This window comes from Methyloparacoccus murrellii (assembly GCF_054657115.1).
The window spans coordinates 1-56,845 of the sequence record NZ_BAAHXD010000009.1 but is presented as its reverse complement, the minus strand read 5'-3'; the positions used below and the strand labels follow the sequence as shown (position 1 = coordinate 56,845).

Below are 56,845 nucleotides of genomic sequence, written 5' to 3'. Positions count from 1 at the left end.
GCCCTGCCCCATCCCTGAGGCAGTCCGGCGGGGTGGCGCTATTCCACCCCCCCCCAGCAAACCCTGTAACATCCTCTCGACAGCGCCCTGCCACGGGACTTGTTCACCCGTGGCCGTTCCAGGCCCGAACCGGAATAGCTCCCCGATGATCATCCGCGCATTCGCGATCGCCCTATTGCTGCTGCTGGGCGCCGGCGGCTTCCATTACCTGCTCGACGCCGAACAGCAGGAAGCGCGCCGACAGGCCAGCCGGCACCTGGCCAGCGTGGCCAGCCTCAAGGTCGACCAGCTGACCGGCTGGCGCGGCGAACGCCTGAGCGATGCGATCGTGCTCATGCACAACCCCGGCTTCGCCGACGACCGCGCCATCGCCAGGCTGATGCAAGGGGATGCGCAGGCGCGCGCGGCCATCCGCGAGTTTTTCCGCAGCCTGGTCGATCAGTACGGCTACGAGGACGTGATGCTGGTGAACGCGCGGGGCGACATCCTGCCCGGACTCGGCAACCGGCTCCAGGCGCTGCCGACAGGCACCCGGCCGCTGCTGGAACAGGCCTGGCGCAGCCGGCAGGCGGTCCTGTCCGATCCGCTCGAGGACCAGGCAGGCGGCGCCCCCCCCGCGCATGAGCCTGATCGCGCCGCTGCTGGCCGACGGGCAGCCGCAGGGTGCGGTCATCCTGGTCATCGACGCCCGGCGGGCGCTGTTTCCCCTGCTGGAGGCGTGGCCGGTGTACAGCCGGTCCGCGGAGATCCTGCTGGTGCGGCAGCTGGGCGATGAGCTCCTCTATCTCAGCCCGCTGCGGCACCGCCCCGGCGGCGCCTCCGCGCCGCTGCATATCCCCCCGTCGCGCACCGACGTGCCGGCGGTGCGGGCAGCCCTGGGCCAGCGGGGCATTCTTGAAGGCCCCGATTACCGTGACACCCCGGTCATTGCGGCAGCCCTGCCCGTGCCCGGCTCGTCCTGGCTGTTGATCGCCAAGATGGACAGCGGGGAACTGCACCGCGAAACCTGGCAGCGGCTGCTGCAGAAAACCGGCTGGCTGCTGGCGGCACTGGCCTCGCTCGGCGCCCTCGCCGCCCTGGCCTGGCAGCGCCAGCAGGCCCGCGCGCGGGACCGCATGGAGCGCCTGCAGGCCTCCGAGCGCCGCAGCCTGGCACGGTTCCTGAACCTGTTCGAACAGTCCCAGGACGGCATCCTGCTGCTCACCGATGACCTTCGTTTCCGCGATGCCAACCCGGCCGCGCTCCGGCTGCTGGGGTATCGGCGGGAGGAACTGCTGGGCCTGCGCCTGCCGGACATCCTCGCGCGCGCCGAATACCCGCGGCTGGGCGACGCCGTCGCGTCGGTGATGGCCGGCATCCCGGCGCACGATGAATGGCGGCACGTGCGCAAGGATGGCTCGAGCTTCGTGGGCGACATGACCGCCATGCAGCTGGACGACACACACTACTTCGCCACGCTGCGGGACATCACCCAGATCCGCGAGACCCGGCTGCGGCTGGCCGAAAGCGAGGAACGCCTGCGCCTGGCGCTGGATGCCGCCCAGATGGGCACCTTCGACTGGAACCTGCGCACCCGCGAGCTGAACTGGTCACCGCACCACGAGTGGCTATGGGGCTTCGCACCCGGCGAGTTTCCCGGCACCTACGAAGCCTTCGCCAGCCGCGTGCATCCCGAGGATATGGCCAGCATCGAGACGCTGGTACAGGACTGCATCACCGGACACGCGCGTTTCGAGCACGAATTTCGCGTCATCTGGCCGGACCAGAGCCAGCACTGGATACTGGCGCTGGGCGAATTCTGCTTCGGCGACGAGGGTCAGCCGGTCCAGATGCGCGGCACCGTGCAGGAAATCACCCTGCGCAAGACCCTGGAAAAATCCCTGGCGCTCAACCAGCACCTGGTCGAGCACGCCACCGACGGCATCTTCCTGATGCGCGACAACGGCGGCATCCTGGCGGCCAACCGGGCGGCCTGCCAGAGCCTGGAGTACAGCCGCGAACAACTCCAGCGGCTGTCGGTGTGGGACATCGATCCCGACCTGGACCAGGCCGCCTGGCAGCAGCGCTGGCAACAGATGGAGCAGGGCCCGCTGCCCGCCTTCGAATCGCGCCATTGCAGCCGCACCGGCGCTACCTTTCCGGTCGAGATCAGCGCCACCCGCTTCGCCTTCGGCGGCGAGTCCTATGTCTGCGCCTTCGTCCGCAACATCAGCGAGCGCCGGCAGACCGAGCGCGCGCTGCGCGAGCTCAACGACCGGCTGGAACAGCGCGTCGCCGAACGCACGGCCGAGCTGCTGGACAAGACCGCGGAGCTGTCCGAGGCGTCGCGCTACGCCCGCAGCCTGATCGAGGCCAGCATCGATCCGCTGCTGACCATCGGCGCCGACGGACGGATCATGGACGTGAACCATGCCACCGAAAAGGTCACGGGACAGTCACGCGCCGAGCTGATCGGCAGCGACTTCCCGGCCCTGTTCACCGATCCGGAACGGGCGCGGCTGGGCTACCGGCGCATCTTTGCCGAAGGCGAGGTGCACGACTATCCGCTGGACATCCGCCATGTCTCCGGCACGGTGACCCACGTGCTCTACAACGCCTGCGTTTACCGCAACGCCCAGGGCGAGGTGGCCGGCGTCTTCGCGGCAGCGCGGGATCTGACCGAACTCAAGCGCGCCGAGGCGGCGGTCCGCGAGCTGAACCGGACGCTGGAGCGCAAGGTCGAGGAGCGCACCGCCCAGCTGGCCGCCGCCAGCGCCGCCAAGAGCCAGTTCCTGGCGCACATGAGCCACGAGATCCGCACGCCCATGAACGCCATCCTCGGCATGGCCCAGGTACTGAGCCGCAACGCCCTGTCGCCCGAACTGCGCGAGATGGTCGGCCACATCACCGAAGCCGGCGACACCCTGCTGCGGATCATCAACGACATCCTCGATCTCTCGAAAATCGAGGCCGGCCAGCTGAGCATGGAATTCCAGGCGTTCCGGCTGGACGCGCTGCTGGAGCAGGTCGACCGCATGCTGCGCGGTGCCGCCACCGCCAAGAACATCGCGCTGGTCGTCCACCCGCCGGCGGAAGCGGTCGGCGGGCTGGTCGGCGACAGCCTGCGGCTGGAGCAGGTGCTCATCAACCTGGGCAGCAATGCCATCAAGTTCACCGCCCGGGGCGGGGTCGACATCGCGGTGGAGACGCTGGCGACGAACGCCCGCCGCGTCCGGCTCCGCTTCGTGGTGCGCGATACCGGCATCGGCATTGCGCCGATGGCGCTCGAACGCCTGTTCCAGCCCTTCAGCCAGGCCGACAGCGGCATTACCCGCCGCTTCGGCGGCACCGGCCTCGGGCTGGCCATCAGCCAGCGGCTGGTCGGGCTGATGGGCGGAAAGATCCGCGTCGAGAGCCAACCGGAACGAGGCAGCCGGTTCTGGTTCGAACTGGACCTCGAACGGACGGTCGGCGGCGTCACGCCGCAGCGCAGCGCGCCCGCCGGGGAAGCGCGACCGGCGGGGCCGCGACTGGCCGGCCTGCGGGTGCTGGCGGTGGACGACAACCGCATCAACCTCAGGGTGTTGCAGCAGGCCCTGCAACTGGAAGGCGCCGAAGTGGCGCTGGCAACCGATGGACGCGAGGCGCTGCGGATACTCGAGGCCGACCCCGCCCGCTTCGAGATGGTACTGATGGATGTGCAGATGCCGGTCATGGACGGGCTGACCGCGACCCGCCGGATTCGCGAGAATCCCGCCCTCGCCCACCTGCCGGTGATCGCCCTGTCGGCGGGGGTGCTGGCGGAGGAACGCAGCGCGGCGCAGGCCGCGGGCATGACCGAGTTTCTCCCCAAGCCGATGAACCTCGAGCAGATGGCCGGCCTGCTGGCGGAGCTCAGGCGGGCGGAAGCCTGAGCCGGCATGCCGGGTCTGCCCGGTACCCCGGCGGCGGACGACCGCCGGGATGGGAAGCGTCAGCGATTCAATCGTCGCGCTCGATCTTCAGGATCCTGCCATCGGCGCTGTACTCGGCCTCCATCTTCTGGCCGTCCAGCCGGAATTCGACCTCATAGGTCGTGCTGCCGTTTTCCGTTTCCTGCTCGTAGCGGGCCTCCGCCGCGTTCGGATAGGCCGCCCTGAACGCCGACAGGACGGCAGCCGGCACCTGGGATTCGTTGAGCGACTGCCCGGCCTGCGCCGCCGGCAGCGCCAGCAGCAGGGCCGTGAAACCTGCAAGGCAGGTGGTCAGGTATGTCTTCATGCGCGTTCCTCCGTCTGAATGGAAAAACCAGCCCGCCGGCTGGCGGATTCAGATTAGGCCAGGGCATTTCCACCGGCAATGGAAAAAACGGGGGACGCCGGCAGAGCGGGGCAAGACGGCGCCCCGGCTGGCGCGGCGCGGCTCAGAAATGCCGCGCGCCGCGCTCCTGGCCCGCCGTCGCCAGCAGCTTGGACAGGCTCCAGACCTTGGCGCCATCCCAACTGGTGGAGACCACGCGCCCCTCCGCACCGCAAGACAGCGCCTCGATCGGTCCCTCGTGGGCGGCCACATGCGCCAGCGGAACCGGCGAAAGCGCCGGATTCCACAGATACATGCGTCCCGCCTTGGTGCCGACCAGCAGCCGGCCGGTCTCGGTCTCGCGGCAGAAGGCGCTGATGTCTCCTTCCAGGTCGCGCAGCGCGGCCACCTGGCGCAGAGTCACCGGGTCCCAGATTTCCAGCACCCGGCCGTCGGTATAGGCCAGGACCCGGCCATCGCGGCTGAAGCCCAGCAGCGCGCGATCGGTGTTCACCATGCGCTCCCGGAGCAGCTCGAGGGTGCTGGCATCCCAGTACACCAGGCTTCTGCCGGCTGCCGTCATGAAAAGCGGGCGACCATCCTCGGCCATGCCGAAGGCGATGGACTGGACCCCGGCATGGGTGCTGCGCAGGAATCGTCCGCTGACCGGATTCCAGAGGCCGACCGGCCCGTCGCCGCGCCAGCCCAACCAGGCGCCGTCGGGTGAGAACAGGACAGCCTTGATGTCGACGCCGTCCACCTCGCGATCGGCGACCAGGGTCTCGGTGGTCAGGTCCCACATCAGCAGGTGGCCGTATTCCCGCCCCGCCGTGCCTGCGGCCATCCGGCGGCCATCCGGCGCGAAGTCGAGCGCGTCGACCTGAAGCCGCCCGCCACGCCGGGCGAAGGTTTTCTCGCCATGGGCGATGCGGGTACCGGCATCGGCATGCCAGAAATCAGGGCCGCGGCCGCCGCTGGCAAGGACGGTCCTGCCGTCGGGAGAGAAAACCGGCAGGGTGATGCTGGCCATCTCGGGAAGATGCTGCTGGTTGAGCCGCGCCAGCAGGCCGCTGACACGCTGCAACTCGTCCAGCGCCTTCTTGGCGGCCTTCTCCTGCGGACATTTCTGGCACTGGCGCAGAAAGGCAAGATAGGCATCCACCGTGTTCAGCTTCTGCGCCCGCAGCCAGGGATCGCTGTTGTCCTGGCGATGGCTGTTCCAGTGCCAGCCGAGGTAGAGCAGCAGCATCCCGAAGGCCAGGGCAAAAAACCAGGTCAAGATTTTTTCCAGCCAGTCCAGAAAAGCGCTCATAAGCCAAACAGGATCGATGGGGAGTCGTGCGGCCCGCCAGGGAACCGCCGGGTCAATCCTCCCACTGATAGAGAATGTCGCCGCCGCTGAATTCGCCGGTCTCGGTCTGCACTTTCCAGCGTTGCGTCAAATCATAGCGCAAGCGAAAGACATAGGCGTTCTGGAACAGGCCCATGCCGTACTGGACATAGATCTTCGGCGTCAGGTACTTGCCCAGGAACAGGGCGGTGCTCTGGGTTCCGCCCCAGGGTCCGGAACCGCCATAGCCCTGGGCCAGGCTGCCCGCGCCGAGCGAGCCCTGCATGCTGATGTCGACGAAACCGCCCAGCCCCAGCCGGCTCGACAGCTCCCGGGTCAGCAGGCTGCCGGCGGTGCCGCCGAGGGCGTTGGCCGCCGCCATCATGGCCGAGCCGCTCTGCTGCCCCAGGGGATCGAAGGGCTTGCCCATCATCAGATAGGCGAGGATGTCGCTCTGCGACATCGGCCGGTCGGCGAACAGGGTGATGCTGGGCTTGTTGAGGGTGCCCAGCAGCTTCGCGCCGACCCGCACATCGTCCGACTTGCGCACCGCCTCGATATCCAGGTTGGGGTTGTCCATGGGCGAACGCGCGAACACCAGCCGCCCGCCGTCGATGTCCAGATCGACGCCATAGAGCGAATACAGGCCCTGATGCAGGCGGATCTCGCCGCTGCCGACGGGATCCGCGCCGGGCGACTGCTCGATCGTCACCGCCCCGTCGACGCGGCTGCGATAGCCCGGCCCGGTCACCTGGATGCGGTCGCCCAGCCGCACCTCGACCCGCGTCGCCAGCGGGTTGTCGCGCGCCTGCGGCGGAGCCTCGGCGTCGACGATGACGACATCGCGCGAGGGCCGGACCGCCCCCGACTCGTCCGGGATCCGGATGTCCGCCTCGGGGATGTCCAGCCTGCCGCCGAGACGCAGGCCCGCGGCGTCGCGCTCGACCACGAGATCCGGCGACAGATAGACCTTGGCCTCGGGAATGTCGGCCGCGAGGAAACGCTTGCCGATCAGGTTCAGGTGCAGCGGCCAGCCCTCGCCCGGCTTCAGGGACAGCAAGCCGTCCAGCCGCAGTTCGCCGTTGCCGGAGACTGCCCGGCCGGTCAGCGCCAGGCGGTCGTCGTCGCGGCTGCTGGCGTCGATGCTCAGGCTGCGGACCTGGATGCCCAGGCGCGGAACGCCGAAACCGGCCTCGAGCAGGGCCCCATGCACCTGCAGGCGGGGCGCGCCCACGCTACCGGCGAACCGGACACCGGCCTCGACACGTCCCTGGAGCCGGTCGAGATCGGGCAGCAGCGGCGCCAGCGCCCCCAGGTGCCCGAGCGACAGGCGCGCCTCGCCGGCCCCGGCCAATTGCCGCCAGTGGCCCCACAGCAGCGGCCCGTCCAGGCGCAGTTCGGCATCGAACCCGGCCAAGGCCGGATCCTCGGCGATCAGTCGCAACTCGCCGCCACGTGGCGTCAGATCGCCGCGCAGACTCAAGGGCTGCGGCTGCCAGCGCCAGGCCGGGCGCGGGTCGCGCGGCTCCAGCCGGGCGCCGTCCGCCGTCAGCGCCAGGCGCCCCTCGTCGACCCGTTCGCCCCGCCCGGCGAACCGGGCCTCGCCATCCAGCCGGCCCAAGAGCCGCAGCCGGGCGGGCAGCCAGGACTCAAAACGCTCCAGGGGCAGGGCCGCGAGGCGGGTGGCAGCCTGCCACTGCCCGCCGGCAGCCTTACCTTGCAGGCAGATTTCCGCCGGCGACAAGGCCCAGCAGGCCGGGCCCAGTTCGGCGGCGGTCCCGCTCAGCCGCAAGACGGCAGGGGCTTGCAGATACCACTCGCCGAAATCCCGCAGGCTGCCGTCGAACTGCTGCAGCCGGCCGCTCCAGGCGGCCGCGTCCCAGCCGCCCTCGGCCCGGAAAACCAGCTGGCCCGGCCGGCCGCCGGCCTGCAGGCGGGTGTCGATGCGACCGCTCAGGACATGCCGCGCCCGGCTGCCCTGGGCGTCGATGGCTATTCTCGCGCCGGCGCCGGCCAGTTGCAGATCGGGCACCGCGAGACTCAGGCGCAGCGGTGCATCCGGCGTCTCGCCCGCATGCAGCGCCAGCCGCAGCTCGCGGGCCCGCCGCTCGCCCTGTCGCAGCCGCTGGGCCAGCAATTCCAGCTCCAGCGGCTCGCCGTGCAGCTGCCATTCGCCTTGGCGATGGACCAGCCCGCCGCGGAAATCCAGCCCGAGCGCCTCGACCGCCGCCTCGCCAACCGCCAGGCCGCGCACCGTGACGCGACCGGCCAGCGGCGGCGCGCCCGGCAGCAAGCCGCCACGCGCCTGTCCCTCGATCTCGCGCAGGGCGGCCTCCCGGTAACGCAGCCCGGTTCCGCTCAGATTCAGGTCGATCGTGGCCGCGCCCGGCTCCAGACGGCCGTTGCGCCAGACCACGGCGCCCTGGCAGGCGAGCCTGAGCCGGCCGGCCCGGTTGTCGCCCACCTGCAGGTCCTGCACCATCAGCTCGGCCCGCAGCGGCGGCGCGTCCGGCGTCAGCCCGCCGCTGAGGCGCACGCTCAGTTCCCGGACGCCATCCGCGCGCAGGCGGAGATCCCGCGCCAGCAGCTCGGCCGTGCCCACGGGCCTGTCCCTGGGCCCCTGAAGCCGGCCGCGGCTGCTCAGCTGTCCCTTCATGCCGGGGAACCAGAGTCCCGGGGCATCCGCCCGCAGGCTCCAGCCGACATCCAGTTGCGGCCCCCAGGTTCCGGCCAGCGCCAGCGCGAGTCCGGCCCCCTGGGCGCGGACATCGCGGAACTCGACACGCTCCGGATACAGACCGAGGCGGCCGCCGGCCGTGACCGCCTGATCGGCCAGCCGCGCCGCCAGCTCGATGCGCAGATCGGCGGGCTCGCCCTGGACCGACAGGCGCCCCTCCGGACTGCGCCATTCCGGCGGTCCGCGCAGCGGCCAGGCCAGGTTTTCCCAGCGCGCCGCGAGATCCAGCCGTGGCCGATCGGGAAGCCCCTCGGCCATGCCGTTCACGGTGAAGCGGGCGCTTGTCGCAGGCAGACCGACGGCCAGCCGCTCGAGCCGCCAGGCGCCCGGCGCCCCGTGGAGCAGCCGGGCATCCGCCTGCACTTCGCCGAGCTCGGCGATGCGGCCCTCCAGGTGACCGTCGATCGTGGCAGCCCGGTCGGTGCCTTCGCCGCGGAGATCAAGCGCCAGCGGCCCGTCCGGCCAGGCGGGATCGATCGAGCGGGGCCGCAGGGCCGGCACCGTCAGCTGCGCCGTCCAGGCCAGCCGGTCGAGCGGATCCTGCACCACCAGCGACAGCTCGGCGGCGGTCGGCGCCTGCAGTCGCTGATGGACCAGGACACGCCCCGGATGGCCGCCCAGCTGGCCTTCGCCGCGGAACGCCGGCCGTCCCGCGGGGTGCCAGTACCAGCGGGTCCGCAGGGCGATGCCCGCCAGTCCCCCCAGCGTCAGGTGGCCATCAAGCGCCAGGCCCAGGTCGGGCAGGGTCACGTCCAGTTGGCGGATGTCGAGCCCGTCGCGGGTCAGCTCCAGCGCGGCATCGAGGGCCGACAGCGGAATCGGCGCACTGGCGGAAGCCGGCTGCACGGTGCCATCGCGCAGGCTGAGCGCATCGATCGCCAGCGCGAACGGCAGGCGCAGACTCGGCCATGCGATCGGCGAGGAATCGCTGCTCGCGTAGCGCGGCCCGTGCAGGTCGATGCGGTGGAAATGCAGTCGGCCGCGCCAGAAATCGTCGACCGCGAGCCGATATTCCAGGCGGTCGAGATGCAGCCGCTCGGTCGCACCGCGATAATCCAGTCCCTGCACCGCGAAGCGCCCGAGCACGACGCCCTCGACCCGAGCCAGGCTGAACCCGGGCACCCAGGCCCGCGCCTGACGGGCCAGCCAGCGGCCACCGGGCTCGGTCGCCAGGCTCCACCAGCATCCGGCCAGCAGCGTCAGCGCCAGCAGGCAGGCCAGCGCCAGAACATTGGCAAGCGCCCGCATCACAGGTCCGGACCCAGAATCAGGTAGACCTGCACCGGGTCCAGCGCCTTCGACAGCGGCACGCCCACATCCAGCCGCACCGGCCCCACCGGCGACCGCCAGCGGGCGCCGATGCCCACCCCGGTACTGACCGGGCCCTCGAAGTCGTTGCCGACATAGCCAACATCGGAGAAGGCCGCCACGCCCCAGTCGCCGAACAGCACGCGATCGTACTCCAGGCTGCCGACCGCCAGATGCTGGCCACCGGTCCGCTTGCCGTAGACATTGACCGGGCTGATCTCGAACAGGCGGTAGCCGCGCACGGTCGGCGCGCCGCCGGCGTAGAAACGCTCGGTGATCGGCATGCGGTCGAAATCGTTGGTGAGCATCTCGCCGAACTGCCCGCGCAGGATCAGGCGGTTGTCGTCATTGAGGCTGTAGACGCCCTTGCCGTAGAGCCGGAAGCGGGCGAAGGACAGCTGCGAGCCCAGCCCCTGGACGCTGCCGGCAAGGTTGGCGTCCAGTCGCACGCCCTGGCGGGGAAAGATGGCGTCGTCGGAGCTGAGCCAGGTGTAGTTGACGCTGGGAATCAGCAGATCGGTGGTCTGGTTGCCCAGGCCGATGTTGAAGGTTTCCCGCAGATAGTCGAGCGAGAGAATCTCGCGCAGGTCCCAGCGGGTCGTGCCATGGCGGATGCCGCCGCGGATCACCTTGGCGCGGCCGGCGACGGTATCCTCCAGGCCCAGCTTGGAGGTAAGGGCCAGCTGGTCCTTCTCCGGATCGCTCAACGGGATGGCGTAGATGGCATCCAGCTGGTTCCAGATCAGCGACAGCTTGGCACTGGCCTGGAAGGTATGGCCGAGGCTGTTGAGGTAGCGGTTGCGGTAGCCGACGCTGAGGCGGGGTCCGGTATCGGTGCCGTAGCCGCCGCCGAGGTCGATGCGGTTGCGGGGCACCATGTCCAGCGCCACGTCGACGGGCATGCGGCCATCCCTGGCCTGTTCGAGCCGGGGCGCGATGTCGGCACGGGCGAAGTAGCCGCTGTTCAGCAGGCTTTTCTGCAGCGCCAGCACCGCCGAGGCGCGATAGGGCTCATCAGGACTGAAGCGCGCGAAGCGGCGCAGCAGTTCGGGATCCAGCGGGGTCTGGCTGAAGCTCAGCTCGCCGAAGCGGTAGCGCCGGCCCGAGGCCAGGTGCAGGACGATGTCCGCCCGCTGGTCCTTGACATCGACGCGCACCTCGCGGGTGGTGAAACGGGCATCGAAGAACCCCATTTCGGCGGCCTGATCCTGCAGGGCATCGCGGCCCTTTTCGTACTGCCGGTGCTCCAGCACGTCGCCGGGGCGGACCGGAAAGCGTTCCACCAGCGCCCGCATCCCGGGTTCCTGGGCCGCCTCGCCCTCCAGCCGCACATCGACATGCGCCACCCGGACCGGCGGCCCCGGGTCGATGCGGTATTCCGCCAGCCAGTTGGCCTTCTGCCGCTTGAGCGTAGCGGCGATACGCGGCTGGTAGTAGCCATAGGGCTGCAGGGCGGTGCGGATCTCGTCCGCGGCGCGGGCCGCCGCCAGGTCGATGACCGCCTGGCGGGCATCCGCGGTCTGGCGGGCCATGGTCAGGAGGGCGCGGACGTTTTTCTCCAGCGGCTCGTCGAGTCCCGTGATCCGGAGTTCGACCGGCGACGGTTCCGCCGGCGCCGGCCGCGGCAGGCCGGCCAGGCCGACGCACAGGCAGATGGCTGTCCAGGCGCGGCGGCTCCGCTGGTGGACACCCGGCCGGCCCTGGCTGGTGTGGCGCGTGGCGTGACCGTGCGACCCCACCGGGCTGCGGCATCCGCCGGGCTCAGGCCGCCAGCCGCTCGGCGATGGCCTGGCGCCAGTCCTCGAACAGGGGCGCAGCCACTGCCGCGACGATGGAACGCGACAGGGCGCCCGGCGCATAGACCGGCTCGCCTGCCAGCGTGGCGGCGATCCCGCCCGCCTCGGCGAGAATCAGCGCGCCGGCGGCATAGTCCCAGAGCTTCTGCTCGCCGTGGAGATAGACGTGGAAACGCCCCGCCGCCAGCCAGCACCACTCCAGCGAGCCGGAGCCGGTATAGCGCAGCGAGCTGAACGGCGGCCGCGCGACCAGCGCCATGGCCAGCGGCTTGCCGAGGCGCTTGAAGTCGACCATCGCCAGGCAGCGGCGCAGCGGCAGGGCGGCAGACGGACAGTCAAGGCGGCGGCCGTTGAGCCAGGCGCCCTGCCCGCGCACGGCGCTGTAGCATTCGTCGGTGTTGGGATCGTAGACCACGCCGAACTGCGCCTCATGGCCGCGCATGAGGGCCAGCGACAGGGAAAAGAACGGCAGCCCCGCGGCGAAGTTGCTGGTTCCGTCGACCGGGTCCAGGCACCAATAAAGATCCGGATGCCTGTCCAGGAAGGCCCGCTGCGCGGCAGGCGCCATCTCCTCGCCCAGCAGCGGGATGGCGGGATGGCGCTCCGCCAGCAGCCGGCCGAGCCGGGCCTGGGCCGCCAGGTCGGCCTCGGTCACGATGCTGCCGTCGGGCTTGTAGCGGCGCTCCGCGTGGCGGAAGCGCGGCATCAGTTCCTCGCGCACCACCGCTTTCACCAGCGGGACGATGTCCTCCAGCGCGGGGACCATGGACCGTCTCCCCCGGGACTCAGCGACCCGGCAATCCGAACAGCTCGGCCAGCCGGGCGCCCGGGTCCTCGGCGCGCATGAAGCTCTCGCCGACCAGGAAGGCGTCGACCCGGTGGCGCCGCATCAGGGCGACATCGGCCGGCGCGAGGATGCCGCTTTCGGTCACCACCAGGCGGTCGGCGGGTATGCCGGGCAGGAGGTCCAGGGTCGTCGCGAGGCTGACTTCGAAGGTGCGGAGATTGCGATTGTTGATGCCGATCAGGGGCAGGTCCAGCGTCAGCGCGCGCGCCAGTTCCCCGGCGTCGTGCACCTCCACCAGGACATCCATGCCCAGCTCGCCGGCCAGGTCCGACAATTGCCGGAGGCCGGCGTCGTCGAGAGCGGCGGCGATCAGCAGGATGCAGTCGGCGCCGATCGCCCGGGCCTCGGCGACCTGATAGGGGTCGACGATGAAGTCCTTGCGGATGACGGGCAGCTCACAGGCGGCACGGGCCTCCTTCAGGTAGCGCTCGCAGCCCTGGAAGAAATCCCGGTCGGTCAGCACCGACAGACAGGCGGCGCCATGGGCCGCGTAGCTCTCGGCGATCGCCGCCGGCCGGAAATCGGGCCGCATGACGCCCTTGCTGGGCGAGGCCTTCTTGATTTCGGCAATCACGCCCGGCTGGCCTGCCGCGATCCTCTCGCGCAGGGCGCGCACGAAGCCGCGGGGCGGATCGGCCATGGCGGCACGCCGCAGCTGGTCCTCGTAGGAGGTCTGCGCCATGCGCTCGGCGACCTCCTCGGTCTTGCGGTGGAGAATCTTCTTCAGGATGTCGGGCGTGGAAATCTGCATGCGTCTTTGCGTGAGAAGGTGTGCGGGCGGATGGATTCAGCGGGATGGCTCGAATTGGCGGGCAAAGTCGATCAGCTGGTCGAGCTTGCGGCGGGCGGTGCCGGCATCGATGACTCCGGCGGCCCTGGCGACGCCCTCCTCCAGGCTGGCGGCGATACCGGACACGTAGATGGCCGCGCCGGCGTTGAGCAGCACGATATCGCGGGCGGGACCGATGCCGCCGGCCAGGACACCATGGATCATCGCCAGGCTCTCCTCGGCCGAGTCCACCGCCAGCCAGCTGAGCGGCTCGCGGGTCAGGCCGAACTGTTCGGGCGTCAACTGGCGCACGTCGATGCGGCCGTCGCGGAGCTCGGCCACCCGGGTCGGCGCGCCGATGCTGATCTCGTCCAGGCCGTCCTCGGCATGCACCACCAGCACATGGCGGCTGCCGAGCTGCTGCAGGGCCTCGGCCAGCGGCTCCAGCCACTGCTCGCTGTAGACGCCGACGACCTGGCAAGGTGCCGAGGCGGGGTTGGTCAGCGGCCCCAGGAGATTGAAGATGGTCCGGATGCCCAGCTCGCGGCGCGGCCCGATGGCGTGCTGCATGGCGACGTGATGGTTCTGGGCGAAGAGAAAGCCGAGCCCGACCTGCTCGATGCAGTCCTTCACCTGCGCGGGCGTCAGGGACAGGTTGAGTCCCGCCGCCGCCAGCACGTCGGCGCTGCCGGACTTGCTGGAGACCGAACGGTTGCCATGCTTGGCGACCCGGGCGCCGGCCGCCGCCGCGACGAAGGCGGACGCGGTGCTGATGTTGAAGGTATGGGCACCGTCACCGCCGGTGCCGCAGGTGTCGACCAGATGCTCGCCCTGCACCGGCACCCGGGTGGCCATCTCGCGCAGGACCTGCGCCGCGGCGACCACTTCGTCGACCGTCTCGCCCTTGGCCCGCAGCGCGACCAGGAAACCGCCGATCTGGGCCGGGGTCGCCTGCCCGGTCATGATGCCGCGCATGAGCTCGCGCATGGCCGCGGGCGCGAGATCCTGGCCGTCGAGCAGATGGTTGATGGCGGAGGAAATCTTCATCGTGAGAGCAGCGGGCTGAGCGGGAAAGGTGCCAGGGGTCACTCGGAAAGGGCGGGATCGCTGTCGAGGAGCTGGTACAGCTTTTCCTCCTCCTGCACGGAATCCAGGCCAATCATGACTTCCGACAGGTAGTGGAACATGCCGATCAGCATCGACAGCACCGACAGCACGAAGAGCAGCACGGCCACGATCAGCGCGTTCGCCACATACAGGCTGAGCCCCAGCACCAGGCAGGTGACCATGACGCCCATGACGCCGACCAGCGTGAAGATGAAGGCGTTGCGCATCTTGGCGGCGCGTATCTCGATCGACTCGATCTGCGACTGCAACACCCGCGCCTCCAGCCGGTTGCCGGTCTTGATGGCGACATGCTTGTCCTTGTGGAAGGCTCGCAGGCGGGTGACGATGCCCATCAGGCGGGTATTGATCGATAGCACCAGCAGGCCGGCGCCGGAAATGAAGATCGCCGGTGCCACGAAGGCTTGAAACAGTTCCAGGTCGGTCATGGGATTGGACGGGTCGCAGCGGGAGTTAACCCGACACGGCAGCAGCCGGCTGGCGGGCCCATTTGCGTGCCAGCAGACCGCGCAGAGCGTCGAGCAGCGGTGCCTCAATCATAAGGTGGACCAGTATCCCTGCCAACACCGACAGGCCTGCCAGCCAGGCGGTCAGCAGATTGGCCGCCCAGACAGCCGGCAGTTCCGACCACAGCGGCTGCAAGGGCCGGGACAGGCTCCAGGCCAGCTTGCCGAACGACAGATGCACCAGATAGATCGCATAGGAGGCATTGCCGACCAGCAGCCAGAGGCGCCGGCGAGCCAGCAGGCGGTTGAGCTCCGGGGCCATGCAGGCTGCCAGCATCAGCGCGCTGGAAAATCCGAAACCCAGCAGTGTCAGGGGGTGCGCCGGCCAGGCATCGGACGGCAGGCCGAGCCCCGCGTAGATCCGTCCGGTGGCCACGAAACCGGTCGCGCCGAGGGCGAGGCAGGCCAGGCCGATCCGGTTCCGCCTGGCGGGATCCCAGACGCTGGCCTTGAGGTGCACCACGCCGGCGGCCATGCCCATGAAGAACAGCAGGTTCAACGGATCCGCCCAGAGACCGGGGATGATCGCGGTTCCCGGCAGCAACAGCGCCAGCCAGCCGGCAAAAACCAGCAAGCCCCAGCTGCGGCGCAGCAGAAACGCCGCGAACAGCGCATAGAAAAGCATCTCGTAGGCCAGCGTCCAGCTGACGGCAATCAGCGGTGTCGGCCGCCCGCTGAACAGCCAGGCGTTCGACAGGAACTCCGGCACGGCCAGGCCACCGGTAAACACCCGCCAGCCGCCCCACGACAAGAGGACCAGCCAGTACAGGGGATAGATGCGGATGAAACGGCGCGACAGGTAATAGCCGATGCGGCCGGGCCGGCCGATATCGCGTGCATGGGCGATCAGGATGATGAAGCCGCTGAGGACAAAGAACAGGAAGACGCCGGAGAAACCGGTAAGAAAGACGTCGCCGAACGGCGCCTCACCGAGCTTTCGCTTGATGAACTCGCTGGAGTGGAACAGCACCACCAGCAGGACCGCGATGCCGCGGTAGGCCTGGACGCTGGGCAACATGGGCAGTGGCCGTCAGTGGCGGCGTCGGACGGCAGGCAGGGCGGACGCCGCGCCGTCCCCGGCCCTCACCGGCGCAGGAAGTTGGCGAGCAGTTCGTGACCCTGCTCGGTCAGGATGGACTCGGGGTGAAACTGCACGCCCTCGACATCCAGGGTCCGGTGGCGGACGCCCATGATCTCCTCGATGCCACCATCCCTGTCCTCGGTCCAGGCGGTGATCTCCAGACACGCCGGCAGGCTTTGCTGCTCGATGACCAGCGAGTGGTAGCGGGTGGCCTGGAACGGGTTGTTGAGGCCGTGAAACACACCCGTGTCGCGGTGGTACACCATCGAGGTCTTGCCGTGCATGATCCGCTTGGCGTGGATGATGTTGCCGCCGAAGGCATAGCCGATGCTCTGGTGCCCCAGGCATACCCCGAGGATCGGGTAGCGGCCGGCATAGCGACGGATGGTTTCCACCGAGATGCCCGCCTCCTTGGGCGTGCAGGGACCCGGCGAGATCACGATCTTCTGGGGATCGAGCCGGGCGATGTCCTCGACGGCGATCTGGTCGTTGCGCACCACCTCCACCTCGGCCCCCAGCTCGGCAAAATACTGCACGAGGTTGTAGGTGAAGGAATCGTAGTTGTCGATCATCAGGATCATGGCGGCTGGAGACCTGGATTTGTCTGGCTTTGCCCACGACCGCAGCCGCTACGACTCCGGTCCTGGTACGGTTTTCTGGCATGCTCGGCCGCTGGCCTCGCGCGGGCGGGAATGGTAGCACGGGTCGGCAGCGGCGCTGGCCCCTCCCCGGAGCGGGCGCCCCGCCCTCACGCCGGGGGCGTGTCGAGGTTGGCCACGCCATGCGGAACATGGCCGGTGGCGACGTGCTGGCTGGCGGAATGGCAATGGCCCTGCTGGTCGTCGAAGAAGATGTCGGCGCCGAAGGCGCTGAGGAAGGGACCCTTGGCCTTGCCACCGAGGAACAGCGCCTCGTCGATGCGGATGTTCCAGGCCCTGAGGGTTCTGACCACCCGCTCGTGCGCCGGCGCCGCCCGGGCCGTGACCAGCGCCGTGCGGATCGGCGACTCGTCGGCGTCGAACAGGGTCTGCACATGGTGCAGGGTCGCCAGGAAGGCCTTGAACGGACCGCCGGACAGCGGCTTGCGCGCCTCGGCGGCCTCGTACTCGGCAAAGGCTTCGAGGCCCTGCTCCCGGTAGATGCGCTCCGACTCGTCGGAGAACAGCACGGCATCGCCGTCGAAGGCGATGCGCAGCTGGCCGGAATCCGTGGCCGGCTTGGCCGAAGCCAGGATGGTGGCGGCGGCATGCCCCGCCGCCAGGGCCTTTTTCACATCCTCGGCGTTGCTCGAGAGGAACAGGTCAGCCCCGAAGGCGGCGATGTAGCCGAACGGCGATGCCCCGTTGGTGAAGGCGGCGCGGACGATGTCGAGTCCATGATGGCGAATGGAATTGAACACCCGCAATCCGGTATCGGCGCTGTTGCGCGACAGCAGGATCACCTCGACGGTCGGCTGGCGCAGGGTATCGTTGATCGCCAGCAGTTTCCTGACCAGGGTAAAGGCGACCCCGGGCGCGAGGGTTTCCTCCTCGTGCTCGATCTGATAGCGACAGAAGGCTTCCTTGCCGCCTTCCTCGAAAATGCGGTGGGATTCGTCCAGGTCGAACAGGGCCCGGGAGGAAATGGCCACGACCAGTTTTCTGGCATCCGTCATGTCTGTGTCTCCCGACTGCTCATCCTGCTGTCCCGACGGCCTCGGGACGGGCGGAAACCAATGGAAAACTCGCTGGTCTGACGGCCCGCGTCCGCACGGTTCGGTGTAACCTAACGAATCCGGCCCGGCCACCGCCCGCGGCGGTCGGGCCACCCATCTGCCCACTGATCATCCAGATAACGAATAAAGGCAAACAAATGAAAGACTTCATCACCAAAATGATCCGCAGCAAATATTCCGTGCTGTACCTGATCCTCTTCATCGGTGGCCTCTACATGCTGCAGGAGAAGGCCATCATGCCGCTGGTCATGAGCGTGGTGAAGTCAGAGGTTTTCTTCGAGAAGCCGATCGAGGAAAACGAACCGCTTGGCAAGCTGGATGCCAAGACCGAGCGTACAGGATACGCCTTGGCCCATTGTCGCAAGGAGGTCAAGGACAAGGGCGATCTGCCCGACAACGTCGAATTCCTGGATGACCAGTACGAGGCCTGGGCCCTTGGCAACCGCCAGTACCTGATCCGCTCCAGCGTGCGGCTAGTCGAGCCCGGGAAGGGCCCGGTGGTCAAGCTCTACGCCTGCACGGTCCGCATGACCGGCGAGGATCAGGCCAGCCCCGACAGCTGGACGACCCTTGGCCTGGATTTCAATCCCGAGGCGGAGTAAGACCTGCCACCCGATGGGCCGGCCCCTCGCGGGCGGAAACCGGCCCGTCGGGACATGCCGGCGTCACACGACCCCGCTCAGGCTCACCGGCTGATCAGACGCCAGTCACCGTGATCGGCCAGCCCCCCGGACCGCCTGACCACAGCCCTCAGCGCCCGCCCTGCCCGAACAGCCGATAGCCTGCCGCGCGCAGCAGGAACAGCGGATTACCGAGCAAATAGCGCTTCATCATGCGCCGAGGCTCCAGCCAGAGGCGGTAAAGCCACTCCAGCCGGCAACGGCGAAGCCAGCGCGGCGCGCGGGGAATGCTCTCGCTCAGGAAGTCGAGCAATGCCCCGACACCGCAGGCGATGCCAACCTGCAACTGCACTTGGTGATCGGCGATCCAGTGCTCCTGCAGGGGATTGCCGAGCGCAACCAGCAGCAGGTGCGGGCGGGCGTCGTTGATGGCCTCGAGCAGTTCCGCCTGATCATGGTCCGAGGAATAGCCATCGCGGACCCCCACCACCCGCACGGCGGGATAGCGGGCCTCGATGTTGCGGGCGGCCAGGGCCGCCACACCGGGCCTGGCACCAAACAGGAACACCCGCAATGCGTCCCGCGCCGCGGTGCGGTGCGCGAAAACGCGGGGAAACAGGTCCGTGCCGTTGAAATTCTCGAGAAACGGGCGGCCAGCCAGGTGCCCGTAGATTTCCAGCCCGACGCCGTCGTTGAGCACCAGGGAAAACCCGTTGAGGACCTCGCGGAACCCGCGGTCGGCATAGGCCAGATTGACGGTATGGGCATTCACCAGGGCCAGCGTGACGGCGGGACCGCCCGGCCGGGTATGGGCGTCGAACCATGCCAGGAATGCCTCGAAGCCGAGGCGGGCAACCCCGATGCCCAGGCAGTCGACGGCCGCGAGCTGCTGTTCGTCCGGCATGGCTCACCCTCCGCAAACGCTATGGATGGATACCCGATGCGGCAGCGGATGCCTGGCACTGCGCCCCATCGCAGCCATCCGGCGGACCGGCACGCCCGTCAGCGCCGCTTCAGCCCGGCGGCCATGCGAGGCGCCGGCCGCCAAGCACATGCAGGTGCAGATGATAGACCTCCTGACCGGCATCGCCGCGGCAGTTGATCACGGTGCGGTAACCGCCGGCGGCGAGCCCCTCGCGCCGGGCGACCTCCTGGACGGCACCGAGCAGTTGCCCCGCCAGGCCCGGTTCGTCGGCCGGGAAATCGTCCAGGGTCGGAATGTGCCGCTTGGGAATCACCAGCACATGCACCTTGGCCTGTGGGCGGATGTCGCGGAAGGCCAGCACATGCTCGTCCTCGTAAACGACATCCGGCTGTATCTGGCCAGCCACCATCTTGCAGAAGAGACAATCCGTCATCGCGACCTCGCTGTCGACAAGGAAAACAGGCCCGCTGGCCAATCCACCGCAGGCGGTTCAGAAAACCTTGCGGCCATTGAAGGCATGGGACAGGGTGGCGCTGTCAACGTATTCGAGCTCGCCACCAAGCGGCATGCCGTAGGCCAGACGGGTGGCGGTGATGCCATGCCGCTGCGCCATTTCATGAATGTAATGCGCGGTGGCTTCACCTTCGACGGTGGTATTGGTGGCCAGAATGATTTCGGCAATTTCGCCCGATTGCAATCGCCGCTCGAGCAGATCCAGCCGCAGCTCCGCCGGGCCGATCCCGTCCAGCGGCGACAGCCGGCCGTTGAGCACGAAAAACAGGCCCCGGAATGCGGTGGCCTGCTCGATCGCCTGCGCCTCCGCCGGCGTCTCGACGACGCAGAGCAGCGATCGCTCGCGGCGCGGGCTGGCACAGAGCGGGCAGAGTTCGCCCTCGGTGAGGGTCCGGCACTGGGCGCAGTGGCCGATGGCGTCGAGAGCATGCAGCAACGACTCGGCCAGCTGCCGCGCGCCCGCCCGATCCCGTTGCAGCAGGTGGAAGGTCATCCGCTGGGCGGATTTGGGACCGACCCCCGGCAGGCAACGCAAGGACCGCATCAGTCGCGCCAGGGCGCCGGCGGGTGGCATGCGGCACGCCTCCGGTTACGACTCAGAACGGCAGCTTGAATCCCGGCGGGAACTCGATGCCGCCAGTCAGGCCGGCCATCTTTTCCTGCTTGAGATGGCTGACCTTGTTGACCGCATCGTTGAAGGCAGCGGCCACCAGATCCTCCAGCATGTCGCGGTCGTCATGGAGCAGGCTGTCATCGATCTGTACCTGGCTGACCTGGCGCTTGCCGTTCATGGTGATCCTGACCAGCCCGCCGCCCGACTCGCCGGTGATCTGTGCAGCCGCAATCTCGTCCTGGACCTGCTTCAGGTTTTCCTGCATTTTCTGGGCTTGCTGCATCAGGCCTGCCAGGGGACTCTTCATGATCGATCTACTCCGTTACGTGGGTCGTTCAGGGAATGGGTTTGGTGCTGCCGGGCACGATACGCGCGTCGAACAGTTCCCGAAAGGCACGCACGCTCTCGTCCTGCTCGATCTCCGCCTCCGCCGCCTGCTGGCGCTCGTCCCGCTCGCGCTGCAACTGGATCGCAGGCGTTTCGGCAGCCGCCGCCTCGAGGCGAATCTGCAACCGCAGCGGCCGGTTGAAATGGGCCTGCAGGGCCTTTTCCAGCGCGGCTTCCGAACGCGGGCTGCGGAGATGCTGCAACCTGGGGTCGAGGCTGAGCTCGCACTGCTGCCCGTCGAGGCGCAGCAGCACGGCATTGTTGGCCAGTTCCCGCGTCATCGCCGTCAGGCCCATGGCCCGGATCAGCGCCGGCCAGTCCGGCGCCGCCCCGGGACCGGGCGGTGCCGGCGGAGCCGCTGGTGGCGACCGGGACGCTGCCGGGTTGCCGTCGTCCGGAACGGCCATGGATGCCGGTGTCGGTGGCGGCGCAGACGCCGGTTTGGCCAGTTGGGGCATAGCGGGCGCAGCAGCGACCTCGGCAGGCCTGGCGGACGCGGCGGACGACGGCTTGCGGGGCGACTCCGGGGAAGCGGAGCGAACGGCGGCAGCCAGCGGCCGGAAGGCCAGCATGCGCAACAGCACCATCTCGAAGCCCAGACGCGGTTCCGGCGCCAACGGCAGATCGCGCTGGCCGATCAGGGCGATCTGGTACAGCAGCTGCAGATCCTCGGCCGGCACGCTGGCGGCGATGCCGAGGAGACGCTCGGCCTCCTCGTCCCGCCGCACGGCATCCGGCGCCCACTGGCCGAGCGCGGCGTGATGGAGAATGATCAGCAGTTGCTGGAGCACATCGGCGTAATCGGGCGCGTGCTGATCCATGGCATCGATCAGACCGAGCAGCGCCTCGGCATCGCGGGCCAGGATGGCATCCAGCATCTCGAATACCGGTCGCCGCGCCACAGTGCCGAGCATGGCGGCCACGGTGGCCTCGGCCAGGCTGCCGCCACCATGCACGATGGCCTGATCCATCAGGCTCAGGGCGTCGCGCAGCGAGCCATCGGCGGCCCGCGCCAGGGACTTGACCGCATTGGCGTCAAACGTCACCGACTCCCGGTGCAGGATGTCCTCCAGCTGGCCGCGGATCTGCTCGGGCGTCAACCGCTTGAGGTTGAACTGCAGGCAGCGCGACAGCACGGTGACCGGGATCTTCTGCGGATCGGTGGTGGCCAGCAGGAACTTGATGTGCGGCGGCGGCTCCTCCAGCGTCTTCAACAGGGCGTTGAAGCTGTGCGTGGAGAGCATGTGCACCTCGTCGATGAGGTAGATCTTGTAGCGCCCCTGGGTCGGCGCATAGAGCACGTTGTCGAGCAGTTCGCGGGTATCCTCGACCTTGGTCCGCGAGGCCGCGTCCACCTCGACGAGATCGACGAAGCGTCCCTCGTCGACATCGCGACAGACCGCGCATTGACCGCAGGGCTCGGCGCTGGCGCCGCGGGACTCGCAGTTCATGGCCTTGGCCAGGATCCGCGCCACGGTGGTCTTGCCCACGCCGCGGGTACCGGTAAAGAGATAGGCGTGATGCAGGCGGTCGAAGCTCAGCGCATGGGTCAAGGCGCGAACGACGTGATCCTGACCGACGATTTCACCGAACTGACGGGGACGCCACTTGCGGGCCAGTGCCTGATAGGCCATCGCGGTTCAGGGAGAAGATGGGCCGGGAAAGGCCGCGTGAGGGGTGGCAAGTCGCGCCAGCCACACCCCGGCACACGAATCCGCTGCTACCGTTGCTCCCTTCCGGGCCTGGCGGGGTTTGCAGCGTATCATTGCGAGGGGACCGACACGACTCGCCATTGAACTCTGGCCGGCACCCGCGAAAGCGGGATGCCAAAGGACGCATTATGCGGGAAGCCGCCCTCCGGTTCAACCCTGCATGCTGTCGGCGACACGGCTCAAGCCGCGGGTGCCAGCCGCTCCACCAGGGCTTCCACGAAGGCGATGCGCGACTCGGGCGTGTCCATGACATGGACGAAGCGCAGCCTGTCCTGCCCATCCAGCTTGTAGGTCTGCGGCTGGGACTGGATCAGGGTGATCACCTGCAAGGGATCGACGGCGGGAGCCGGACCGAACAGGAAGCGCCCGCCGCCGGGCCCTGCCTCGATCTTGCGGATGCCGAGCCGCTCGGCGTGCAGCTTGAGTCCGGTGATGGCGAACAGCGTCTTGGCGGCGGGTGGCAACAGCCCGAAACGGTCGATCATTTCGACCTGCAAGGCGCGCAGTTCCTCCTCGTCGCGGGCATTGGCGATGCGCTTGTAGAGCACCAGCCGGGCATGGACATCGGGCAGGTAGGTTTCTGGAATCAGCGCCGGCGCCTGCAGGTCGATCTCCGGACCCGCATCGTGCGGCAGCAAGTCCAGCGCTGGCTGCAGGCCCGCTTGCAGGGCCTTGACGGCCCGCTCGAGCAGTTCGGTATAGAGGCTCAGGCCGATCTCCTGAATCTGGCCGCTCTGCTCGTCGCCCAGCAGTTCGCCGGCACCGCGGATTTCCAGGTCGTGCGACGACAGCATGAAACCGGCACCCAGTTCGCCCGAAGCCTCGATCGCCTCCAGACGCTTGACGGCGTCGGCTGTCATCAGGCTTTTCGGCGGCACGATGAGGTAGGCATAGGCGCGATGATGCGAGCGCCCTACCCGGCCGCGAATCTGGTGCAGCTGCGACAGGCCCAGCCGGTCGGCCCGATTGATGATGATGGTGTTGGCGCTGGGCACGTCGATGCCGCTTTCGATGATGGTGGTGCACAGCAGCAGGTTGAATCGCTGGTGGTAGAAATCCAGCATGATCTGCTCCAGCTCCCGCTCGGGCATCTGGCCGTGGGCGATGCGGATGCGGGCCTGCGGCACTAGCGTGCCGAGATCGCGGGCCATCTTCTCCATGGTCTCGATCTGGTTGTGCAGGAAATACACCAGCCCGCCGCGCTTGATTTCGCGCAGCACCGCCTCCTCGACCAGCCCGCTGTCCCACTCGCTGACAAAGGTCTTGATGGCGTGCCGGTTGGGCGGTGGCGTCGCGATGATGGAGATATCGCGCAGGCCCGACATGGCCATGTTGAGCGTGCGCGGAATCGGCGTCGCGGTCAGGGTCAGGAAGTCCAGCTCGCTGCGGAGCTTCTTGAAGTACTCCTTCTGCGCCACGCCGAAGCGTTGTTCCTCGTCGATGATGGCCAGGCCGAGCGCCTTGAAGACCACATCCTTCTGCAGGATCTTGTGGGTGCCGATGAGGATGTCGATGCGGCCCTCGGCGACCTCCCGCAGCACGGCTTCCTGCTGCTTCTTGCCGACGAAGCGCGACAGCGTCTCGACCCGTATCGGCCAGTCCGCATAGCGGTCGCGGAAATTCTGGAAATGCTGCTGGGCCAGGAGCGTGGTCGGCACCAGCACCGCCACCTGCCTGCCGTTCTGGACGGCGATGAAGGCGGCGCGCATGGCCACCTCGGTCTTGCCGAAGCCCACGTCGCCGCACACCACCCGGTCCATGGGCTGCGGCGAGGCCAAATCCCGGATGACATCGAGAATGGCGGTTTCCTGATCCGGCGTTTCCTCGAAGGGGAAGCCGGCGGCGAAGTTCGCGTATTCCTCGGTCACCGTCGAATAGCTGTGCCCCTGGCGCGCGGCGCGCTTGGCATAGATATCCAGCAGCTCCGCCGCGACGTCGCGCACGCGCTCCAGGGCCTTGCGGCGGGCCTTTTGCCACTGCTCGCCCCCCAGCCGGTGCAGGGGCGCGGTTTCGGGGCTGGCGCCGCTGTAGCGGCCGATCAGGTGCAGGGAGGAAACCGGCACGTACAGGGTGTCCTGATGGGCGTATTCCAGCGTCAGGAATTCCCCCTCGATGCCGCCGACCGTCAACCGGGTCAGCCCCATGAAGCGGCCGACCCCGTGATCCTGATGCACCACCGGCGCACCGATTTCCAGCTCCTCCAGGTTGCGCAGCAGCTGGTCGATCTTGTGGCCACCGCTCACCCGCCGCCGACGCCGCTGCTGGACCCGTTCACCCGACAGCTGGGTTTCGGTGATGATGGCGATATCCGGCTCGGCCAGCCAGAGTCCGTGATCCATGGGCGCCACGACCAGTCCCAGCGCGTCCGACCCATCGATGAACTGGCGCCAGCCATCGAGCACCCTGGGCTTAATGCGGTAGCGCCCCAGCGTTTCCAGCAAGGCCTCGCGGTGACCGGCGGTTTCGGCCGTCAGCAGCGTGCGCCGGCCCGGCGCCTGCAGGAAGGCGATCAACGCCTCCGCAGGCGTCTTGAGCCGCGCATTCAGGGCGAGATCGGGCAAGGCCCGGCAGCCGTCATCGGTGCTTTCGTCAGCCGCGCCGTCACTGGTCTGCGGAGACAGCACGACCACGGGGCAGCGGGCCAGATGCTCGCCGAGCGCCGAGGGCGGCAGAAACAGCCGCGCCGGAGGCAGGGGCGGACGATCGGGATACTGGCGTCGCTGCTGGTAGCGGGCCTCGGTATCGGCGAAGAACCGTTCCGCCGCGGATTCAATCGCGCCATGCAGCACCACATGGGTGTCGGAGGGCAGGTAATCGAACAGCGTTTCGGTTTGCTCGACGAACAAAGGCAGGTAATAGTCGGTACCCCCCCCGGCGATACCCTTGCTGATCTCCTGATACAGGGCATGCGTGGTGGACGCTTCCGGGAAGGCCTCACGAAACGCCTGCCGAAAACGCTTGATGGCGGCCTCATCGAACGGATACTCGCGGGCCGGAAACAGGTTGATGGCATCCACCCGCTCGCTGGAGCGCTGCGATTCCGGATCGAAGATGCGGATGGATTCCACCTCGTCGTCGAACAGCTCGATACGGTAAGGCACCTGGCTGCCCATGGGAAACAAATCCAGAATCGAGCCGCGTATCGCAAATTCGCCGTGCTCCAGCACCTGCTGGACGCAGTGATAACTGACGCTTTCCAGCCGCCGGCGGGTTTCCTCCAGACTCAGGCGGCTGCCGGGCTTGAGCACGAAGGTATTGCCCAGAACGTGCTGCCGGGGCGCCAGCCGCTGCATGAGGGTGGCGACCGGCGTCAGCAATACCCCGCGCCGGATGCGGACGAGCTCGGCGAGGGTTTTCAGGCGCTCGGAGACGATTTCCGGCAAGGGCGAGAAGGTATCGTAGGGCAGGGTTTCCCAGTCGGGAAAGTGCAATACCGGCGCGGAACCCCCCAGGAAAAAACCTATCTCATGCTCAAGCCGGACAGCCGTCTGGGTATCCTCGGTGACCACCACATAGAGGCAATCCTCCCGCTGGATGGCCTGGGCCAGGGCCAGGGCGTCGCCGCATCCGGAAAGTCCTGTCCAGGCAATGCGGTGACCGGGACGCCCGGGGGTTAGGGGGGTGAAGACTCGGGACATGGAACTTAACCTGTGCGTTGTCGGTATGGGGCCGTAATGCCTGTGTGGACGACTTACCAAGGGGCGGACCCACGCTTGGCGCCGAAGCAAGATATACAAGCCTGCCGCGACGGGTTTATCCACCCGGATTTTTTGTTTATACTAGCTGCCGATAAATCGGATATTTATCAGCGAAATACAGTCACAGCCACATTTACAGAGGTAACACATGAACATCGACCTGGAAACGCTATCGGAAACCGAACTGGCCAGCATGATTGCCAATGCCCAGCGGGCCCTCAAGGAAAAGCAGCATGGCAAGCGCCGGGAAGTGATTGCGAAAATCAAGGAACTGGCAGCCTCCATCGGCTGCACCGTCGATATCCACGAGGGAGACAAACCTGCCGCCCCGAAGCGCGGCGGCAAGGTGGCGGCAAAATATCGCAACCCGCACAACCCCGAGCAAACCTGGACCGGCAGGGGCATGAAACCGCGCTGGCTGCAGGCCCTGCTCAGCCAGGGTCGCGACATCAGCGAATTCCATATCTGATCTGATCGTCGGAACGACACCGGGGGGCTGACCCAGGGTTACCCCCCTTTCGCTGCACCCACCGCATCCCCCGGATGCCGCGCGCACGGCGGGATTCCATCTGCCGGGCAAATCCACCCCGAAACCCGCGCCGGGCCGAAAACGCGAGGAACCGGCATTACCGGTTCTGCCACGACCGCATGGCACACGACCGATCGCCGGGCCGCACCGACCTGTCCGATCGCAGGCTCAATCGATAAACCTCCGCGTCAAGGCCGCATAGGCATCGATGCGGCGATCCCTGAGGAAAGGCCAGATACGGCGCACGTCCTCCGAGCGCTGCCGATCAATCTCGACCAGCAAGACCTGCTCGTCAGCGACCCCGGCCTGCGCCAGATATTCCCCCTGCGGCCCCACTGCGAAACTGCTGCCCCAGAAGCGGATGCCCCGGGTCTGGCCACCGGGATCGGGCTCCAGGCCAATGCGGTTGCAGGCGATCACCGGCAGCCCGTTGGCAACCGCATGGCCACGCTGGACCGTGATCCAGGCATTCCGCTGGCGCTCCTGCTCCTCGCCGTCATCGTCGGGATTCCAGCCGATGGCCGTCGGATACAGCAACAGGTCGGCACCTGCCAGCGCCATGAGACGGGCGGCCTCCGGGTACCACTGATCCCAGCAGACCAGGATACCCAGCTTGCCGACCGAGGTGGCAATCGGAGCAAACCCCAGATCCCCGGGGGTAAAGTAGAACTTTTCGTAATAACCGGGATCGTCCGGAATGTGCATCTTGCGATACTTGCCCGCCAGACACCCATCGCTTTCCAGCACCACCGCCGTATTATGATAAAGCCCCGCCGCCCGCCGCTCGAACAGGGAGGCCACGATTACCACTCCGAGTTCGGCGGCGACTTTTCCGAGTTTATCGGTGGTCGGGCCCGGAATCGGTTCCGCCAGGTCGAAGCGCTGCGTATCCTCGGTCTGGCAGAAATAGGGGCCGAGATGCAACTCGGGCAGCAGGATCAGGCTGGCCCCGCGAGCGGCCGCCTCGCGGATGCCGCGCAGGGAAGCGTCGAGGTTCACCCGGGGATCAGGGTCCCCGCAGGCCTGCTGGATGAAGGCAAGGGTCAGTTTCGATGACATGGGCGTTCGCTCGGGACAATGGCGGCCGGAAACTGCATGGTCATGCAGTGCAGGCTCCCGTATTGGCGGATCAGCGGCAGGCAGTCGATGGCGATCCGTTCGCGATCCGGGAAGCAGTCGGCCAGACGCTCCAGCGCCACCTCGTCGGCGGGATCGCCGTAGACCGGTATCAGGACCGCGCCGTTGACGATCAGGAAGTTGGCGTAGGTGGCGGGCAGACGGTCGCCCGTCTCGCTGCGGATCGGCCGCGGCATGGGCAGCGGCACCAGCCGGTATGGCCGGCCCTGACGATTCCTGAAGGTCGCCAACTGCTCGGCCATGGCGGCGAATTCGCCGAACAGGGGGTCGTCCGGCTGATCGCAGGTCGTGTAGGCGATGGTGTCGGGCGAGCAGAAGCGCGCCAGCGTGTCGATGTGGGCATCGGTATCGTCGCCCTCGGCATGGCCGTGTTCCAACCACAGCACGTGATCGGCGCCCAGGTATTCCCGGAGCCGGGCCGCGATCTGTTCCTGCGTGCAGGCCGGATTGCGGTTGGGATTGAGCAGGCAGCGGGCGGTGGTCATCACCGTGCCGGCACCGTCGCTTTCGACGCTGCCCCCCTCCAGGACGAAATCCACCGCCCGCAGCGGCGTCGTGCCGAGCACACCGGCGTCGTGCAGACGACGGGCCAGCGCGGCATCGTCGGCATGCTCGTACTTGCCGCCCCAGCCATTGAAGCGGAAATCCAGCAGTTGGGGGCCGGCCGAACCCATCACGCCGAGCGGGGCGGTATCCCGCACCCAGACATCGTTGTAGGGCAGTTCAACGCAACGGACCCGATCGAGATCCACCCCACGCGCCCGCAAGGCAGCCTCGATATTCAGCCGATGCGACGCGGATCGGCAGGCCACGATCAGCGTTTCCCGGGCCGCGACGGCCTCGGCGATGCAGCAATAGGTCGCTTCGACCTCGGTCAGCCAGGGGCTGAAATCCCCATCGGCATAGGGCCATGCCAACAGCACGGCGGATTGTGGCGCCCATTCGGGCACGAGCCGGGTACGCGCGTCTTCTGGAATCACGATCAGGGTCACAACGGGTTGCAAAAGCGGCGAATTCTACCCGAAAAGACGATTCCGGCCGGTCGGGCGATGGCAACCCCTCAATCCCGGACCCAGTCCTCCACCAGCCGGCTGGGGATATGCGGCGACTCGCTGGACGGCGGATGCGGACGTTTGGCGACGATGGCGGCGCAGATACGCAGGGTCTCGAAAGCCAGAATCCAGGACACGGCGATGAACAGCGCCGTCAGGCCGGCATCCAGATAATCGTTGAAGATGAGCTGCGGCGCCTTGGCGGCCTGCTCGGCGGGCAGCGCGCCGGTCGCCAGTTTGTCGGACAGGTCGCGCGCATGGGCCAGGAAGCCGATGCGCAGTTCCGGACTGAACAGCTTCTGCCAGGCGGCGGAACTGGTGACGATCAGCAGCCAGACCAGCGGTACCCCGGTCACCCAGGCGTAACGCAGCTTGCCGCTCTTGACGATGATGGTGGTCGCCACGCACAGGGCGATGCCGGCCAGCATCTGGTTGGCAATGCCGAACAGCGGCCACAGGCTGTTGATGCCGCCCAAGGGGTCGATCACGCCGGTGTACAGCAGCCAGCCCCAGCCCGTCACCACCAGCCCGCTGGTGAGGATCACGCCGGGATACCACGAGGTGCGGCCCAGTGCCGGCAGGTAATTGCCGAGCAGATCCTGCAACATGAAGCGCGCCACGCGGGTACCGGCGTCCAGCGTGGTCAGGATGAACAGCGCCTCGAACATGATGGCGAAGTGGTACCAAAGCGACAGTAGCGCATCGCCGAAGGCGCTGGCGAACAGGCTGGCCATGCCCACCGCCAGCGAGGGCGCGCCGCCGGTGCGGGCGAACAGCGTGGTCTCGCCCATCTCCCGGGCCAGCGCGTTCATCTGCTCGACCGTGACCGGGAAGCCCCAGCCGGAGATTTTCGCCACGGCGGCGGCCGCGTCCGCGCCCACCACCCCGGCCGGGCTGTTGATGGCGAAATAGACGCCCGGGTCCAGCACGGTCGCCGCCACCATGGCCATGATGGCGACAAAGGATTCCATCATCATTGCGCCGTAGCCGATGAAACGCGCGTCGGCCTCGTTGGCCAGCAGCTTGGGCGTGGTCCCGGAGGAAATCAGCGCGTGGAAGCCGGAAATCGCCCCGCAGGCGATGGTGATGAAGACGAAGGGAAACAGCTTGCCGCCGAAGATCGGCCCGGTGCCGTCGATGAACGGCGTGACCGCCGGCATCCTGATCTCGGGATGCAGCACGAGAATGGCCACCGCCAGTGCGGCGATGGTGCCCAGTTTCATGAAGGTCGACAGATAGTCGCGCGGCGCCAGCAGCAGCCACACCGGCAGCACCGCCGCCGCGAGGCCATAGCCGATGATCATGAACGCCAGCGGTTCGGCGCCGTAGTCGAACAGGCCGCGCCAGCCCGGATGATGGTCGATGACACCGCCACCCCACACCGCCAGCAGCAGCAGGCTCACGCCCAGCACGGTCGACTCGATCACCCGCCCCGGCCGCAGCTTGCTCATGTAGACGCCGACGATCATGGCGATGGGAATGGTCGCGCCCACCGTCGAGGTGGCCCAGGGGCTGTGCTTCATGGCGTTGACCACCACCAGGCCCAGCACGGCGATGAGGATGACCATGATGCACATCACCCCCAGCATGGCGGTGTTGCCGCCGATGGGCCCCAGTTCGTCGCGCGCCATCTGCCCCAGCGAGCGCCCGTCGCGGCGGATCGAGCAGAACAGGATGACGAAATCCTGCACGCAGCCGCCGATCACCGCGCCGATCAGAATCCACAGCGTGCCCGGCAGGTAGCCGAACTGCGCCGCCAGCGTCGGCCCGATCAGCGGTCCCGGCCCGGCGATGGCGGCGAAGTGATGACCGAAGACGACCCACTTGTTGGTCGGCACGAAGTCACGCCCATCGTCGAGGCGCTCAGCCGGCGTCGCCCGGGTTCCATCCAGCACCAGCACCCTGGCCGCGACGAAGGCGCTGTAGAAGCGGTAACCCAGCGCGTACACGCACACCGCGGCCGTCACGAACCAGAGGCTGTTGACCGGCTCGCCCCGGTTGAGGGCGATGCCGCCCAGCGAGGCGGCACCCAGCAGGGCCACACCCAGCCAGGCAAGGAGTCTGCGCATATCCATCATGGGTTACTCGGGAGGTCTTTACACGGAATCCGGACAACCGGAACGAAGCGGATCACGGCCACGCGCCACGAACGCGAGACGCCAGTGGCGCGGGCCAGTCGCGGGAAAAACGATCCGTCAGCCGCGGTTCTCGTCCCGCCCGCCCCGCGCCAGGGTATGCAACCGTACCAGGGTCTCCGGATCGGAGATCAGGCTGCGCTTCTCCGCATTGGTCAGATTTTCCGGCCCCTCTTCGATCAGCTGGTAAACCAGCGCCCGCAGCTGATGCCGTTGCCGCTTCCGCACCGGCCGGTTGGGCAGCAGCGCCAGATGCAGGGCGCAGATGCCGGGGTCGGCCACATGCCGGCCTTCGCCGTCGGCCAGGGTCGCGGTCGCGGCTTCCACACGGGCAAGGTTTTCATCGAGCAGTTCAAGGACGCGGGGGGGGCGGTATTCCTCCGGCGTCAGGAACAGGCCCAGACGGCGCGCCGCCTGCCCCACCCAGGCGCTGCTGGAGAGCATGGAAATCGGTATCGACAGCACCAGTCCGGCCAGCACCGGCACCAGCCACAGGAAAAAGCCGGGCACGTAGCGATAGCTGACCCAGCCGGCCACCAGGCCGATCAAGGTATGCTCGCCGTGCGCCTGGATCGCTTCCCACAGGCTGAGCCGGTGATCGTCGCGGTTCTGGGGCGGCCAGCCCACGCTGCGCCGCATCAGGATCGCAAACACGAACTTGCTCTGGTAGATCATCAGCACCGGCGCGGTCAGCATGGAAAAGACGCTTTCCAGGAAAACGCTGAGGCTGGCCCGGATCAGCCCGCCGTACCCCTTGAGCCGGCGCCAGTGCAACAGCCCCAGGATCAGGCTCCAGATCTTGGGCAGGAACAGCATGGCCAGCGTGACCAGGAGGACGGTGGTCATTTCCACCGCGTAGGACTCCGGCCATACCGGGAACAGGTTGTCGCCGAAGAAGTACACCGGCATGGTCTGGCTCATGACGTAGGCTTCAAAGCCCGTCAGCACCAGGAACAGCAGCCAGAGCGGCGAGGACACATAGGACATGATGCCCATCAGGAAATACAGACGGCTCAGGCCGGAAAATCCCTTGGCAAACACCATGCGCAGGTGCTGCAGATTGCCCTGGCACCAGCGACGGTCGCGCTTGGCATAGTCGATCAGGGTCGGCGGCAGTTCCTCGTAGCTGCCCTTGAGCTCGGGGGCGATCCAGACCTCCCATCCGGCCTCGCGCAACAGTGCGGCCTCGACGGTGTCATGGCTGAAGATTTCCCCGCCGAAGGGCTCGCGTCCGGGCAGCTTGGGCAGACCGCAGTGCCTGACGAAAGGCTCGATGCGGATGATGGCGTTGTGCCCCCAGTAGCCGCTGCTCGACAGCTGCCAGTAATTGATGCCCCAGATGAAGATGTCGCCGTAAAAATTGCTGGCAAACTGGAGGATGCGGGAAAACAGCGAGCGATGGTTGGCCGGCAACGGTGGCGACTGGATCAAGGCCACGCCGGGGTGGGCCTCCATCAGGCCGACCATGCTCACCAGCGTTTCGCCGGCCATGATGCTGTCGGCGTCCAGCACCACCAGGTAGCGGTAATGCCCGCCCCAGCGGTGGCAGAAATCCTCGAGATTGCCACTCTTGCGGGCGATGTTCTTCTCGCGGTTGCGATAGAAGATGCGGCCATGGGCATCGAAATCGACGCACATCCGGTACCAGTTGGCCTCCTCCTGCATCCAGCAATCGGCATCCCGGGTGTCGCTGAGGATGAACAGGTCGAAGGCATCGCCCTGCCCGGTCTCCTGCAGGGATTGCCAGATGGCGCGCAGACCGGCCGTAACCCGCGTCGGGTCCTCGTTGTAGATCGGCATGACCAGGGCGGTGCGGGTCGAGCCATCGGTCCTGGCCGAGGCTTCGGGGGGCAGACGCCCGATGGAATACCTGTCACCGCCCCGGAGGAGCACCCAGAACCCCAGCGTGGCCGTCCAGAAGGACGTGCTGACCCAGAGGATCAGCAGCGTGTAGAGCAGCAGCAGAAGGAGTTCGGTGGGCGTGAGGCCATTCTGCTGGAAGGCGCTGGTGATCATGACCAGCGCGAGGAACGTCGTCAGCACCACCAGCACGAGAAACAGGATGCGCCGGTAGGCGACCACACCCGCGGGCAGAATGTTGGCAGCAGGGGACATAGGTTTTCGGCCGCGGCTCATGCGTCGGTGGATTGGAACAGCCAGAAGCGCAGGGGCACCGGCTGCATGGCCACCCGCGCCTCCGGCGGGATGGCCCGGGGCAGGCGGGCCTCCAGGATGGCCTTGAGTTCGCGGGTCGAGTCGTCGTGCCGGAACAGGCAGTCGGCGCACAGGCCCGGTGTCAGCAACAAGGCTGCCCGCGCGGCGGCCAGGGGGTGCGGATCGTTGGAGGGCGGCATGCCGATGGCGGCCGCCAGGGCATGATCGAAGCGTCGCTGGGCCTCCTCGATGGCGCGCCGCGACAGCTCGGCTGTCGTCCCCCGCCCCAGCAGGCGACGGGCGCGCGCCAGGCAGTCGGCGGTCAGGGCGGCAATCAGCGCCTCGTCGGTCAGCCTCAACGAACGCCAGTAATCGGCGACGGTGTCACGCGCCGCCGCAGCCGCTTCCTCCATATCCGTACCCGCATCGACCGCGGGCGCCGCCCCGGCAACGGTGGCGCTCACGGGGCGTTCCACTGGTAAACCCAGGACTCGGTCAGGATATCCCGGCCACTGCGCAGGATCGCGCGCATCTCGGTAGGGTTCTTGCCCTTTTCCGGCTCCAGCTCGAAGCTGAGGCGCCAGGTGCCATTGCCCTCGTTCTTGTGCACCACGACATTCGAGACCGTGCCCGCCGCGCTGACCTCGGCATCCACCTTGGCCTTCGGGCTCATCAGCCTGAGGGTGGGGCTGGTGAAGTCGACCACGAACTGGCGCCGGCCGCTCTTGCCATCGACCGCACCGACCCGGGTGGCGACAACCTTGCCGCCACCGGGCGCCGTGAATTCGTCGGTGGTGAAATGGAGCCGGTAGTCGAACCGCATGTCCACGCCTTCGCCGGCGGGTCGGTCCGGTACCCAGAAGGCGACGATGTTGTCGTATTTCTCGGCGTCACTAGGAATCTCGATCAGATAGACCCCGCCGGCGCTCCAGTCGCCCAAGGGTTCCACCCAGAGGCTGGGCCGGCGGTGATACTCGGCCTCGAGATCCTGGTAATGATCGAAGTTGCGATCCCGGGTCATCAGGCCGAAGCCGGAGGGCTTGCTGTCCTTGAAAACGCTGATGCGCAGCTGGCGCGGGTTGTTCAGCGGCCGCCACATCCATTCGCCGGTGCTCTTGCCGATCAGGAGGCCATCGGAGTCATGCACTTCCGGGCGGAAATCGTCGATGAAGCGATCGGTGTTCTCGCCGTGCAGGAACATGCTGGTCAGGGGCGCGATGCCGAGGCGTTCGACCGACTGGCGGAAATACAGGTGACTGTAGACGTCGATCCCGAGATCCAGCCCCGGACGGATCACGAAACGATAGGCGCCCGCCACGCTGGGGCTGTCGAGCAGGGCATAGACGGTGAGGGAATTGGCATCCAGGGCCGGTTTTTCCACCCAGAATTCACGAAAGATCGGGAATTCCTCGGCCTTGGCCAGCCCCGTGTCGATCGCCAGCCCGCGCGCGGACAGGCCGTAAACCTGACCCAGCCCCACCGCGCGAAAATAGCTGGCGCCGAGGAATACGGCGAGTTCGTCATATGTCTCGTCGCGCTTGAGGGGATAATGAAAACGCAGGCCGGCGAAACCCAGGTCCTCCGGCAGCGGCGTCTGGAACGCGTTCTTGCCGTAATCGAACAGGTCCGGCGAATAGCCGATGCGGGTGCTGGAACCGTTTTCCAGCACATTGATGAAAACGCGGTCCTTGAACATGAAGCCGCGATGAAAGGCCTGTATCTGGAAAGGCAGTCCCTCGTCCCGCCAGATGGAGCGTTCGGTCTTGTAGCGAATATCGCGATACTGGTCATAACTCAGCCCGAGCAGGGATTCGGGCATGTCCGCGTCGTCACGCTGGTAGGCCCGGCCGGCCAGCTCCTTGGCCTTGGCCTCCACCACGGAGAAATCGAAGGTCTGCGGTATGCTCGGCAGCGGCGGCACCGCTTCCGGCGGGGGTGATGCCGGCGCCGGAGGGGGCGCGACCTTGGCGGGCGACGCCAGCAATGTGGTGGATACGAGCAGCGGGGCCATGATCAGGCCGAGCAATGTTCTGATTGTTGTCACTCGATGCATACCACTGGAAGTTGACGGACGGCCGCAGGCGCCAGCCGGACGCGAGATAAATTCCGGCTCATGGGGCAAACTAGTATAACGCGGTGACCCACTTCGCAGAATGATCGTCCCCTGCCGGTGATTGCCATGCTCACACCACTGAAAACCGAGACCGATGCGGCCCGCCGCCGGAACCTGCTCATCGTCCGCCACGCCAAATCGAGCTGGAACGAAGCGGGTCTGCCCGACCATGAGCGCCCCCTCAACCGGCGCGGCGAACGCGATGCGCCATTCATGGGCGCTGTCCTGAGACAGCGCGGGTTCCGGCCCGAGGCCATTGTCAGCAGTCCGGCCCGGCGGGCACGGATGACGGCGGAACGGCTCGCCGAGGCGCTGGGCTACGCCGAGGCGGATATCGCCATCCGTGCGGCGATGTACGAACAGGGGCTGGAGGGCGCATTCAGCGTGGTCCAGTCGCTGGACGACCGCTGGCACCGCGTCATCCTGGTCGGCCACAACCCGGATCTGCTGCGCCTGATCAACCTGCTCGGCGGCGAGACGCTCACTCACCTGCCCACCTGTGGAATGGCCGCGCTCGAATTCGAGCTGGACAGCTGGACCCATGTCTACGAGGGCTCCGGCCGTCTGGCCTATTTCGACTACCCCAAGCGCCACCCGGAACTGCGCTGATCCCGGATCGCCTGGCGGCTACCGGCCCAGGTAGCGCTGCTTGATGGCCTGTCCCAGCTGGTGTACCGCCATCGCGTAATAGGTGCTGTGGTTGTAGCGGGTGATGACGTAAAAGTTCGGGTAGCCGATGTAGTAGACGTCGCCGGCGGTGGCGCTCAGCTTCAGCAAGCTCACCTCGTCCGCCGCGACATCGGACTTGGGCCGGATGCCGTAGCTGGCCAGCTCGGCCAGCGTGTAGCGGGTATCGAATCCCGTCTTCAGGCCCTCCGCCTGGCTGCCGGCCACCTCGGCCGGGCTGGTGACGGGTTGGCCCGGCCGCCAGCCGAATCCGGCAAAGTAGTTGGCGATACTGCCGATCGCATCCTCGGGATCCCACAGGTCCTTGCGGCCGTCGCCATTGAAGTCGACAGCGTACTTGAGGAAGCTGCTGGGCATGAATTGCCCAAGCCCCATGGCACCCGCGAACGAACCCACGGGCCGCGAGGGGTCCTGGTGCTGCTGGCGGGCCATCAGCAGCAGATTCTCCAGTTCGCCCTCGAAATATGCGGCCCGGCGCGGGTAGTCGAAGGCCAGCGTGGTCAGGGCGTCGATGACCCGGTGATTGCCGAGGTTGGCGCCATAAACGGTCTCGACGCCCATGATCCCGAGGATATGCTCGGGACTGACCCCGTATTGCTGGCTGGCGCGCTGCAGGGCCGCCGCATGTCGCGACCAGAAATCGACACCGGCACCGATGTGCCGCTCGTCCAGGAACTTGGCCCGGTAACGGGTCCAGCCACCGGGCCCGGGCGTGACTGTGGGCTTCTCCCGATTCATGTACTCGATGGTCCACGCCTTGCGCCTGGCCTGCGAGAAAAGCCCGTACAGGTATTCGCGGCTGAAGCCGTGCCGGGACACCATCCTGTCGATGAACCGCTCGAGGCCGGGGTAGCCGGCGTAGTCTCCGCCCAGGCGCAGGGCGTGATAGGCACCCGCGGCATCGCCGACCGCGTCCCGGGTAGGCGGCGGTGCCGGCCTGACGACAGTACCGGTACCGGCCTTCATCTCATGTTCGGCGCAGCCTGAGAGCAGATTCAGCGAGGCGGCGGCAAGCAGCGTGAGCGGGAGTCTTGACATGATCCATTACCTGGGTGAAAGCCTGTGAAAAGGGGCCCGTACCGATGCGGTACGGGCCGTTCGGCCGGCATCCTTCGCCGGCCTGGCAGGACGCCCGTCATGCCGCGAGCCACCGATCCAGGCTGGCTCGATCCGGCAGCCCCGGGCGGGCGCCCAGTACCGCGCAGCAGGCCGCGCCGGCCGCCGAGGCGAACCGCAGCAGCTCGCTCCACGCCATGCCCATGGCAAGCCCGGCGGCATAGGCGCCATGAAAGGCATCGCCGGCCCCCGTCGTGTCCACCGGCGCCACGGGAAAAGCCGGCAGCTGGCCGGTCTCGCTGCCGCGCCGCCAGATCAGGCCGCGCGCGCCCAGGGTGATGACGACCGCGGGCGATTGCTCGGCCAGCGCCGCCAGCGCCCGCCGCGGATCATCCCCGCCGAGCCACTGGGCAGCGAACGTCTCCGAGCAGACCAGGTGGTCCACGCGGAACATCAGGGCCTCGGTACCCGCATGCAGAGATCCCGCATCCAGCACCCTGGGCACAGCCTGATCCAGCAGCGACTCCGCCAGCAAGGGCTCGTGGCCATCGAACAGCAGCACGCGGGCACCGGGCTTTCCGCCTTCGAGCGGGGCCGGCTTCAGGAACTCCGTCCTGGCCCTGTGGTTGACCAGCGCCCGGGAGCCATCCGGCTTGACCAGGACGACCGATACCGGGGTCGGCCACTCGGCGCGGATGACGTGGCGGACATCCACGCCTTCCCGCACCAGTTCATCGAAGTGCAGCTGGCCATGCAGATCATGCCCGAGATACCCCATGAAACCGGTCCGGCAACCCAGCCGGGCCGCCGTGACCGCCGCGTTCGCCGCCGGGCCGCCGCCACAACCGATACGGACGCTGGCGACAAGCTTTTCATCCGGTCCCGGATGGTGGGGAACAACGAACACATGATCGTAGGAGGCGTGTCCCACGCACAGCACATCCATGGCGCCTACTCCTCCAGGCCGATGAACTTCCAGACCTTCTCGACGGCCGAGGGATCGTAGTTGACGTCCTTGGCCGCCTGGCCGGGCGCGCCCTCGGCATAGTTGAGCTCGTAGATGCGCCGGGCGTCATCCGCCAGCTGCGTCATGCCCAGCTTGCGGTAGGCCTGCTCCATGATCTCCAGCGCCACCGGCACCGCCTGGGTGCGCTGGTACTTGCGGATGACCTCGGCGCTGCGCCGCGCCGCCGCCAGATAGGCCTCCCGGCGCATGTAGAAATCGGCCACGTGGATCTCGTGCATGGCAAGATTGTTGCGGAGGGCGATGATGCGCTTGCGGGAGTCGTCGGCATAGCGGCTGTTGGGGAAGCGCCGCAGCAATTCCTCGAAATCCTTGAAGGAATCCATGGTCGACCCGGGGTCGCGCTGGGACGAGTCGGTCGGCAGGAACCGGTCTACGAAACCTATGCCTCGGTTATAATTCACCAGCCCCTTGATGTAATAGGCATAATCGACGTTGGGGTGAGCCGGGTTCAGCTTGATGAAGCGATCGGCGGCGGCGATGGCGGAATCTGGCTCGTCGTTCTTGTAGTAGGCGTATGCCACGTCCAGCTGGGCCTGGGTCGCATACTTCCCGAAGGGGTAGCGGGCCTCGAGCTTTTCGTAGAGCTTGGCCGCCTTGTCGTATTTTTTGTCGTTCAGCGCATCGCGCGCCTCGCGGTAGAACTGCTCCGCCGTCCAGTCCGAGTATTCATCCGTCGTTTCGTCCTTGGTGTCGCTGCACGCGCCCAGCAGCAGCCCAATGAGGACGAGCACTCCGATCAGGATACGGCGAAGGGGCAGATGAGACATGGGGCGGCGGCTTGCGGAGGGCGGGGACGGTGACTTTGCAGTATAACGTGATCGATTTGACGGACTGAAGTGAATTCCACCCGCACATTGACGGCGGTCATTCCGGCCGGACTGGCTGGCCAGCGACTGGATCAGGCACTGGGCCTGGTGTTCCCGGACTACTCGCGGAACCGGCTGCAGGGCTGGATTCGCACCGGCTCGGTGCGCCTGGATGGCGCCATCGTTCCCATCCGGCACCGGGTCTGGGGCGGCGAGGCGGTCGCGCTGCAACCGACGCCCGACGCCAGTACCGAGGTGACGCCGGAGGCCATCCCCCTGACGATAGCGTTCGAGGACGATCACGTGCTGGTGGTCGACAAGCCGGCGGGCCTGGTGGTCCATCCCGCCGCCGGCAACTGGCACGGCACGCTGCAGAACGCCCTGCTGGGCCACTGCCCGGCACTCGCCCACATCCCGCGCTGCGGTATCGTGCACCGCCTGGACAAGGACACCAGCGGCCTGCTGATGGTGGCCAAGACCCTGGAGGCCCACAGGCAGCTGGTGGCGCAATTGCAGGCCCGCAGCGTGCACCGCGAGTATCTCGCCCTGACCCATGGCGCCATGACCGCCGGCGGCACGATCGACGCGGCCATCGGCCGCCACCCGGTTGATCGCAAGCGCTTTGCCGTCCGCCCTGACGGCAAAGCGGCCATCACCCACTACCGGGTCGCCGAACGCTTCCCGCAGCACACGCTGATCCGGGTGCAACTGGAAACCGGCCGCACCCACCAGATCCGCGTGCACATGAGCCATATCCATCACCCGCTCGTCGGCGATCCGGTCTACGGCGGCCGGGCCCGCGTGCCGCTGGGCGCGGACGAGGGGCTGCTGCACACGCTGCGGGACTTCCGCCGCCAGGCACTGCATGCCGCCTGTCTCGGCATCGTCCATCCCGCCAGCGGCGCCGATCTCGAATGGCGCGCGGAACTTCCGGCGGACTTCGCCAAGCTCCTCGACGCGCTACGGAATCCGGCGCCATGAAGCTGCCGGTCATGGTGCCCGACTGGCCTGCGCCGCCGCGGGTCAGGGCGATCAGCACCCTGCGCCGCGGCGGCGTCAGCCAGGGGCCTTACGCCAGCCTCAACTTGGGTGCCCATGTGGGCGACAGACCCGGGCATGTCGCTGCAAACCGCCGGCGCCTGAGTGACGAGCTGGGCGTGCCGCCGGGCATCCAGTGGCTGGAGCAGGTGCATGGCACCCGGACCGTCGCGGCGAACCCCGGGCCCACGCCCGCGGCCGATGCCACCCATACCGCCACGCCCGGCCTGGTCTGCGCCGTGATGACGGCGGACTGCCTGCCCATACTGCTCTGCGCACGGGATGGCTCGGCCGTCGCGGCCATCCATGCCGGCTGGCGCGGCCTGGCAGCCGGGATCGTGGCGAGCTGCGTCTCCGCGCTGCCCGCCACACCGCTGCTGGCCTGGTTCGGCCCCGCCATCGGTCCCGACGCCTTCGCCGTCGGCCCCGAGGTGCGCGAAACCTTCGCGCTGCGGGATCCCGAGACCGAAACCGCCTTCCGACCGCTGGACGGCCAGACCTTCCTGGCCGATATCTATGCCCTCGGACGCCTGGCGCTGGAGCGCGCCGGCCTCGCCCCACAGGACATCCACGGCGGCGGCCACTGCACCTCCCGGCATCCCGCCGACTTCTTTTCCTATCGCCGCGACCGCACCACCGGCCGCATGGCGACCCTCATCTGGCTTGAGTGAACCCGCATGGCCCTGCTGATATGGATCGTCGTCTTCACCCTGATCGGGGGTATCCTGAGCGTGGCCTGCGCCGCCCTGCTGCTGCTGGTGCCGGAGAACCATCACCCGCGGATCCTGCCGCATGGCATCAGCTTCGCGCTGGGCGCGCTGCTCAGCGTGGCGTTCCTGGATCTTCTGCCGGATGCGCTGACCACCGCCGGCAGCGAAGCGAGCGGGGCCATCATGGGTACCGTGCTGGCGGGCATACTGAGCTTTTTCCTGCTGGAAAAGCTGCTGCTCTGGCGCCATTGCCACGCCGACCGCTGCGAGACCCACTCCGAGGAACATTACCACCAGCCCGCCGGCACGCTCATCGTGGTCGGCGACGCCATCCACAATTTCGTGGACGGCATCCTGATCGCCGCAGCCTTCATGACCGACGTGCATCTGGGGATCATCACCAGCCTGGCGGTCGCCGCACACGAGATTCCGCAGGAAGTCGGCGACTTCGCGATCCTGCTGCAAAGCGGCTACGGCAAATGGCGGGCCCTGGCCTTCAACCTGCTGTCCAGCCTGGCCACGCTGGTGGGCGGCATCCTGGCCTATTTCAGCCTGGAGCACCTGCACGGGCTGCTGCCCTACATTCTGGCGCTGGCCGCCTCCAGCTTCGTCTACATTGCCGTGGCCGACCTGATTCCCAGCCTGCACCAGAAGACTTCGGCACGCGCGGCGCTGCAGCAGATCGCACTGATTCTCGCTGGCGTGACGATGATCTACTGGGCCCACGAACAGGCGGAACCGCCCCAGCCGAGCGCGACCCACCACCACAGCAACCTTGCCACACCGTAAGACCACCGACATGACGACCCATCCGATGCTCGAACTCTGCCGGAACCGGCTGGATGCGACGCTGATCCAGACCCTGGATATCGAGGCGCCCGACTTCCGCGAGCGACTCCAGCAGGCGGCCAAGGAGCTGCCGGACGAACTGGCCCGGCCCCTGCGGGAGATTGCCACCGCTCACGAGGCGCTGCTGGCGGCAGACAACCCGGACAGCGAGGCCATGGCCGGTTTCTGCTTTGCCTGCGGCATCCTGCACGAGCAGCTGCGCGCGCATGCGCAGGCCCGGCTGGAAGTGGAAAACACGATCATGGGTCCCGCCAGCGTCAGCCCCTCGGCACTGCAACCCGGACAGTCCGACGTGCTGTCGCGCTTCATCGAAACCCGCGACCGCCTGTTCCGCAAGACGGCGGACTGGACGCTGAAATTCCTGCTGATCGGCCTGGCGCTGCTGGCGTTGGGACTCGTCATCGGCGTGATCTAGCCGCCACCCAAGATACGCCGGGGACCGGTCGAATGGCGGTTGCCCGGCACTATTCGGTTGACGATCGCCGAAACATCAGGATAAGATTCTTGGTTTACTGAATTTCTCTCCACTGGAGACGCTCAAATCATGTACGCGGTAATTCAAACGGGTGGCAAACAGTACCGGGTCAAGCCTGGCGAACTGCTCAAGGTAGAAACGCTGGTCGCCGAGGCTGGCCAGGAAATCCACTTCGACAAGGTGCTGATGGTCCAGACCGATGGCGGCATCAAGGTCGGCAAGCCCTATGTCGAGGGCGGCAAGGTCACCGCCACCGTTACCGCGCATGGGCGACACCCCAAGATCAAGATCCTGAAGTTCCGTCGCCGCAAGCACCACATGAAGCAAGCCGGTCACCGGCAGAACTTCACCGAAGTCAAGATCACCGGCATTTCGGCCTAATTTTCGAGAGACAGCAAGATGGCTCACAAGAAAGCAGGCGGCAGCTCACGCAACGGCCGCGATTCCAATGCCCAGCGACTGGGCGTCAAGCGCTTCGGCGGCCAGCTGGTTTCCGCTGGCAGCATCATCGTCCGCCAGCGCGGCACCCAGTTCCACCCGGGTGAAAACGTCGGCGTCGGCAAGGATTACACCCTCTTCGCACTGACCGACGGCCGGGTAAGCTTCAAGATCAAGGGCCCCCAGGGCAGAAGGTACGTCAGCATCGTCCAGGCGAGCTAGGCGCGAGAGCCAAGGCACCCGCACCCTCCCTCGAACCAGGAAAAGCCCCGTCCGATACGGGGCTTTTTTGTCAGGACTCCGATGAAATTTGTCGATGAGGCGGACATCCGCGTCGAGGCCGGTGACGGCGGCAATGGCTGCGTCGGCTTTCGGCGGGAAAAATACATCCCCTTCGGTGGCCCCGATGGTGGCGATGGTGGCGATGGTGGCAGCGTCTATCTGGTGGCGTCGGCCAACCTGAACACGCTGGTCGATTTCCGCTACCACGCGGTCTACCGGGCCGAACGCGGCCAGAACGGCTCGGGCGGCAACTGCACCGGCCGCGCCGGACAGGACTGCATCGTGCACGTGCCGACCGGCACCCAGGTCACGGATGCCGAAACCGGCGAGAAGCTGGGCGATCTGACCGTCGAGGGACAAACGTTGCGGGTCGCCCGCGGTGGCTGGCACGGCCTCGGCAATACGCGCTTCAAGAGCAGCACCAACCGCGCACCCCGGCAGGCCACGCCGGGCAAGCCGGGCGAGAGGCGGCTGCTGCACCTGGAATTGAAGGTGATCGCCGATGTCGGCCTGCTGGGGCTGCCGAATGCCGGCAAGTCCAGCCTGATCCGGGCCGTTTCCGCCGCGCGCCCCAAGGTCGCGGACTATCCCTTCACTACCCTGCATCCCAATCTGGGTGTCGTCCGCGTCGACGACCAGCGCAGCTTCGTGATGGCCGACATCCCGGGACTCATCGAGGGTGCCGCCGAAGGCGCCGGGCTCGGCATCCAGTTTCTCAAGCACCTGTCACGGACCAGCCTGCTGCTGCACGTGGTCGACGTCGTTCCCTACCCGGGCGAGGACGATCCGGTCGTCTCCGCCCAGAAGGTAATGGCCGAGCTCCGCAAGCGCGGCGAGGGACTGGCCGAGAAACCCCGCTGGCTGGCGCTCAACAAGATCGACTGCCTGCCGCCCGACGAAGTCGAGTCCCGTTGCCGCCATATCGTGGAGGCACTGGACTGGAAGGGGCCGAGCTTCAATATCTCGGCCCTAGACGGCAGCGGCTTGCGCGACCTGACTTTCAGCATCATGGATTTTCTGGAGCAGCAGCGGACGAACGATGCAGAAACGGAGTGACTTTCCCAAGGCCGGACGGGTAATCGTCAAGATCGGCAGCGCCCTCCTGACCGGCGGCGGGCGCGGGCTGGACGTCGAACGGATCACCGGCTGGGTCGAGCAGATCGCCAGCCTCCGGCAACGTGCCATCGAGGTCGTGCTGGTATCCTCGGGCTCGGTGGCGGAAGGCATGCGCCGCCTGGGCTGGTCATGCCGGCCGCACGCCCTGCACGAGCTCCAGGCTGCCGCCTCCGTCGGCCAGATGGGCCTGGTGCGCACCTATGAAACACTCTTCGAGCAGCACGGCATCAAGACAGCCCAGATCCTGCTCACCCATGATGACCTGTCCGACCGGCAGCGCTACCTGAACGCGCGCAGCACCTTGCTGACCCTGCTGTCACTGGGCGTCGTGCCGATCATCAACGAAAACGACACGGTCGCCACGGAGGAAATCCGCTTCGGCGACAACGACACTCTCGGCGCCCTGGTGGCCAACCTGCTCAACGCCGAACTGTTGCTGATCCTAACCGATCAGCAGGGCCTCTACGAACGCGACCCCGGCCTGGACCCCCAGGCACAGCTGGTCCGGGAGGCCAGCATCGACGACCCGCGACTGAGCGCCATGGTCGGCGAGAGCCGCAGCGGGCTGGGTCGGGGCGGCATGGTGACCAAGCTCAGGGCGGCCCGGCTCGCCTCGCGCTCCGGGACGGCAACCGTGATCGCCGCCGGCCGCGAAAACCATGCGATCACGCGCGTCTGCGCCGGCGAGGATCTGGGTACCTTCCTGATCCCTGGCCTGTCCCCGCTGCTGGCACGGAAACGCTGGCTGGCGGGGCAACTGAAGCCCAAGGGGCGGCTGACCGTTGACGATGGTGCGGCGCGCGTACTGAGGGAATCCGGCCGCAGCCTGCTGCCCGTAGGCACCATCGGCGTCTCCGGCGATTTCGAGCGTGGCGATCTGGTCGCCTGCATTGATCCGTCCGGCCGGGAAATCGCCCGCGGACTGGTCAATTATGGATCAGAGGAGTGCCTGAAGCTGGTGAGACAACCCAGCCAGAATATCGAGACCTTGCTGGGCTACGTCGACGAGCCCGAGCTGATTCACCGCGACAACCTGGTGCTGGTCTGACGAGCCGCGCGCGGCCGGCCGGACAGCACCAGTCGGATTCACATCGCTCAGGCGGCCGCCTTGAGTGCCAGCGCCTTGACGCGGGCATTCAGGCGGCTCTTGCTGCGCGCCGCCTTGTTCTTGTGGATGAGCCCCTTGTTGACCGAAGAGTCGATGATGGGCACCGCCGCGCGGAAGGCAGCCTGCGCTTCTTCCAGATTGCCGGCTTCGACAGCCAGGATAACCTTCTTGATGAAGGTGCGGAGGCGGCTGCGCAGGGCAGCGTTGTGGGCGCGATGCTTTTCGGACTGGATGGCGCGTTTTTTTGCGGAAGCGATGTTAGCCAAGGTTAGGACCTCTCAAAGCCTGTGACGGAAAAATCTAACCGCTTATTTTCTTCCCAATGTATCCCAGCGTCAACCTGCTCGACGTGCCATATCGCCGAGCCGCAGCCGAGCCGCAGCCGGGCCCACCGGCGGGGCGCTCCCCGTGCGGAACTGCCGATACGCCAGGAACGCCTGTTTCAGGTAATATCCGGACGGCACCGTCGGCGCCGGTCCGGTCTCGAAAACTCGAAAATAAACATGGATCGATCGCCGATCCGGACAGGTTCAGCCAGAACCCGCCGCCAACCCACGAGAGCGAAAGCCTCCTGCTTGGTCATCCATCGAGGTGAATTCAGTGAACGAAAACACCCCTGCCCTCGGGGCAGACGTCGGAACGCCCACGAATCCACCTCCGCCGACAAAATCCAGGGTCAGCCGCTGGATTGCGGGCGGACTTCTGTCCCTTCTGGCTGCTGCCTTCTTCGTGGGCCGGCAGATTCTGCCATTCGGCATCGAGATGCCCGGATACACGGAAGGACCCGGCAACCAGTCGGTCGACCCGCGCGCAGCGGTCTGGATCGATGGCATCGGCCTCGGCACGAAGCTGGCCAGGGCAGAGCTGCGCGACGCCGACGGCAGGGTTCTGGCCAGCATCGAGCAGCAGGCCAGCTTCCAGCCGGACATCCGGCTGGAATTCGGCAAGCGCTACACCCTGTCGGCCAGCGCCGAGCGTCTTTGGCTGGGCCAGCAACAGAGTCGGGACGTCAGCTTCACGACCGTGGCGATGCCGGTCGTCGAATCCCCCCTGCGCCAAGATCTGGGGGCGGACGGCACGGTACGGCTGGAATTCTCCGATGCCGTCGGCCAGCTGCAACTCGCCGGCGATCTGGCGCTGGACGTCAAGCCCGATGCGCAACGCCGGGCCTTCATCCTGGCGAGCAAACCCGGGCAGTTCCTGCAAGGCCAGACCTACACGGTGGAGGTGAACTGGGAAACCCGCACCGGGGTTCCGCTGCCGCCGTTCAAGCTGGAAGTCAGCACGGCGCCGCCCCTGGGCGTCTCGGTGGCAAGCGCCGGCATGCGCAATCTCGGGCTTGCCATGCCCGTGCAGATCGATTTCAGCGAGCCCCTGCTGGCGCGGGATGCGGTAACGCAGCATATCCAGGTCAGCACCGAGGACGGGCAACCGATTCCAGGCAAGTGGCTATGGTACGGCAAGCAGCGGGTGCAGTTCCGCCCGCAGCCGCTGTGGCCGGCTGAATCCACCATTCATGTCAGCATCGATCCGACCGGCATGCGGAGCCTGCGCGGCGGCTTCCTGCCACATCCTGTCGAGGCGCGTTTCAGCACGGGGCCCGACAAGCGCATCGAGGTCTACCTCGACAAGCAGCGGGTTAACGTGATCGAGAACGGCACGGTCATCAAGACCATGAAAGCCAGCACCGGCAAGTCCAAGACGCCGACCGTGACCGGCTCCTTCTACATTTATGCCAGATTCCCGACCAAGACCATGAAATCGACCGGCAAGAAACCCGGCGACCCCGGCTATTACGAGGTCAAGGACGTCCCCTACGCCCAATATTTCTACGAGGGCTATGCCTTCCATGGCGCCTTCTGGCACAACAGCTTCGGACAGCCCGCAAGCCATGGCTGCGTGAACCTGGCAACCCGCCGCAACAATCGCCGCACGGGCGTGAACGAGGATGCCGGCTGGCTTTACCAATGGGCCTCGCTAGGGGTACCGGTCACCGTCTACAAGACCTCGCCCCAGAGCCACCAGCTCGTGACCGCCAACGAGCCCTGAAGCCGGCTCATCGCCGGGGGATCGGCTGAGGCCGGAGCGCCCCACCGCCTCCCGGCGAATCGCCATGCCCCCCGGGACATCCATCCATCCGCACACCACCAACCCCGCGGGAACACCACCCTGAGCAAACAGCTTCTCAAGTCGTCCGGCGTGGTCGGCGGGCTCACCCTGGTGTCGCGCATCCTGGGCTTCGCCCGCGACCTGGTCATCGCCTCGCTCTTTGGCGCCACTGCCGCGACCGATGCCTTCTTCGTCGCCTTCAAGATTCCCAACTTCCTGCGCCGCCTGTTCGCGGAGGGAGCCTTCGCCCAGGCCTTCGTTCCGGTGCTGTCCGGCTATCGGGAAAGCGGCGACAGCACGGCAACGCAGCGGTTCCTGGCCCGTATCTGGGGCAGCTTCGCCCTGCTGCTGATGCTCCTGAGCGTGCTCGGGGTCGTCGCCGCGCCCGGCCTGATCTGGCTTTTCGCGCCCGGTTTCCATGACCAGCCGGCACAGGCGGCACTGAGCGCCGAATTGCTGCGGATCACCTTCCCCTACCTGCTGTTCATCTGCCTGACAGCCCTGGCCTCGGCCATCCTGAATACCTGGCACCGTTTCGCGGCTCCGGCCTTCACGCCGGTCCTGCTGAATCTTTGCATGATCGGTGCGGCCGTGGGACTGGCACCACGGTTTGCCGAGCCGATCACGGCCCTGGCCTGGGGCGTTTTCCTCGGCGGCGCACTGCAGCTGGCCTTCCAGCTACCCCCGCTGCTGCGACTGGGTCTGCTGCCGCTGCCCCGGATCGCGGTCGGCGATGCTGGCGTCCGGCGCGTGCTGACGCTCATGGCGCCCGCCCTCTTCGGCGCCTCGATCAGCCAGCTGAACCTGCTCCTCAACACCCTGATCGCCTCCCTGCTGGAGACCGGCAGCCTTTCCTGGCTGTACTACTCGGACCGTTTGGTAGAATTCCCGCTCGGCATTCTCGGGGCAGGCATGAGCACCGTGATATTGCCGCACCTGTCCCGCAGCCAGGCCCGGCAGGATACGGACGGTTTTTCCCACTCGCTGGACTGGGCGTTGCGCTGCCTGTTGCTGGTCGGCCTTCCTGCGGCCCTGGGCCTGATGCTCCTCGCCGAACCCCTGATGGTCACCCTGTTTCAGCATGATCGCTTCACCGCACTGGATGCCCGCATGGCGTCCCGCAGCCTGATGGCCTATGCCGTGGGCCTGATGGGTTTTCTCGGCGTCAAGATTCTGGTGCCGGGCTTCAGCGCCCGCGAGGACCTGCTCACCCCGGCCCGCTTCGGGGTCTTCGCCGTGGCCGTCAACCTGGCCCTGAGCGTCGCCCTGTCGCTGGTACTGGCCCCGCCCGGCTGGGCGCATGCGGCGCTGGCGCTGGCCGCCTCGCTGGCCGCGATGTTCCAGACTGCGCTGCTGTATCTCAGGCTGGTCCGGGACAATAGCTATCGGCCGGACGCAGGCTGGCGGATGTTCCTGTTGCGGCTGCTGCTGGCCAATCTCCTGCTCGCCGGCATCCTGCCCATCGCCGCTGGCGCCATCGACTGGCAGGGCGCCTCCACGATCGGCCGGGTTCTGTGGCTGGGCGGCTGCGTACTGGCAGGCATGGCGGTCTACGCCGGAGCGCTCTGGCTGGCCGGCATGCGGCCGCAGCACCTACTGATGAAAGGCTCGCCGGCATGAAACTGGCGCTGGGGCTGAACTCACGCAACCTTCCGCCCGCCGGCTGTGTCGCCACGATCGGCAACTTCGACGGCGTGCACCTGGGCCATCGCGCGGTCATCGAGCGGCTGGCGATGGCAGGCCGACGGCTGGGCCTGCCGGTCTGCGCGGTGCTGTTCGAGCCGCAGCCGCGCGAATACTTCGACCCGGCCAACGCGCCGCCACGGCTCATGCGCCTGCGGGAAAAGATCGACCGCCTGTCCGAACTGCCGGTCGACTACGCCCTGATCCTCCGCTTCAACCAGGCGCTGGCGACCCAAGCGCCGCGCGCCTTCATCGACCGCATCCTGCTCCAGGCGCTGGGGATTCGCTATCTGGTGGTCGGCGACGATTTCCGCTTCGGCCGCCGGCGCGAAGGCGACTTCGCGCTGCTGCAAGCAACCGGCGTCAGCGCCGGGTTCGAGGTTGCCGACACGCCGTCCGTGCTCGTCGACGGCGAGCGCGTCAGCAGCACCTTGATCCGCGCCTCCCTGCTGGCGGGCGATCTGGAGCGCGCTGCCCGGCTGCTCGGCAAGCCATACGAAGTCTGCGGGCGCGTCATCCACGGCCAGAAGCGCGGCCGCGCGCTGGGCTTCCCGACCGCCAACCTGCTGATGCAGCGCAAAAACACTCCGGTGCAGGGCGTGTTTGCCGTTACAATGCGCGGCCTGACCGAGGCGCCACTGCCTGGAGTGGCGAACGTGGGCAGCCGGCCCACGGTCAGCGGCGATGCGACCACCCTGCTGGAAACGCATCTCCTCGACTTCGACGGCGACCTGTACGGGCGGCGCGTCGAAGTCGAGTTCCATCACAAATTGCGCGACGAACGCCGTTTTCGCGGCCTGCCCGAGCTGCGGGCGCAGATCGAGCAGGATATTCTGGCTGCCCGCGCCTACTTCGCGCGACGCACGAACCCCGAGCCCCAACCATGACCGTCGACTACAAAGCCACGCTGAACCTCCCCGCCACCGATTTCCCCATGAAGGGCAACCTGCCGCAGCGGGAACCGGAACAGCTCGCACGCTGGCAGACGGCCGACATCTACCGCAAGCTGCGCGAACAGCACAAGGGTCGCCCGACGTTCGTGCTGCATGACGGCCCCCCCTATGCCAATGGCGAGATCCATATCGGCCATGCCGTCAACAAGGTGCTGAAGGACTTCATCGTCAAGAGCAAGGGGCTCTCCGGCTATGACGCCCCCTATGTGCCGGGCTGGGATTGCCATGGCCTGCCAATCGAGCTGATGGTCGAGAAGAAGGTCGGCAAGGCCGGCGTCAAGGTGGAACCGGACGAATTCCGCCGCGCCTGCCGCGAGTACGCCGGCCGGCAGGTCGAGGCGCAACGGCAGGACTTCATCCGGCTCGGCGTCTTCGGCGACTGGCAGGACCCCTACCTGACCATGGATTTCCGCTTCGAGGCGGATGTCGTCCGCGCGCTGGGCCGCATCCACGCCAACCAGCACCTGGTCAAGGGCGCCAAGCCGGTGCACTGGTGCACCGATTGCGGCTCGGCCCTGGCGGAAGCGGAAGTCGAATACGAGAACAAGACCTCCCCTGCCATCGATGTCCGTTTCCGGGTCGCCAGCGAGGAAACCCTTCTGGCCCGCTGCCACCGGGTGCCGGGTCATGCCGGCGCCGGCCCGATCTCCATCGTCATCTGGACCACGACGCCCTGGACGCTGCCGGCCAACCAGGCGGTGGCGCTTGGACCGGACGTGGAATACGCCCTGGTCGAATGCCCGGACGCGGGCGAACGGCTGCTGGTGGCCGAGGCCCTGATGAAGGATACCCTGGACCGCTGGGGCATCGGGCACTACCGGGTGGTGGCCTATGCCCGCGGCGCCGACCTCGAGGGGCTGGCCCTGCACCATCCCTTCTACGCCCGGGAGGTCCCCGTCATCCTCGGCGAGCACGTGACCCTGGACGCCGGCACCGGCGCCGTGCATACCGCGCCCGGTCACGGTCAGGAGGACTACGTGGCCGGCCTGCGCTACCACCTGCCGGTGGACAACCCGGTGGGCGACGACGGCCGTTTCCTGCCCGCTACCGAGCTGTTCGCCGGCCAGCACGTCTTCAGCGCCAACGACCGGGTCATCGACGTGCTCAAGCAGCATGGCGCCCTGGTGCAGGAAGCCCGCATCGAGCACAGCTATCCGCACTGCTGGCGCCACAAGACGCCGGTCATCTTCCGGGCCACGCCGCAGTGGTTCATCGCCATGGACAGGCATGAACTGCGGCAGCGGGCCCTGCAGGAAATCGGCCGGGTCCGCTGGATACCCGACTGGGGCCAGGCACGCATCGAGGGCATGGTCGGCAACCGGCCCGACTGGTGTGTCTCCCGCCAGCGCAACTGGGGCGTGCCGATCGCTCTGTTCGTTCACCGCGAAACCCACGAGCCGCACCCGGATACCGCCAACCTGATCGAGCAGGTCGCCCGGCGCATCGAGCAGCACGGCATCGATGCCTGGTTCGCGCTCGACCCGGCCGAGCTGCTGGGCGACGATGCCGCCGACTACAGGAAGCTGACCGATACCCTGGATGTCTGGTTCGACTCCGGCGTCACACACTACTGCGTACTCAACCGTCGCGAGGCGCTCGGCTATCCCGCCGACCTGTACCTGGAGGGTTCCGACCAGCATCGCGGCTGGTTCCAGTCATCCCTCCTGGCCGCCGTCGCCATCAACGGCAACGCCCCCTACCGGCAGGTCCTGACCCACGGCTTCACCGTCGACGCCAAGGGCGAGAAGATGTCGAAGTCCAAGGGCAATGTCGTCGCGCCGCAGAAGGTGATCCAGAATCTCGGCGCCGACGTGCTCAGGCTGTGGGTCGCGGCCACCGACTACCGCGGCGAAATGCGCGTATCCGACGAAATCCTCAAGCGCACCGCCGACGTCTACCGGCGGCTCCGCAACACCGCGCGCTACCTGCTGGCGAACCTGGCCGGCTTCGACCCGGCCCGCCATCTCGTCCCGGCCGACCGGATGCTGCCGCTGGACCGCTGGGCGGTCGACCGCGCCTGGCAGTTGCAGCAGGAGGTCATCGAGGCCTACGAGACCTACCAGTTCAACGTCGTCTACCAGCGCGTGCATCATTTCTGCTCGGTCGACCTGGGCAGCTTCTACCTGGACGTGCTCAAGGACCGGCAATACACCTGCCAGGAGGACAGCCCGGCGCGGCGCTCCGGCCAGACGGCCATGTACCATATCGCCGAGGCCCTGGTACGCTGGCTGGCGCCCATCCTCAGCTTCACCGCCGAGGAAATCTGGCGCCACCTGCCCGGCACACGCGGCGAGTCGGTCTTCCTGGCAACCTGGTACGAGGGGCTGTTCCCGCTCACCGAGCAAGACGCCTGCAACCACGAATTCTGGGAACTGATCCTGAACATCCGCGAAGCGGTCGGCAAGGAGCTGGAAATCCTGCGCGCGCGCGACGGGATCGGCTCCTCGCTGGACGCCGAGGTGGAGCTGCACTGCGCCGACGCGCTCTACCAGCGCCTGGCCCCGGTCGCCGGGGAACTGCGTTTCCTGCTCATCAACTCCGAGACCACCGTGCACCGTTCGGCGGCAGCGGCGCCAGACGACCTCGAAGGGCTGCGGATCGTCGTCAGGCCATCCACGGCGGCCAAGTGCGTGCGCTGCTGGCACCATCGCGCCGATGTCGGCAGCCATGCCGAACACCCGGAACTATGCGGGCGCTGCGTCGACAACGTCGCCGGCAGCGGCGAGACACGGCGGCTCGGATAATCCATATGCGCATCTGGCTCTGGCTTTCCGGTCTCGTCATCGTGATCGACCAGATCACGAAGCGCCTGGTCGACACGCGGATGCAGCTGAACGAATCGATCCCGCTGCTGCCCTCCTTCCAGCTGACCTACCTGCGCAACCAGGGCGCGGCCTTCAGCTTCCTGTCGGGCGCGGGCGGCTGGCAGCGCTGGTTCTTCATCGCCCTCGCCGTCATCGCCAGCGTCTTCATCTTCCTGTGGCTGGGCAAGCTGCGGCCAGGCCAGCGCCGCGAGGCGATCGCCTGGGCGCTGGTGCTCGGCGGAGCGCTCGGCAACCTGATCGACCGCATCCTCTACGGTTACGTTATCGACTTCCTGGACGTGTACCTCGGCCAATGGCACTGGCCGGCCTTCAACGTGGCCGATTCCGCCATCACCGTGGGCGTGGCCCTGCTGCTGCTGGAGTCATTCCGCCCCAACCCGGCGCGGCAGGACACCTGAGCCGCCGCATCGCCGGCTGCCCGCCGTGAAGATCGCCGACCATCGCCTGCTGGAGGCGCGCTTCATTCCTAGCCCGAATCACGACGCGCGCCGCCGGCCGGACGATCTCGGCCTGATCGTCATCCATTGCATCAGCCTGCCGCCCGGGCAATTCGGTACCGAAGGCATCACCCAGCTGTTCACCAACCGGCTCGACCCCGACGCCCACCCCTACTACGCCGGCATCGCCCAGCTGCGGGTTTCGGCCCATCTGCTGATCCGCCGCAGCGGCGAGATCATCCAGTATGTCCCCTTCGACCGCCGCGCCTGGCATGCCGGCGCCTCCTGCTACCGGGGCCGGGAAACCTGCAACGATTTCTCCATCGGCATCGAGCTGGAAGGGACCGACGACAGCCCCTACGAGGCGATCCAGTACCAGCACCTGAATGCCGTCATCGATGCCCTGCTGGCGGCCTATCCCACGCTTTCGCGCGCGCACATCACCGGCCACGAGCACATCGCGCCGGCGCGGAAGACCGATCCCGGGCCCCACTTCGACTGGTCCCGCTTGCGGCAAGCCGGCCGCTAGCCCCCGTCATCGCCCGCAACAACCGACCACCGCGCGGGCCATCGGTGCCATCAACCCGCCATGCGCCGCCGGCCGACAACAGGCAGCGAAAGGCCACCGGGCTGGTTTAGAATCGCGCCGGAAGCCACCCAGGATCACGCGGCGCCAGCAGGCAACCATGGGCACCCGCCACGATTCTTGCAACATCGACAGACCTCATCCAAACCGGTAACCCGCATGAATGCCCCGACCAACATCCTCGAACACCTTCTGGCCGGCATCAAGAAGTTCCAGGAACACTTCTACGAGCTCGAACCCGAGCACATGCGGGAGCTCACCGAACAGGGCCAGAAACCCAAGGTGCTGCTGATCGCCTGCAGCGACTCCCGCGTCGACCCGGCTGTCCTGACCGGCGCTGCCCCCGGAGAGCTGTTCGTGGTGCGCAACGTCGCCAATCTGGTGCCACCCTATCAGCTCGCGGGCCAGTACGACGGTGCCCGCGCCGCCATCGAGTATGCCGTCCGGGACCTGGGCGTCGAACACATCGTCGTGCTGGGCCACGCCCACTGCGGCGGCATCAACGCGCTGCTGCACAGCCTTTCCGGCAAACGGCTGGATCGCGACTTCATCGGTGGCTGGGTGTCGATGGCCCTGGACGCCTGCTTCAAGTACATCCTCAATCCAGCCGGCCAGAACCAGCCACCGTCCGACGACATGGAGGTCGCCGAGATCGACGTCGGCACCCTCTGCCAGCACCAGCATCTGGCCGAGCGGGCTGCCATCCGCGGCTCGCTGTCCAACCTCGGCACCTATCCCTGGATCCGGGAGCGCCTGGCCGCCGGCACGCTCAGCCTGCATGGCTGGTGGTTCGACCTGGAAACCGGCGATCTCTGGTGCACCAATGACGACAATACGGCCTTCCTGCCCCGGCTGGACTGAAATCCAGGCCCGAAATGAGGCCGATTTGCGCGACGGACTCGTTTAGAATGCCTGTCGTTTCCGGCCCCCGCGGGGCTGCCATCGTCAATCGTTCCCCTTGAGTGATTCATCATGCTTTCCATCTCGTCGACCCATCAGCAAGATTCCCTGGTCATCAACCTCGACGGGCGTATCGACGCCAACAGCGCCAAGGAGCTGGAACAGCAATGCTTCGGCTGGATCGATGCCGGGGAACGCAAGCTGGTGATGGACTTCAGCCAGGTCAACTTCATCAGCAGCGCCGGCCTGCGCGCCATCCTGCTGGTCGCCAAGAAGCTGGAGCAGGTCGACGGCAAGATCAAGCTCAGCGGCCTCAACGCGACACTCAAGGATGTCTTCGACATCAGCGGTTTCAGCCGTCTGTTCGTGATCGTGCCCAGCGTGGCCGAGGCCCTCTGACATGAGCCCGGAGGGCCAGCCCCAGGGCCAACGGCTCTCCCGCCGGTCGTTCCTCGCGCTGGCGTTCCTCGCGGCAACCCTGCTGCTCGCGGCCGGCATCGGGCTGTTCGAGCGCGAAACGCACCCGCATCCGGTGCGGCTGGGCATCCTGCACGCGCTTTCCGGCCCCATGGCCATCAGCGAGCGGCCCATGGTCGAGGCGGAACAGCTGGCCATCGAGGAGATCAACGCGGCCGGCGGGGTGCTGGGACGCCCCATCCAGGCCATCATCGCCGACACCGCCTCGGACCCCGCCAATACCGTCCGCCAGGTGGAAAAACTGCTGAGCGAGGACCACGTCGCCGCCATCATCGGCTGCTGGACATCCGCCTGCCGCAAAACCGTCAAGCCGATCATCGAGCGCCACGACTCCCTGCTCATCTACCCGATGGCATACGAGGGGCTGGAGGTCTCGCCCAACATCATCTACACCGGCGCGGCACCCAATCAGCAAGTGCTGCCTGCGGTCAACTGGAGCGTCGAGAACCTCGGCAAGCGCTTCTTCCTGGTCGGCTCCGACTACATCTGGCCGCACTCGGTCAACGCCATCATCAGCGACCAGCTCAAGGCACTGGGCGGCGAAGTGGTCGGCGAGGCCTACATCGGTTTCGGCAGCCTCGATCCCGCCGCGGCCATCCAGCAGATCCGCGAGACCCGGCCGGATGTCATCCTCAGCACCGTGGTCGGCGACTCGAATGCCCCGTTTTACCGGGCACTCAAGGCGGCGGGACTGACCGCCCAGGCATCACCGGTCATCTCCTTCTCGATCAGCGAAGCCGAGCTGCAAAGCCTGCCACTGGCCGACCTGGCGGGACACTATTCGGCCTGGCCCTACTTCCAGAGCATCGACCGGCCCGAAAACCGTGCCTTCATCCAGAAGTTCCGCGACCGCTACGGTAGCCAGCGGGTACTCAGCGACGTCATGGAAAGCGCCTACTTCAGCACCCAGCTCTGGTACCGCGCCGCCGAGCGTGCCAACAGCTTCGACGCCGAGGATGTCACCCAGGCACTGCTCGGCCTCAGCCACAACGCCCCGGAAGGCATCATCACCGTCGATCCCTCCACCCGCCATACCTGGCGCTCGTTCAACATCGGCCAGGTCCGCGAGGACGGCAACATCCAGATCGTCTGGTCCGCCGACTACCCGATCCGTCCGGTGCCCTACCCGCGCTCCCGCGCCATGCGCGACTGGGACGACTTCGTGCGGCAGCTGTTCCAGGAATGGGATGGCAATTGGGTCAATACCGCCACCGAGAAAGCGGTGCCGAGGCAACCATGACCTTCCCGGAAAGTCTGCGATGGCACAACACCAGCCTGGCCCGGCGGCTGAGCCTCTGGTTCATCCTGCTGGTCATGGTGCCGATGCTGGTCACGGCGATCCTGATCGACCGCAAGGCCAGCAACTCGCTGCGTGACAAGACCCTCCTGCAGCTGACCATGATCGCCAAGGACAAGGCCAGCTCGCTGGAAATCTATGCCTATGAGCGCGCCCGCGGCGCCGGGGTCCTGGGCCGCCTCAAGCGGCTGGCCGACGCCACCCGGGCACTCCAGGACCGTCAGAGCACCCGCGAGACGCTGGCGGAAGCCAGGAGCAGGGTGCGGGAGCTGGTCAATTACTTCGGCCCCAGCCTCGGGTTTTCCGAAGCGATCGTCGTCGACTCCCGGGGCGAGGTCATGTTCCAGACGCTGGCGCATCTCGAGCTCGGCGCCAACCTGCTGTCCGGCCCGCAACAGAGCACGCCGCTGGCCTCCCTCACCAGGCGCACCCTGACGCTGCTGGAGCCCGACATCTCCGACTTCGCCCTCTACCCCGGCAACGACATCCCCCTGGCCTTCGTCGCGGCACCGATCATCCAGGAAGATGGCCGCAAGACCGGACTGATCATCCTGCAGCTGAACACCGAGGAAATCTACGGCATCCTCAGCGACTATTCCGGCCTCGGGCGTACGGGCAACACCATTGTCGGCAGCCTGGTGCAAAACACCATCTGGGCGGCCGCGCCCATGCGCAAGCGCGACGAGGCGGCCTTCCAGCTGAGCGTGGACATGGGCGACGACCATGCCCAGGACTTGCAGAGCGCCGTCAAGGGCGACCAGGGCGCGGGCGAGGTGACCAATATCCTCCGGCAACGGGTCTACTCGTCCTGGGTCTACGTACCTTCTTTCCGCTGGGGCCTGACCGTCGAGCAGAGCGTCGACGAGGCCATGGCGCTGGTCGCGGAACAGCGCAAGACCCTGCTGGCGCTGCTGGCCGCCATCCTCAC

General features: G+C 67.2%; 50 protein-coding genes and 1 other RNA gene. 23 read left to right on the top strand and 28 right to left on the bottom strand.

Annotation, left to right across the window (positions count from 1 at the left end; translation table 11 throughout):
- Positions 1–145: 145 nt before the first annotated feature.
- On the top strand, positions 146–775 hold the full coding sequence (locus ACYQ1H_RS04160) for a hypothetical protein (protein WP_460026802.1): 630 nt from the start codon (positions 146–148) through the stop codon (positions 773–775).
- A gap of 202 nt (positions 776–977) precedes the next feature.
- The gene (locus ACYQ1H_RS04155) at positions 978–3,893 is read left to right on the top strand and encodes a PAS domain-containing hybrid sensor histidine kinase/response regulator (protein WP_460026827.1); all 2,916 of its coding nucleotides are present in this window, start codon (positions 978–980) and stop codon (positions 3,891–3,893) included.
- A gap of 67 nt (positions 3,894–3,960) precedes the next feature.
- Here the strand turns inward: ACYQ1H_RS04155 and ACYQ1H_RS04150 are convergent, their stop codons facing one another.
- The 11 genes from ACYQ1H_RS04150 to ACYQ1H_RS04100 all read right to left on the bottom strand — a co-directional run bounded on the left by ACYQ1H_RS04150 (position 3,961) and on the right by ACYQ1H_RS04100 (position 17,410).
- Positions 3,961–4,239, bottom strand: coding sequence for a PepSY domain-containing protein (locus tag ACYQ1H_RS04150; RefSeq protein WP_460026801.1), 279 nt, complete (start codon positions 4,237–4,239; stop codon positions 3,961–3,963).
- A 142-nt stretch (positions 4,240–4,381) separates the two neighbouring features.
- Positions 4,382–5,569, bottom strand: coding sequence for a WD40 repeat domain-containing protein (locus tag ACYQ1H_RS04145; protein ID WP_460026800.1), 1,188 nt, complete (start codon positions 5,567–5,569; stop codon positions 4,382–4,384).
- Between the two features lie 52 nt (positions 5,570–5,621).
- Positions 5,622–9,572 carry a translocation/assembly module TamB domain-containing protein gene (locus tag ACYQ1H_RS04140; RefSeq protein ID WP_460026826.1) on the bottom strand — a complete coding sequence of 1,317 codons (3,951 nt, stop codon included), beginning with the start codon at positions 9,570–9,572 and terminating at the stop codon, positions 5,622–5,624.
- On the bottom strand, positions 9,572–11,371 hold the full coding sequence (locus ACYQ1H_RS04135; protein WP_460026799.1) for an autotransporter assembly complex protein TamA: 1,800 nt from the start codon (positions 11,369–11,371) through the stop codon (positions 9,572–9,574). Before ACYQ1H_RS04135 ends, ACYQ1H_RS04140 begins: the two co-directional genes overlap by 1 nt.
- Before the next feature lie 22 nt (positions 11,372–11,393).
- Positions 11,394–12,194: an inositol monophosphatase family protein gene (locus ACYQ1H_RS04130; RefSeq protein ID WP_460026798.1), complete on the bottom strand. Its 801-nt coding sequence runs from the start codon at positions 12,192–12,194 to the stop codon at positions 11,394–11,396.
- Positions 12,195–12,213: 19 nt separating this feature from the next.
- The gene (gene trpC, locus ACYQ1H_RS04125) at positions 12,214–13,026 is read right to left on the bottom strand and encodes an indole-3-glycerol phosphate synthase TrpC (RefSeq protein ID WP_460026797.1); all 813 of its coding nucleotides are present in this window, start codon (positions 13,024–13,026) and stop codon (positions 12,214–12,216) included.
- A 36-nt stretch (positions 13,027–13,062) separates the two neighbouring features.
- A complete protein-coding gene (gene trpD / locus ACYQ1H_RS04120) occupies positions 13,063–14,091 on the bottom strand; it encodes an anthranilate phosphoribosyltransferase (protein WP_460026796.1) in 1,029 nt (342 codons plus the stop codon).
- A 38-nt stretch (positions 14,092–14,129) separates the two neighbouring features.
- Positions 14,130–14,597 carry a DUF2721 domain-containing protein gene (locus tag ACYQ1H_RS04115; protein ID WP_460026795.1) on the bottom strand — a complete coding sequence of 156 codons (468 nt, stop codon included), beginning with the start codon at positions 14,595–14,597 and terminating at the stop codon, positions 14,130–14,132.
- Between the two features lie 25 nt (positions 14,598–14,622).
- Positions 14,623–15,693 carry an acyltransferase family protein gene (locus ACYQ1H_RS04110; protein WP_460026794.1) on the bottom strand — a complete coding sequence of 357 codons (1,071 nt, stop codon included), beginning with the start codon at positions 15,691–15,693 and terminating at the stop codon, positions 14,623–14,625.
- Positions 15,694–15,758: 65 nt separating this feature from the next.
- Positions 15,759–16,337 (bottom strand): anthranilate synthase component II, encoded by a 579-nt coding sequence (locus ACYQ1H_RS04105; protein ID WP_460026793.1) that lies wholly within the window; start codon positions 16,335–16,337, stop codon positions 15,759–15,761.
- A gap of 167 nt (positions 16,338–16,504) precedes the next feature.
- Positions 16,505–17,410 (bottom strand): 5'-nucleotidase, encoded by a 906-nt coding sequence (locus ACYQ1H_RS04100; protein ID WP_460026792.1) that lies wholly within the window; start codon positions 17,408–17,410, stop codon positions 16,505–16,507.
- A gap of 218 nt (positions 17,411–17,628) precedes the next feature.
- Here ACYQ1H_RS04100 and ACYQ1H_RS04095 point away from each other — a divergent pair, with 218 nt between their 5' ends.
- Positions 17,629–18,072 (top strand): hypothetical protein, encoded by a 444-nt coding sequence (locus ACYQ1H_RS04095; RefSeq protein WP_460026791.1) that lies wholly within the window; start codon positions 17,629–17,631, stop codon positions 18,070–18,072.
- Positions 18,073–18,220: 148 nt separating this feature from the next.
- Here ACYQ1H_RS04095 and ACYQ1H_RS04090 read toward each other — a convergent pair whose 3' ends face one another.
- From ACYQ1H_RS04090 to mfd, 7 genes are all read right to left on the bottom strand, one after another.
- Complete coding sequence (locus tag ACYQ1H_RS04090) at positions 18,221–18,994, bottom strand: WecB/TagA/CpsF family glycosyltransferase (RefSeq protein WP_460026790.1); 774 nt, start codon at positions 18,992–18,994, stop codon at positions 18,221–18,223.
- A 109-nt stretch (positions 18,995–19,103) separates the two neighbouring features.
- Positions 19,104–19,448: a histidine triad nucleotide-binding protein gene (locus ACYQ1H_RS04085; RefSeq protein WP_460026789.1), complete on the bottom strand. Its 345-nt coding sequence runs from the start codon at positions 19,446–19,448 to the stop codon at positions 19,104–19,106.
- Positions 19,449–19,505: 57 nt separating this feature from the next.
- Positions 19,506–20,102 carry a recombination mediator RecR gene (gene recR, locus ACYQ1H_RS04080; protein ID WP_460026788.1) on the bottom strand — a complete coding sequence of 199 codons (597 nt, stop codon included), beginning with the start codon at positions 20,100–20,102 and terminating at the stop codon, positions 19,506–19,508.
- Positions 20,103–20,124: 22 nt separating this feature from the next.
- Positions 20,125–20,448 (bottom strand): YbaB/EbfC family nucleoid-associated protein, encoded by a 324-nt coding sequence (locus tag ACYQ1H_RS04075; RefSeq protein WP_460026787.1) that lies wholly within the window; start codon positions 20,446–20,448, stop codon positions 20,125–20,127.
- A gap of 28 nt (positions 20,449–20,476) precedes the next feature.
- Complete coding sequence (gene dnaX, locus ACYQ1H_RS04070) at positions 20,477–22,162, bottom strand: DNA polymerase III subunit gamma/tau (RefSeq protein WP_460026786.1); 1,686 nt, start codon at positions 22,160–22,162, stop codon at positions 20,477–20,479.
- Between the two features lie 51 nt (positions 22,163–22,213).
- Positions 22,214–22,310: signal recognition particle sRNA small type (gene ffs, locus ACYQ1H_RS04065), an RNA gene on the bottom strand.
- Positions 22,311–22,419: 109 nt separating this feature from the next.
- The gene (gene mfd / locus ACYQ1H_RS04060; RefSeq protein WP_460026785.1) at positions 22,420–25,878 is read right to left on the bottom strand and encodes a transcription-repair coupling factor; all 3,459 of its coding nucleotides are present in this window, start codon (positions 25,876–25,878) and stop codon (positions 22,420–22,422) included.
- A 208-nt stretch (positions 25,879–26,086) separates the two neighbouring features.
- Between mfd and ACYQ1H_RS04055 the strand changes: the two genes are divergently transcribed.
- Positions 26,087–26,407: an H-NS histone family protein gene (locus tag ACYQ1H_RS04055; protein WP_460026784.1), complete on the top strand. Its 321-nt coding sequence runs from the start codon at positions 26,087–26,089 to the stop codon at positions 26,405–26,407.
- A gap of 228 nt (positions 26,408–26,635) precedes the next feature.
- Here ACYQ1H_RS04055 and ACYQ1H_RS04050 read toward each other — a convergent pair whose 3' ends face one another.
- From ACYQ1H_RS04050 to ACYQ1H_RS04025, 6 genes are all read right to left on the bottom strand, one after another.
- Positions 26,636–27,526 (bottom strand): carbon-nitrogen hydrolase, encoded by an 891-nt coding sequence (locus ACYQ1H_RS04050; protein WP_460026783.1) that lies wholly within the window; start codon positions 27,524–27,526, stop codon positions 26,636–26,638.
- The gene (locus tag ACYQ1H_RS04045) at positions 27,511–28,608 is read right to left on the bottom strand and encodes an agmatine deiminase family protein (RefSeq protein WP_460026782.1); all 1,098 of its coding nucleotides are present in this window, start codon (positions 28,606–28,608) and stop codon (positions 27,511–27,513) included. Before ACYQ1H_RS04045 ends, ACYQ1H_RS04050 begins: the two co-directional genes overlap by 16 nt.
- A 56-nt stretch (positions 28,609–28,664) precedes the next feature.
- Positions 28,665–30,725 carry a carbon starvation CstA family protein gene (locus ACYQ1H_RS04040; protein ID WP_460026781.1) on the bottom strand — a complete coding sequence of 687 codons (2,061 nt, stop codon included), beginning with the start codon at positions 30,723–30,725 and terminating at the stop codon, positions 28,665–28,667.
- A 126-nt stretch (positions 30,726–30,851) separates the two neighbouring features.
- Positions 30,852–32,906 (bottom strand): glucans biosynthesis glucosyltransferase MdoH, encoded by a 2,055-nt coding sequence (gene mdoH, locus ACYQ1H_RS04035; protein ID WP_460026780.1) that lies wholly within the window; start codon positions 32,904–32,906, stop codon positions 30,852–30,854.
- Positions 32,907–32,923: 17 nt separating this feature from the next.
- Positions 32,924–33,409, bottom strand: a complete 486-nt coding sequence (locus ACYQ1H_RS04030) for a hypothetical protein (RefSeq protein WP_460026779.1) — start codon at positions 33,407–33,409, stop codon at positions 32,924–32,926.
- Positions 33,406–34,956 (bottom strand): OpgD/OpgG family glucan biosynthesis protein, encoded by a 1,551-nt coding sequence (locus ACYQ1H_RS04025; protein ID WP_460026778.1) that lies wholly within the window; start codon positions 34,954–34,956, stop codon positions 33,406–33,408. The genes ACYQ1H_RS04030 and ACYQ1H_RS04025 overlap by 4 nt, the downstream gene beginning before the upstream one ends.
- Positions 34,957–35,124: 168 nt before the next feature.
- Between ACYQ1H_RS04025 and ACYQ1H_RS04020 the strand changes: the two genes are divergently transcribed.
- Positions 35,125–35,667, top strand: a complete 543-nt coding sequence (locus tag ACYQ1H_RS04020; RefSeq protein ID WP_460026777.1) for a SixA phosphatase family protein — start codon at positions 35,125–35,127, stop codon at positions 35,665–35,667.
- 18 nt (positions 35,668–35,685) lie between these two features.
- On the opposite strand, the gene mltB is transcribed toward ACYQ1H_RS04020, so the two are convergent.
- The 3 genes from mltB to ACYQ1H_RS04005 all read right to left on the bottom strand — a co-directional run bounded on the left by mltB (position 35,686) and on the right by ACYQ1H_RS04005 (position 38,595).
- Positions 35,686–36,783: a lytic murein transglycosylase B gene (gene mltB, locus ACYQ1H_RS04015; RefSeq protein ID WP_460026776.1), complete on the bottom strand. Its 1,098-nt coding sequence runs from the start codon at positions 36,781–36,783 to the stop codon at positions 35,686–35,688.
- A gap of 97 nt (positions 36,784–36,880) precedes the next feature.
- A complete protein-coding gene (locus tag ACYQ1H_RS04010) occupies positions 36,881–37,747 on the bottom strand; it encodes a carbohydrate kinase family protein (RefSeq protein WP_460026775.1) in 867 nt (288 codons plus the stop codon).
- Positions 37,748–37,752: 5 nt separating this feature from the next.
- Positions 37,753–38,595 (bottom strand): outer membrane protein assembly factor BamD, encoded by an 843-nt coding sequence (locus tag ACYQ1H_RS04005; protein ID WP_460026774.1) that lies wholly within the window; start codon positions 38,593–38,595, stop codon positions 37,753–37,755.
- 69 nt (positions 38,596–38,664) lie between these two features.
- Between ACYQ1H_RS04005 and rluD the strand changes: the two genes are divergently transcribed.
- The 8 genes from rluD (at position 38,665) to proB (ending at position 44,590) form a co-directional block, all read left to right on the top strand.
- Positions 38,665–39,615 (top strand): 23S rRNA pseudouridine(1911/1915/1917) synthase RluD, encoded by a 951-nt coding sequence (rluD, locus tag ACYQ1H_RS04000; RefSeq protein WP_460026773.1) that lies wholly within the window; start codon positions 38,665–38,667, stop codon positions 39,613–39,615.
- Positions 39,612–40,343, top strand: coding sequence for a peptidoglycan editing factor PgeF (gene pgeF / locus ACYQ1H_RS03995; protein ID WP_460026772.1), 732 nt, complete (start codon positions 39,612–39,614; stop codon positions 40,341–40,343). Before rluD ends, pgeF begins: the two co-directional genes overlap by 4 nt.
- A gap of 6 nt (positions 40,344–40,349) precedes the next feature.
- Positions 40,350–41,171, top strand: coding sequence for a ZIP family metal transporter (locus tag ACYQ1H_RS03990; protein ID WP_460026771.1), 822 nt, complete (start codon positions 40,350–40,352; stop codon positions 41,169–41,171).
- A gap of 10 nt (positions 41,172–41,181) precedes the next feature.
- Entirely contained in the window at positions 41,182–41,646 is a 465-nt protein-coding gene (locus ACYQ1H_RS03985; RefSeq protein ID WP_460026770.1) for a hypothetical protein, read from the top strand.
- 129 nt (positions 41,647–41,775) lie between these two features.
- Entirely contained in the window at positions 41,776–42,087 is a 312-nt protein-coding gene (gene rplU, locus ACYQ1H_RS03980) for a 50S ribosomal protein L21 (protein ID WP_460026769.1), read from the top strand.
- Between the two features lie 18 nt (positions 42,088–42,105).
- Entirely contained in the window at positions 42,106–42,366 is a 261-nt protein-coding gene (rpmA, locus tag ACYQ1H_RS03975; RefSeq protein WP_460026768.1) for a 50S ribosomal protein L27, read from the top strand.
- 81 nt (positions 42,367–42,447) lie between these two features.
- Positions 42,448–43,482, top strand: a complete 1,035-nt coding sequence (gene cgtA / locus ACYQ1H_RS03970; protein ID WP_460026767.1) for an Obg family GTPase CgtA — start codon at positions 42,448–42,450, stop codon at positions 43,480–43,482.
- A complete protein-coding gene (gene proB / locus ACYQ1H_RS03965; RefSeq protein WP_460026766.1) occupies positions 43,466–44,590 on the top strand; it encodes a glutamate 5-kinase in 1,125 nt (374 codons plus the stop codon). The genes cgtA and proB overlap by 17 nt, the downstream gene beginning before the upstream one ends.
- A gap of 47 nt (positions 44,591–44,637) precedes the next feature.
- Here proB and rpsT read toward each other — a convergent pair whose 3' ends face one another.
- On the bottom strand, positions 44,638–44,916 hold the full coding sequence (gene rpsT, locus ACYQ1H_RS03960; RefSeq protein WP_460026765.1) for a 30S ribosomal protein S20: 279 nt from the start codon (positions 44,914–44,916) through the stop codon (positions 44,638–44,640).
- A gap of 496 nt (positions 44,917–45,412) precedes the next feature.
- Here rpsT and ACYQ1H_RS03955 point away from each other — a divergent pair, with 496 nt between their 5' ends.
- The 10 genes from ACYQ1H_RS03955 to ACYQ1H_RS03910 all read left to right on the top strand — a co-directional run.
- Positions 45,413–46,699, top strand: coding sequence for a L,D-transpeptidase family protein (locus tag ACYQ1H_RS03955; protein ID WP_460026764.1), 1,287 nt, complete (start codon positions 45,413–45,415; stop codon positions 46,697–46,699).
- Positions 46,700–46,777: 78 nt separating this feature from the next.
- Positions 46,778–48,379, top strand: a complete 1,602-nt coding sequence (gene murJ / locus ACYQ1H_RS03950; RefSeq protein ID WP_460026825.1) for a murein biosynthesis integral membrane protein MurJ — start codon at positions 46,778–46,780, stop codon at positions 48,377–48,379.
- Entirely contained in the window at positions 48,376–49,329 is a 954-nt protein-coding gene (gene ribF / locus ACYQ1H_RS03945) for a bifunctional riboflavin kinase/FAD synthetase (RefSeq protein ID WP_460026763.1), read from the top strand. Before murJ ends, ribF begins: the two co-directional genes overlap by 4 nt.
- Positions 49,326–52,139, top strand: a complete 2,814-nt coding sequence (ileS, locus tag ACYQ1H_RS03940) for an isoleucine--tRNA ligase (protein ID WP_460026762.1) — start codon at positions 49,326–49,328, stop codon at positions 52,137–52,139. Before ribF ends, ileS begins: the two co-directional genes overlap by 4 nt.
- 5 nt (positions 52,140–52,144) lie before the next feature.
- A complete protein-coding gene (gene lspA, locus ACYQ1H_RS03935; protein WP_460026761.1) occupies positions 52,145–52,618 on the top strand; it encodes a signal peptidase II in 474 nt (157 codons plus the stop codon).
- A 25-nt stretch (positions 52,619–52,643) separates the two neighbouring features.
- On the top strand, positions 52,644–53,186 hold the full coding sequence (gene ampD, locus ACYQ1H_RS03930) for a 1,6-anhydro-N-acetylmuramyl-L-alanine amidase AmpD (protein WP_460026760.1): 543 nt from the start codon (positions 52,644–52,646) through the stop codon (positions 53,184–53,186).
- A gap of 216 nt (positions 53,187–53,402) precedes the next feature.
- Entirely contained in the window at positions 53,403–54,104 is a 702-nt protein-coding gene (locus tag ACYQ1H_RS03925) for a carbonic anhydrase (protein WP_460026759.1), read from the top strand.
- Between the two features lie 111 nt (positions 54,105–54,215).
- Positions 54,216–54,542 carry an STAS domain-containing protein gene (locus ACYQ1H_RS03920; protein WP_460026758.1) on the top strand — a complete coding sequence of 109 codons (327 nt, stop codon included), beginning with the start codon at positions 54,216–54,218 and terminating at the stop codon, positions 54,540–54,542.
- A 1-nt stretch (position 54,543) separates the two neighbouring features.
- Positions 54,544–55,860 carry an urea ABC transporter substrate-binding protein gene (locus ACYQ1H_RS03915; protein ID WP_460026757.1) on the top strand — a complete coding sequence of 439 codons (1,317 nt, stop codon included), beginning with the start codon at positions 54,544–54,546 and terminating at the stop codon, positions 55,858–55,860.
- Positions 55,857–56,845: cache domain-containing protein (locus ACYQ1H_RS03910; RefSeq protein ID WP_460026756.1), on the top strand; the 989-nt coding region annotated here is incomplete at its 3' end. The genes ACYQ1H_RS03915 and ACYQ1H_RS03910, both read left to right, overlap by 4 nt.

What these genes read in the sequence shown, in the direction of transcription:
- ACYQ1H_RS04160 (WP_460026802.1), top strand. Translation starts at nt 146, where the DNA reads ATGATCATCCGCGCATTCGCGATCGCCCTATTGCTGCTGCTGGGCGCC.
- ACYQ1H_RS04155 (WP_460026827.1), top strand. Translation starts at nt 978, where the DNA reads ATGGACAGCGGGGAACTGCACCGCGAAACCTGGCAGCGGCTGCTGCAG.
- ACYQ1H_RS04150 (WP_460026801.1), bottom strand. Translation starts at nt 4,239, where the DNA reads ATGAAGACATACCTGACCACCTGCCTTGCAGGTTTCACGGCCCTGCTG.
- ACYQ1H_RS04145 (WP_460026800.1), bottom strand. Translation starts at nt 5,569, where the DNA reads ATGAGCGCTTTTCTGGACTGGCTGGAAAAAATCTTGACCTGGTTTTTT.
- ACYQ1H_RS04140 (WP_460026826.1), bottom strand. Translation starts at nt 9,572, where the DNA reads ATGCGGGCGCTTGCCAATGTTCTGGCGCTGGCCTGCCTGCTGGCGCTG.
- ACYQ1H_RS04130 (WP_460026798.1), bottom strand. Translation starts at nt 12,194, where the DNA reads ATGGTCCCCGCGCTGGAGGACATCGTCCCGCTGGTGAAAGCGGTGGTG.
- trpC (WP_460026797.1), bottom strand. Translation starts at nt 13,026, where the DNA reads ATGCAGATTTCCACGCCCGACATCCTGAAGAAGATTCTCCACCGCAAG.
- trpD (WP_460026796.1), bottom strand. Translation starts at nt 14,091, where the DNA reads ATGAAGATTTCCTCCGCCATCAACCATCTGCTCGACGGCCAGGATCTC.
- ACYQ1H_RS04115 (WP_460026795.1), bottom strand. Translation starts at nt 14,597, where the DNA reads ATGACCGACCTGGAACTGTTTCAAGCCTTCGTGGCACCGGCGATCTTC.
- ACYQ1H_RS04110 (WP_460026794.1), bottom strand. Translation starts at nt 15,693, where the DNA reads ATGTTGCCCAGCGTCCAGGCCTACCGCGGCATCGCGGTCCTGCTGGTG.
- ACYQ1H_RS04105 (WP_460026793.1), bottom strand. Translation starts at nt 16,337, where the DNA reads ATGATCCTGATGATCGACAACTACGATTCCTTCACCTACAACCTCGTG.
- ACYQ1H_RS04100 (WP_460026792.1), bottom strand. Translation starts at nt 17,410, where the DNA reads ATGACGGATGCCAGAAAACTGGTCGTGGCCATTTCCTCCCGGGCCCTG.
- ACYQ1H_RS04095 (WP_460026791.1), top strand. Translation starts at nt 17,629, where the DNA reads ATGATCCGCAGCAAATATTCCGTGCTGTACCTGATCCTCTTCATCGGT.
- ACYQ1H_RS04090 (WP_460026790.1), bottom strand. Translation starts at nt 18,994, where the DNA reads ATGCCGGACGAACAGCAGCTCGCGGCCGTCGACTGCCTGGGCATCGGG.
- ACYQ1H_RS04085 (WP_460026789.1), bottom strand. Translation starts at nt 19,448, where the DNA reads ATGACGGATTGTCTCTTCTGCAAGATGGTGGCTGGCCAGATACAGCCG.
- recR (WP_460026788.1), bottom strand. Translation starts at nt 20,102, where the DNA reads ATGCCACCCGCCGGCGCCCTGGCGCGACTGATGCGGTCCTTGCGTTGC.
- ACYQ1H_RS04075 (WP_460026787.1), bottom strand. Translation starts at nt 20,448, where the DNA reads ATGAAGAGTCCCCTGGCAGGCCTGATGCAGCAAGCCCAGAAAATGCAG.
- dnaX (WP_460026786.1), bottom strand. Translation starts at nt 22,162, where the DNA reads ATGGCCTATCAGGCACTGGCCCGCAAGTGGCGTCCCCGTCAGTTCGGT.
- mfd (WP_460026785.1), bottom strand. Translation starts at nt 25,878, where the DNA reads ATGTCCCGAGTCTTCACCCCCCTAACCCCCGGGCGTCCCGGTCACCGC.
- ACYQ1H_RS04055 (WP_460026784.1), top strand. Translation starts at nt 26,087, where the DNA reads ATGAACATCGACCTGGAAACGCTATCGGAAACCGAACTGGCCAGCATG.
- ACYQ1H_RS04050 (WP_460026783.1), bottom strand. Translation starts at nt 27,526, where the DNA reads ATGTCATCGAAACTGACCCTTGCCTTCATCCAGCAGGCCTGCGGGGAC.
- ACYQ1H_RS04040 (WP_460026781.1), bottom strand. Translation starts at nt 30,725, where the DNA reads ATGCGCAGACTCCTTGCCTGGCTGGGTGTGGCCCTGCTGGGTGCCGCC.
- mdoH (WP_460026780.1), bottom strand. Translation starts at nt 32,906, where the DNA reads ATGTCCCCTGCTGCCAACATTCTGCCCGCGGGTGTGGTCGCCTACCGG.
- ACYQ1H_RS04025 (WP_460026778.1), bottom strand. Translation starts at nt 34,956, where the DNA reads ATGGCCCCGCTGCTCGTATCCACCACATTGCTGGCGTCGCCCGCCAAG.
- ACYQ1H_RS04020 (WP_460026777.1), top strand. Translation starts at nt 35,125, where the DNA reads ATGCTCACACCACTGAAAACCGAGACCGATGCGGCCCGCCGCCGGAAC.
- mltB (WP_460026776.1), bottom strand. Translation starts at nt 36,783, where the DNA reads ATGTCAAGACTCCCGCTCACGCTGCTTGCCGCCGCCTCGCTGAATCTG.
- ACYQ1H_RS04010 (WP_460026775.1), bottom strand. Translation starts at nt 37,747, where the DNA reads ATGGATGTGCTGTGCGTGGGACACGCCTCCTACGATCATGTGTTCGTT.
- ACYQ1H_RS04005 (WP_460026774.1), bottom strand. Translation starts at nt 38,595, where the DNA reads ATGTCTCATCTGCCCCTTCGCCGTATCCTGATCGGAGTGCTCGTCCTC.
- pgeF (WP_460026772.1), top strand. Translation starts at nt 39,612, where the DNA reads ATGAAGCTGCCGGTCATGGTGCCCGACTGGCCTGCGCCGCCGCGGGTC.
- ACYQ1H_RS03990 (WP_460026771.1), top strand. Translation starts at nt 40,350, where the DNA reads ATGGCCCTGCTGATATGGATCGTCGTCTTCACCCTGATCGGGGGTATC.
- ACYQ1H_RS03985 (WP_460026770.1), top strand. Translation starts at nt 41,182, where the DNA reads ATGACGACCCATCCGATGCTCGAACTCTGCCGGAACCGGCTGGATGCG.
- rplU (WP_460026769.1), top strand. Translation starts at nt 41,776, where the DNA reads ATGTACGCGGTAATTCAAACGGGTGGCAAACAGTACCGGGTCAAGCCT.
- rpmA (WP_460026768.1), top strand. Translation starts at nt 42,106, where the DNA reads ATGGCTCACAAGAAAGCAGGCGGCAGCTCACGCAACGGCCGCGATTCC.
- cgtA (WP_460026767.1), top strand. Translation starts at nt 42,448, where the DNA reads ATGAAATTTGTCGATGAGGCGGACATCCGCGTCGAGGCCGGTGACGGC.
- proB (WP_460026766.1), top strand. Translation starts at nt 43,466, where the DNA reads ATGCAGAAACGGAGTGACTTTCCCAAGGCCGGACGGGTAATCGTCAAG.
- ACYQ1H_RS03955 (WP_460026764.1), top strand. Translation starts at nt 45,413, where the DNA reads ATGCCCGGATACACGGAAGGACCCGGCAACCAGTCGGTCGACCCGCGC.
- ribF (WP_460026763.1), top strand. Translation starts at nt 48,376, where the DNA reads ATGAAACTGGCGCTGGGGCTGAACTCACGCAACCTTCCGCCCGCCGGC.
- ileS (WP_460026762.1), top strand. Translation starts at nt 49,326, where the DNA reads ATGACCGTCGACTACAAAGCCACGCTGAACCTCCCCGCCACCGATTTC.
- lspA (WP_460026761.1), top strand. Translation starts at nt 52,145, where the DNA reads ATGCGCATCTGGCTCTGGCTTTCCGGTCTCGTCATCGTGATCGACCAG.
- ACYQ1H_RS03925 (WP_460026759.1), top strand. Translation starts at nt 53,403, where the DNA reads ATGAATGCCCCGACCAACATCCTCGAACACCTTCTGGCCGGCATCAAG.
- ACYQ1H_RS03920 (WP_460026758.1), top strand. Translation starts at nt 54,216, where the DNA reads ATGCTTTCCATCTCGTCGACCCATCAGCAAGATTCCCTGGTCATCAAC.
- ACYQ1H_RS03915 (WP_460026757.1), top strand. Translation starts at nt 54,544, where the DNA reads ATGAGCCCGGAGGGCCAGCCCCAGGGCCAACGGCTCTCCCGCCGGTCG.